The sequence below is a fragment of the Variovorax defluvii genome, from assembly GCF_039541515.1.
GTDB lineage: Bacteria > Pseudomonadota > Gammaproteobacteria > Burkholderiales > Burkholderiaceae_C > Variovorax > Variovorax defluvii.
Genome location: NZ_BAABGJ010000081.1, coordinates 222,366 through 278,297 on the forward strand (window position 1 = coordinate 222,366; position 55,932 = coordinate 278,297).

At 66.9% G+C, this 55,932-nt stretch carries 52 protein-coding genes and 2 pseudogenes (2 of these 54 running past the window's edge); 21 read left to right on the forward strand and 33 right to left on the reverse strand.

Annotated features, from left to right (window positions below):
* The 16 genes from ABEA07_RS26600 to ABEA07_RS26675 form a co-directional block, all read right to left on the reverse strand.
* A protein-coding gene (locus ABEA07_RS26600; RefSeq protein ID WP_345541682.1) for a Gfo/Idh/MocA family protein crosses the window boundary here: on the reverse strand, positions 1-581 show its 5' portion. Its footprint begins 577 nt before the window's first position; 581 of the gene's 1,158 nt are visible here — the first part of the coding sequence; its start codon is at positions 579-581; its stop codon lies off the left edge, out of view.
* Positions 582-588: 7 nt separating this feature from the next.
* Positions 589-1,551, reverse strand: coding sequence for a substrate-binding domain-containing protein (locus tag ABEA07_RS26605; protein WP_345541683.1), 963 nt, complete (start codon positions 1,549-1,551; stop codon positions 589-591).
* 142 nt (positions 1,552-1,693) lie between these two features.
* The gene (locus tag ABEA07_RS26610; protein WP_345541685.1) at positions 1,694-2,719 is read right to left on the reverse strand and encodes an ABC transporter permease; all 1,026 of its coding nucleotides are present in this window, start codon (positions 2,717-2,719) and stop codon (positions 1,694-1,696) included.
* The gene (locus ABEA07_RS26615) at positions 2,688-4,190 is read right to left on the reverse strand and encodes a sugar ABC transporter ATP-binding protein (RefSeq protein WP_345541686.1); all 1,503 of its coding nucleotides are present in this window, start codon (positions 4,188-4,190) and stop codon (positions 2,688-2,690) included. The genes ABEA07_RS26610 and ABEA07_RS26615 overlap by 32 nt, the downstream gene beginning before the upstream one ends.
* Positions 4,187-5,356 (reverse strand): ROK family protein, encoded by a 1,170-nt coding sequence (locus tag ABEA07_RS26620; RefSeq protein ID WP_345542205.1) that lies wholly within the window; start codon positions 5,354-5,356, stop codon positions 4,187-4,189. Before ABEA07_RS26620 ends, ABEA07_RS26615 begins: the two co-directional genes overlap by 4 nt.
* A gap of 213 nt (positions 5,357-5,569) precedes the next feature.
* Positions 5,570-6,079, reverse strand: a complete 510-nt coding sequence (locus tag ABEA07_RS26625; protein WP_345541687.1) for a hypothetical protein — start codon at positions 6,077-6,079, stop codon at positions 5,570-5,572.
* A 5-nt stretch (positions 6,080-6,084) separates the two neighbouring features.
* The gene (locus ABEA07_RS26630; protein WP_345541688.1) at positions 6,085-9,270 is read right to left on the reverse strand and encodes a hypothetical protein; all 3,186 of its coding nucleotides are present in this window, start codon (positions 9,268-9,270) and stop codon (positions 6,085-6,087) included.
* A 363-nt stretch (positions 9,271-9,633) separates the two neighbouring features.
* Positions 9,634-10,053, reverse strand: coding sequence for a F0F1 ATP synthase subunit epsilon (locus ABEA07_RS26635; protein ID WP_345541689.1), 420 nt, complete (start codon positions 10,051-10,053; stop codon positions 9,634-9,636).
* A 12-nt stretch (positions 10,054-10,065) separates the two neighbouring features.
* The gene (gene atpD / locus ABEA07_RS26640; protein ID WP_345542207.1) at positions 10,066-11,481 is read right to left on the reverse strand and encodes a F0F1 ATP synthase subunit beta; all 1,416 of its coding nucleotides are present in this window, start codon (positions 11,479-11,481) and stop codon (positions 10,066-10,068) included.
* Positions 11,482-11,527: 46 nt separating this feature from the next.
* Positions 11,528-12,403, reverse strand: coding sequence for a F0F1 ATP synthase subunit gamma (gene atpG / locus ABEA07_RS26645; RefSeq protein WP_345541690.1), 876 nt, complete (start codon positions 12,401-12,403; stop codon positions 11,528-11,530).
* An 18-nt stretch (positions 12,404-12,421) separates the two neighbouring features.
* The gene (gene atpA / locus ABEA07_RS26650) at positions 12,422-13,975 is read right to left on the reverse strand and encodes a F0F1 ATP synthase subunit alpha (RefSeq protein ID WP_345541692.1); all 1,554 of its coding nucleotides are present in this window, start codon (positions 13,973-13,975) and stop codon (positions 12,422-12,424) included.
* 36 nt (positions 13,976-14,011) lie between these two features.
* A complete protein-coding gene (locus ABEA07_RS26655) occupies positions 14,012-14,542 on the reverse strand; it encodes a F0F1 ATP synthase subunit delta (RefSeq protein ID WP_345541694.1) in 531 nt (176 codons plus the stop codon).
* 10 nt (positions 14,543-14,552) lie between these two features.
* Complete coding sequence (locus ABEA07_RS26660) at positions 14,553-15,023, reverse strand: F0F1 ATP synthase subunit B (protein ID WP_345541695.1); 471 nt, start codon at positions 15,021-15,023, stop codon at positions 14,553-14,555.
* An 80-nt stretch (positions 15,024-15,103) separates the two neighbouring features.
* Complete coding sequence (atpE, locus tag ABEA07_RS26665) at positions 15,104-15,367, reverse strand: F0F1 ATP synthase subunit C (protein ID WP_019657641.1); 264 nt, start codon at positions 15,365-15,367, stop codon at positions 15,104-15,106.
* A gap of 73 nt (positions 15,368-15,440) precedes the next feature.
* On the reverse strand, positions 15,441-16,301 hold the full coding sequence (gene atpB, locus ABEA07_RS26670; protein ID WP_345541696.1) for a F0F1 ATP synthase subunit A: 861 nt from the start codon (positions 16,299-16,301) through the stop codon (positions 15,441-15,443).
* 14 nt (positions 16,302-16,315) lie between these two features.
* A complete protein-coding gene (locus tag ABEA07_RS26675; RefSeq protein ID WP_345541697.1) occupies positions 16,316-16,798 on the reverse strand; it encodes an ATP synthase subunit I in 483 nt (160 codons plus the stop codon).
* Positions 16,799-17,000: 202 nt separating this feature from the next.
* Between ABEA07_RS26675 and ABEA07_RS26680 the strand changes: the two are divergent.
* The 15 genes and pseudogenes from ABEA07_RS26680 to ABEA07_RS26750 all read left to right on the forward strand — a co-directional run.
* Positions 17,001-17,894 (forward strand): annotated as a pseudogene (locus tag ABEA07_RS26680) (aminotransferase class IV); the annotation flags it as partial.
* Positions 17,895-17,996: 102 nt separating this feature from the next.
* Positions 17,997-18,209 carry a YbeD family protein gene (locus ABEA07_RS26685; protein WP_345542208.1) on the forward strand — a complete coding sequence of 71 codons (213 nt, stop codon included), beginning with the start codon at positions 17,997-17,999 and terminating at the stop codon, positions 18,207-18,209.
* Positions 18,206-18,880, forward strand: coding sequence for a lipoyl(octanoyl) transferase LipB (lipB, locus tag ABEA07_RS26690; RefSeq protein ID WP_345541699.1), 675 nt, complete (start codon positions 18,206-18,208; stop codon positions 18,878-18,880). The genes ABEA07_RS26685 and lipB overlap by 4 nt, the downstream gene beginning before the upstream one ends.
* Before the next feature lie 26 nt (positions 18,881-18,906).
* Positions 18,907-19,905: a lipoyl synthase gene (lipA, locus tag ABEA07_RS26695; protein WP_345541701.1), complete on the forward strand. Its 999-nt coding sequence runs from the start codon at positions 18,907-18,909 to the stop codon at positions 19,903-19,905.
* 332 nt (positions 19,906-20,237) lie between these two features.
* Positions 20,238-20,723: a type IV pilin protein gene (locus ABEA07_RS26700; protein ID WP_345541703.1), complete on the forward strand. Its 486-nt coding sequence runs from the start codon at positions 20,238-20,240 to the stop codon at positions 20,721-20,723.
* On the forward strand, positions 20,714-21,196 hold the full coding sequence (locus ABEA07_RS26705) for a GspH/FimT family pseudopilin (protein ID WP_345541705.1): 483 nt from the start codon (positions 20,714-20,716) through the stop codon (positions 21,194-21,196). Before ABEA07_RS26700 ends, ABEA07_RS26705 begins: the two co-directional genes overlap by 10 nt.
* A 120-nt stretch (positions 21,197-21,316) precedes the next feature.
* On the forward strand, positions 21,317-21,910 hold the full coding sequence (gene pilV, locus ABEA07_RS26710; protein WP_345541707.1) for a type IV pilus modification protein PilV: 594 nt from the start codon (positions 21,317-21,319) through the stop codon (positions 21,908-21,910).
* Complete coding sequence (locus ABEA07_RS26715) at positions 21,907-22,983, forward strand: PilW family protein (protein WP_345541709.1); 1,077 nt, start codon at positions 21,907-21,909, stop codon at positions 22,981-22,983. Before pilV ends, ABEA07_RS26715 begins: the two co-directional genes overlap by 4 nt.
* The gene (locus ABEA07_RS26720; protein ID WP_345541710.1) at positions 22,980-23,528 is read left to right on the forward strand and encodes a pilus assembly PilX family protein; all 549 of its coding nucleotides are present in this window, start codon (positions 22,980-22,982) and stop codon (positions 23,526-23,528) included. The genes ABEA07_RS26715 and ABEA07_RS26720 overlap by 4 nt, the downstream gene beginning before the upstream one ends.
* Positions 23,529-23,553: 25 nt before the next feature.
* Positions 23,554-26,874 (forward strand): pilus assembly protein, encoded by a 3,321-nt coding sequence (locus ABEA07_RS26725; protein WP_345541711.1) that lies wholly within the window; start codon positions 23,554-23,556, stop codon positions 26,872-26,874.
* Positions 26,875-27,042: 168 nt separating this feature from the next.
* On the forward strand, positions 27,043-28,566 hold the full coding sequence (locus ABEA07_RS26730) for a class I adenylate-forming enzyme family protein (protein WP_345542209.1): 1,524 nt from the start codon (positions 27,043-27,045) through the stop codon (positions 28,564-28,566).
* On the forward strand, positions 28,547-29,662 hold the full coding sequence (locus tag ABEA07_RS26735) for an SLC13 family permease (RefSeq protein WP_345541712.1): 1,116 nt from the start codon (positions 28,547-28,549) through the stop codon (positions 29,660-29,662). The genes ABEA07_RS26730 and ABEA07_RS26735 overlap by 20 nt, the downstream gene beginning before the upstream one ends.
* A gap of 90 nt (positions 29,663-29,752) precedes the next feature.
* Positions 29,753-33,088, forward strand: a complete 3,336-nt coding sequence (locus tag ABEA07_RS26740) for an ATP-binding protein (RefSeq protein ID WP_345541714.1) — start codon at positions 29,753-29,755, stop codon at positions 33,086-33,088.
* A 63-nt stretch (positions 33,089-33,151) separates the two neighbouring features.
* Entirely contained in the window at positions 33,152-33,862 is a 711-nt protein-coding gene (locus ABEA07_RS26745; protein ID WP_345541716.1) for an AraC family transcriptional regulator, read from the forward strand.
* Between the two features lie 85 nt (positions 33,863-33,947).
* On the forward strand, positions 33,948-34,796 hold the full coding sequence (locus ABEA07_RS26750; protein ID WP_345542210.1) for a DMT family transporter: 849 nt from the start codon (positions 33,948-33,950) through the stop codon (positions 34,794-34,796).
* A 25-nt stretch (positions 34,797-34,821) separates the two neighbouring features.
* Here the strand turns inward: ABEA07_RS26750 and ABEA07_RS26755 are convergent, their stop codons facing one another.
* From ABEA07_RS26755 to alr, 4 genes are all read right to left on the reverse strand, one after another.
* Entirely contained in the window at positions 34,822-34,998 is a 177-nt protein-coding gene (locus ABEA07_RS26755) for a hypothetical protein (RefSeq protein ID WP_345541718.1), read from the reverse strand.
* A gap of 176 nt (positions 34,999-35,174) precedes the next feature.
* A complete protein-coding gene (locus tag ABEA07_RS26760; protein WP_345541719.1) occupies positions 35,175-36,218 on the reverse strand; it encodes an NADP-dependent oxidoreductase in 1,044 nt (347 codons plus the stop codon).
* Positions 36,219-36,305: 87 nt separating this feature from the next.
* Positions 36,306-37,031, reverse strand: coding sequence for a hypothetical protein (locus tag ABEA07_RS26765; protein WP_345541721.1), 726 nt, complete (start codon positions 37,029-37,031; stop codon positions 36,306-36,308).
* A gap of 16 nt (positions 37,032-37,047) precedes the next feature.
* Positions 37,048-38,136 carry an alanine racemase gene (gene alr / locus ABEA07_RS26770; RefSeq protein WP_345541722.1) on the reverse strand — a complete coding sequence of 363 codons (1,089 nt, stop codon included), beginning with the start codon at positions 38,134-38,136 and terminating at the stop codon, positions 37,048-37,050.
* A 159-nt stretch (positions 38,137-38,295) separates the two neighbouring features.
* On the opposite strand from alr, the gene lplT reads away from it, so the two are divergent.
* Genes lplT through ABEA07_RS26785 form a run of 3 tightly spaced genes read left to right on the forward strand, consistent with a single transcriptional unit; the run spans position 38,296 to position 41,015 of the window.
* Complete coding sequence (lplT, locus tag ABEA07_RS26775) at positions 38,296-39,600, forward strand: lysophospholipid transporter LplT (RefSeq protein WP_345541724.1); 1,305 nt, start codon at positions 38,296-38,298, stop codon at positions 39,598-39,600.
* A 21-nt stretch (positions 39,601-39,621) separates the two neighbouring features.
* A complete protein-coding gene (locus ABEA07_RS26780) occupies positions 39,622-40,533 on the forward strand; it encodes a DMT family transporter (protein ID WP_345541725.1) in 912 nt (303 codons plus the stop codon).
* Positions 40,530-41,015 carry a glutathione peroxidase gene (locus tag ABEA07_RS26785; protein WP_345541727.1) on the forward strand — a complete coding sequence of 162 codons (486 nt, stop codon included), beginning with the start codon at positions 40,530-40,532 and terminating at the stop codon, positions 41,013-41,015. Before ABEA07_RS26780 ends, ABEA07_RS26785 begins: the two co-directional genes overlap by 4 nt.
* A 2-nt stretch (positions 41,016-41,017) precedes the next feature.
* Here the strand turns inward: ABEA07_RS26785 and ABEA07_RS26790 are convergent, their stop codons facing one another.
* On the reverse strand, positions 41,018-41,365 hold the full coding sequence (locus ABEA07_RS26790) for a peptidase associated/transthyretin-like domain-containing protein (RefSeq protein ID WP_345541729.1): 348 nt from the start codon (positions 41,363-41,365) through the stop codon (positions 41,018-41,020).
* Between the two features lie 311 nt (positions 41,366-41,676).
* Between ABEA07_RS26790 and ABEA07_RS26795 the strand changes: the two genes are divergently transcribed.
* Positions 41,677-43,128 carry an NHL repeat-containing protein gene (locus tag ABEA07_RS26795; RefSeq protein ID WP_345541730.1) on the forward strand — a complete coding sequence of 484 codons (1,452 nt, stop codon included), beginning with the start codon at positions 41,677-41,679 and terminating at the stop codon, positions 43,126-43,128.
* On the opposite strand, the gene glcF is transcribed toward ABEA07_RS26795, so the two are convergent.
* From glcF to ABEA07_RS26825, 6 genes are all read right to left on the reverse strand, one after another.
* Positions 43,112-44,350: a glycolate oxidase subunit GlcF gene (gene glcF / locus ABEA07_RS26800; protein WP_345541731.1), complete on the reverse strand. Its 1,239-nt coding sequence runs from the start codon at positions 44,348-44,350 to the stop codon at positions 43,112-43,114. The genes ABEA07_RS26795 and glcF overlap by 17 nt on opposite strands.
* A gap of 1 nt (position 44,351) precedes the next feature.
* The gene (gene glcE, locus ABEA07_RS26805; protein WP_345541733.1) at positions 44,352-45,452 is read right to left on the reverse strand and encodes a glycolate oxidase subunit GlcE; all 1,101 of its coding nucleotides are present in this window, start codon (positions 45,450-45,452) and stop codon (positions 44,352-44,354) included.
* 29 nt (positions 45,453-45,481) lie between these two features.
* Positions 45,482-46,378: an SMP-30/gluconolactonase/LRE family protein gene (locus tag ABEA07_RS26810; protein WP_345541734.1), complete on the reverse strand. Its 897-nt coding sequence runs from the start codon at positions 46,376-46,378 to the stop codon at positions 45,482-45,484.
* Positions 46,379-46,529: 151 nt separating this feature from the next.
* Positions 46,530-48,056 carry an ammonium transporter gene (locus ABEA07_RS26815; RefSeq protein ID WP_345541735.1) on the reverse strand — a complete coding sequence of 509 codons (1,527 nt, stop codon included), beginning with the start codon at positions 48,054-48,056 and terminating at the stop codon, positions 46,530-46,532.
* A 26-nt stretch (positions 48,057-48,082) separates the two neighbouring features.
* Positions 48,083-48,421 carry a P-II family nitrogen regulator gene (glnK, locus tag ABEA07_RS26820; RefSeq protein ID WP_077000246.1) on the reverse strand — a complete coding sequence of 113 codons (339 nt, stop codon included), beginning with the start codon at positions 48,419-48,421 and terminating at the stop codon, positions 48,083-48,085.
* A gap of 62 nt (positions 48,422-48,483) precedes the next feature.
* Positions 48,484-49,308, reverse strand: a complete 825-nt coding sequence (locus ABEA07_RS26825; protein WP_345541737.1) for a TorF family putative porin — start codon at positions 49,306-49,308, stop codon at positions 48,484-48,486.
* Between the two features lie 154 nt (positions 49,309-49,462).
* On the opposite strand from ABEA07_RS26825, the pseudogene ABEA07_RS26830 reads away from it, so the two are divergent.
* Together ABEA07_RS26830 and ABEA07_RS26835 are read left to right on the forward strand one after the other, a co-directional pair.
* Positions 49,463-50,143, forward strand: a pseudogene (locus ABEA07_RS26830) (magnesium chelatase domain-containing protein); the annotation flags it as partial.
* A gap of 69 nt (positions 50,144-50,212) precedes the next feature.
* Positions 50,213-50,938 carry a DUF3800 domain-containing protein gene (locus ABEA07_RS26835; protein WP_345541738.1) on the forward strand — a complete coding sequence of 242 codons (726 nt, stop codon included), beginning with the start codon at positions 50,213-50,215 and terminating at the stop codon, positions 50,936-50,938.
* 162 nt (positions 50,939-51,100) lie between these two features.
* Here the strand turns inward: ABEA07_RS26835 and ABEA07_RS26840 are convergent, their stop codons facing one another.
* The 6 genes from ABEA07_RS26840 to ABEA07_RS26865 all read right to left on the reverse strand — a co-directional run.
* Complete coding sequence (locus ABEA07_RS26840) at positions 51,101-51,376, reverse strand: hypothetical protein (RefSeq protein WP_345541739.1); 276 nt, start codon at positions 51,374-51,376, stop codon at positions 51,101-51,103.
* A 148-nt stretch (positions 51,377-51,524) separates the two neighbouring features.
* Positions 51,525-52,145, reverse strand: a complete 621-nt coding sequence (locus tag ABEA07_RS26845) for a BRO-N domain-containing protein (protein WP_345541740.1) — start codon at positions 52,143-52,145, stop codon at positions 51,525-51,527.
* Positions 52,142-52,330 (reverse strand): hypothetical protein, encoded by a 189-nt coding sequence (locus tag ABEA07_RS26850; RefSeq protein WP_345541741.1) that lies wholly within the window; start codon positions 52,328-52,330, stop codon positions 52,142-52,144. The genes ABEA07_RS26845 and ABEA07_RS26850 overlap by 4 nt, the downstream gene beginning before the upstream one ends.
* A gap of 112 nt (positions 52,331-52,442) precedes the next feature.
* Complete coding sequence (locus ABEA07_RS26855; RefSeq protein WP_345541743.1) at positions 52,443-54,785, reverse strand: hypothetical protein; 2,343 nt, start codon at positions 54,783-54,785, stop codon at positions 52,443-52,445.
* Positions 54,782-55,078, reverse strand: coding sequence for a hypothetical protein (locus ABEA07_RS26860; protein ID WP_345541744.1), 297 nt, complete (start codon positions 55,076-55,078; stop codon positions 54,782-54,784). The genes ABEA07_RS26855 and ABEA07_RS26860 overlap by 4 nt, the downstream gene beginning before the upstream one ends.
* Positions 55,079-55,752: 674 nt before the next feature.
* Positions 55,753-55,932, reverse strand: partial view of a hypothetical protein gene (locus tag ABEA07_RS26865; protein ID WP_345541746.1) — the 3' portion only. The gene runs 135 nt beyond the window's last position; the window shows 180 of its 315 coding nt (coding positions 136-315); its start codon lies off the right edge, out of view — the gene reads right to left on this strand; it ends in the stop codon at positions 55,753-55,755.

Genomic DNA, 55,932 nt, shown 5'->3' on the forward strand with positions numbered 1-55,932 from the left:
CGCGCCGGATCGCTGCGCCATTCGGCCTGCTTGTTGCCCTCGCCTTCGAGGCGGGTGGCGAGCCAGCCCTGGTTGTATTCGACGACCACCTTGCGGATCTCCCCGAGCCGGCCGCTGCGGACGATCTCGCGCGCCTCGCGCACCATGGGGTAGCCGGTGTAGTTGTAGGTGACCGCGAACACGGTGCCCTGGCGCGCGACCGCCGCCACCAGTGCCTGGGCCTGCGCAGCCGTGTGCACCAGCGGCTTGTCGCAGACCACGTGGAAGCCCGCCTCCACGAAGGCCTGTGCCACCGGGAGGTGCAGGTGGTTGGGCGTGACGATGGAGACGAAGTCGATGCGCTCCTCCGGCGGCCGCTTCAGTTCGTCGTCGAGCAGCGCGCGCCAGTCGCCATGGTTGCGGCCGTCCGCCAGCCACAGCGCGCGGCCGGACTCGCGCGCCTTCTCGGGGCTGGACGAGAGCGCCCCGGCCACCAGCTCGGCCTGCCCGTCGAGCGCGATGGCCTTGCGGTGCACGGCGCCGATGAAGGCGTCGCGCCCGCCGCCGACCATGGCGTAGCGCAGCTTTCTTGTTGCCGGCATCGCCACCTCAGAAAGGAGAATTGGGGTGGTAGAAGTCCTTGGCGTTGTCCTTGGTGATGAGCACCGAGGGAATGATGGTCGTCGCCGGCAGCTTCTCGCCCTTGAGCCGCGCCTCGGCCGTCAGCTTGATCGCGTCGTAGATGAACTTGGGCGAATAGCTCACGTCGGCCTGGATGCGCGGGTCCTTGCCGTCGAGGATGGTCTTGACCATGCCCTTGGCACCGGCGCCGCCGAAGATGACCTTGATGTCGTCGCGCTTGGCCTGCTCGATGGCCTTGAGCACGCCGAAGGCCATGTCGTCGTCGGCCGCCCAGAAGGCGTCGATCTTCTTGAAGCGGGTCAGGTAGTCCTGCGTGACCTTGAAGGCGTCGTCGCGGTTCCAGTTGGCGTACTTGGCGTCGAGCAGCTTGATGTCGGGGTAGTTCTTCAGCACGGCGTTGAAGGCGTCCATGCGCTCGTTGTCCAGCGTGGTGGCGATGCCGCGCAGCGCGACGATGTCGCCCTTGCCGTTCAGTTTCTTGGCGATGTACTCGGCCGGGATCCTGCCGAAGGCGGTGTTGTCGCCGGCCACGTAGGCGTCCTGCGCGCTGGTATCGGTCAGGCCGCGGTCGACCACGGTCACGTAGGTGCCCTTGGCCTTCACCTGCGCCACCGGCTTGGTGAGCGCGGCCGACTCGAAGGGGAAGATCACCAGGGCATTGATCTTGGTCACGGTCGAGAGATCCTGCAGCTGGTTGGCCTGCTCGGGCGCGTTGGCTGCGGTCTTGATCGTGATCTTGAGATCCTTGTGCTCCTTTTCCAGGTCCTTCTTCGCCTGGTTGGCCCAGTAGTTGATGCCGCCCATGAAGCTGTGCGTGGCGGCCGGGATCGAGACGCCGAGGTTCACTTTCTCGGCGGCCAGGGCCGGACCCGCGGCAAGCGCGGTCGCGGCCACCGCGGTGAGGGCGAGGCGTCGGGTGAAGAGGTTCATGCTTTCTGTCTCCTTCGTTGAAAAGCGAACACATGGAAAAAAGGGAGCAGGCGGCCGCCGCCGGGCCGCCCCAAGGCGAGCCGCGCCTCCCCCTTGGGGGGTGGAGTTACACGAGCGCAGCGACGGATAAGCCGGGGGGCCATTACCTTCGGCCCCGCTGGAGGAAAGCGACCACGATGATCACGAAGCCCTGTACCGCGGCGTTGAGGTACACGCTGATGATGCTCGTGAGGTTGAGGATGTTGCTGATGACCGAGAGCAGGATCGCGCCGATCACGGTGCCGGTGATGCTGCCCGCGCCGCCCTTGAGCGCCGTGCCGCCGACGATGACCGCGGCGATGGCTTCCAGCTCCCACAGCAGGCCGGTGGTGGGCGAGGCCGAGCCCAGGCGCGGCACGTACAGCAGCGTGGCGATGCCCACGCACACGCCGAGCAGCACGTAGGTGAGGATCTTCACGTTGTCCACGCCCACCGCGGCGTAGCGCGCCACCTGCTCGTTGGAGCCGATGGCCTGCACGTAGCGGCCGTAGGCGGTGCGGTTGAGGATCAGCCCGCCGATCACCGCGACGACCAGGAACACCCACACCGGCACCGGGATGCCCAGCAGGCTGGCGTAGTAGACCGGTGCGTAAAGATCGGAGAGCTCGTTGTCCAGCGTGAGCGCGCCGCCGTCGGCGAAGTAGGTGAGGTAGGCGCGGAAAATGCCCAGCGTGCCGAGCGTGACGATGAAGGGCTCGATGCGGCCCTTGGTGATGAGCAGGCCGTGCGCCAGGCCGAACACCGCGCCCAGCACGACCGCCAGCATTGCGCCGAGCACCACGGCCATGAGCGGCGAGCCCAGCGCCGGCCCCATCGCATTGATGAACATGATCACGCAGCCGGCGATGAGCGCCGCCATCGACCCCACCGACAGGTCGATGCCGCCGGAGATGATGACGAAGCACATGCCCACCGCGATGATGCCGATGAAGGCGGTGCGCGTGAGCACGTTCATCACGTTGTCGAGCGTGGCGAAGTCGCTGTTGAGCACGGTGCCGGCGATGCACAGCAGCACCAGGCCGATCACGGGGCCGAGGCCGTGCAGGCGCTCGGTCCAGCGCGGCTTCGACTCGCTGCGGTGCGTCGCGCCCGCGGCCTCAGGCGTGGCTTGTGGCGGTTCCGGTGGCATGGGAGATCAGGGTTTCTTCGGTCAGTTGGTCGGCATCGAGGGTGGCGACGATCCGGCCCGCGCGCATGACGGCGACGCGGTGGCACAGGCCGATCAGTTCCATCAGCTCGGAGGAGATCACGATCACGGCCAGCCCTTCCCGGGCCAGCCGCTGGATCAGGAAATAGATGTCGCGCTTGGCGCCGACGTCGACGCCCCGGGTGGGCTCGTCGAGCACCACCACCTTCGGCCGCGGCTGCAGCACCTTGGCGAGCGCGAGCTTTTGCTGGTTGCCACCCGACAGCGAGGAGGCGCGGGCATCGAGGTTGCCGGTGCGGATGCCGTATTCCTTCACCGCGGCGGCCAGCGCCTGGCGCTCCGCTTCGGGCCGGAGCCAGGGCGCGGCATAGCGCTCCAGCGCCATGAGCGTGAGGTTTTGCCGCAGGCCCAGGTGCACGTGCAAGCCCTTGCCCTTGCGGTCTTCGCTGAGGTAGGTGAGGCCGCGGCGCGCGGCATCTCGCGGGTTGCGCAGCGCGACCGCCTGGCCGCCGATCTCGACGCTGCCGCTGCCCGGCCGCAGGCCCAGAAGGCCCTCGAAGAGCTCGGTGCGGCCGGCGCCGACCAGTCCGGCGAAGCCGAGGATCTCGCCGGGACGCACTTCGAAGGCCGCATCCTGCGCCCAGCCGGGCACGCCGAAGCCACGCACGCGCATCGCGGATGCGCCCTGCGCCGCGACCGGATCGCGTGGCGGATAGAGATCCGCCAGCTCGCGCCCCACCATGAGGTTGGCCATCTGGTGGCGCGTGAGCTCGGCGGTGGGCGCGCGCGTGACGAAGCGGCCGTCGCGCATCACGATCACCTCGTCGGTCACGCGCTCGACCTCGTCCAGCTTGTGCGAGATGTAGACGATCGTGACGCCATCGGCGCGCAGTTGCGCGATCAGCCTGAAGAGGCGCTCGGTCTCACCCGGCGTCAGGGTGGCGGTGGGCTCGTCCATGATCAGCAGGCGCGCGTGGCGCGAGACGGCCTTGGCGATCTCGACCAGCTGCTTCTCGGCCACGATCAGGCGGCGGACCTTGGTGCGTGGGTCGACCTTCAGGCCGACCTGCGCGAGGGCGGCGGCCGCATCGCGCTCCATCGCGGCATCGTCGAGCAGGAAGCCCTTCTTCTTTTCATGGCCGAGGAAGATGTTCTGCGCGACGGTGAGGTCTTCGGCCAGATTGAATTCCTGGTGGATCAGCACGATGCCCAGCGCCTCGGCCTCGCGCGAGCTGGCGAAGACCTGCGGCTCGCCGTTGACGCGCACCACGCCGGCGGTGATGGCTTCGTAGCCGGCCAGGATTTTCATCAGGGTGGACTTGCCGGCACCGTTCTCGCCGAGCAGGCCGTAGACGCGGCCGGGCGCCAGCGCGAAGCTCACGCCGTGCAGCACCTGCACCGGGCCGAAGGCCTTCACCACCCCTTCGAACTCGACCGCGACGCCGGGCTTCATGGCGCGACACCCCGCGCCTTGAGCGTCTCGTGCATCGCCAGCACCCCTGCGCCCACCAGGCCGGCCTGCCCGCCCAGGGGCGTGTACTGGATCTCCAGGTGGCGCGTCGACAGGGCCAGCGAGCGGTGGTAGACGCTCTGCCGCAGCGCCGCCAGGAACAGCGGGCCGATGTGGGTGATGCCCCCGCCGATGAACACATGCGAGGGATTGAAGAAGTTGACGATGGAGGCCAGCATCTGGCCGATGAGTCGGCCGGCCTTCTGCACGATGGCGTTGGCCGCGGCGTCGCCGGCGCGGCTGGCCTGGCCCACGTCCACCGCATCGATGCGGCCTTGATTGAGCAAGAGCTCGGCCAGCGGCTGGCTCTCCCCCGTTTCGGCCGCCTGCACGGCCATGCGCGTGATGGCGGGGCCGGCGGCCATGGCCTCGACGCAGCCCACGTTGCCGCAGTGGCACAGCGGCCCTTCCTGGTCCACGCAGATGTGGCCCACGTCGCCCGCCGAGCCGGCCGCGCCGCGGTACACCTCGCCATGGCAGACGATGCCGCAGCCGATGCCGGTGCCGACCTTGATCACCAGGAAGTTGGAGAGCGAGCGCTTCAGGCGCCAGAGCTCGCCCAGCGCCATGAGGTTCACGTCGTTGTCGACGAAGACGGGCGCGGCATAGTCCTCGCGCAGGTAGTCGCGGATGGAGAAGCTGTCCCAGGCCGGCATGAGCGGCGGGTTGACCAGTTGCCCGATCTCGAAGTTGACCGGGCCTGGCACGCCGATGCCGATGCCGATCACCTGCCGCGGCGCGACGCCGCATCGCGCGAGCAGTTCGCGCATGAGCTGCCGCACCCGCGCCAGCACCGTGCCGGGGCCTTCGCGCACGTCGGCGGCTTCGGCATGCTGTGCCAGCACCGAGAGGTCCGGGCGGAGCACCGCCACGTCGAGGCTGGTGGCGCCGATGTCCACGCCGATCAGCACGCCCAGGCCGGCATGCAGCTGGAGGTTTTCGGCACGGCGGCCGCCGGAGGAGCGCTGCAGGCCGGCTTCGGCGAGGAGCCCCTGCTCCACCAGCCCGGCGATCAATGCATTGGCCTTGCTCTTGGAAAAGCCCAGCCGCTCGGCCATGGCATGGCGCGAGCCGCCGGCGGACCAGAAGGTGGTCTCCAGCAGCGCCATCTCGTCGGCAGTGAGACCGCTCCAGGGTGCCAAGCGCCTTGTCTCCGTTGTTCGTCTTGCGCCCGGGCATGGCTGCCGGGTCGAAGGCGAATACTAGGCGCTGGGGTTCAGCCTAACAAGATTGAACTTCGGACTGATTCGGATCGAAGTGAAGCTCCGTCGATCAAGACAAGCGGCGGACCGGACCCCCGCGCGGTAGGCGCCGGACGTGGGCTAGACCAGGCCCCCCGCGGGCCACACCAGCGGCATTGCAAGCAGGTGCGCGGGGCCGTCCACCTCCGCCGGTTCCGGGGAGAGCTGTGTTTCCCAGAGAGAGTAGATGAAGACGTAAGCGTCAATCAACGCGGCGAAGGAGGCTGCATCCAGTGAATCGACCTCGCAGTGGCGCGACAACGTGAGCAGCCGCGAGTGTCCGTCGACCTCGATGTCCCACGGGGAGGGCTGGGGGTCCGCGTCCGCCGGCGGCTCCGGCCCGTCCGGCTCATCCTCCTCCTCCTCCTCATTGCCCTGCCCGCTCGCTTGCGCTGCGGGTGCGACGTATCCGGGGCTGGACAAGACAGTCATCTGCCCTTCACCCGGGCCGGCGCGCAAGGCCAGCAGAACGTCCTCCTCGATCTGCAGCGTCCACACGCCTTGCTCGTCCTCGCGGGCCGGCGCGAGGCCGCGCGTACGGGTGAACTGGTGGATGAAGGAGGCAACGGCATTGAGAGACATGGCTGTCATGGCAATCAAGCATCGAGCCACATTTTCAGGGACGCCCGTAACTCCAGGCAGTTCTGAAAATGCTCGGCATCGGTTGGCACGGCGATGCACCTGTCGAAAGACATGTCCACCAGCTTCGTGAGACGGTGCAGCGCCTTTCGGTTCTCTCCAAATTTCATGGGCTTAAGGTCCAGGTAACGCACTGTCAACCGCAAGACGCCTGACATGAAGGCCGCGAGCTGTTCTGGATCCGCCTTGACCCAGTCAGCGTCCGACCACCTGTGAAGCAGGTCAGAGAGGAGGCGCACGAACTCGGAACCTGCACTCGTCCAGGTGCAGCATTGCTCACCCAGCCAAGCCAACTGTTCCGGCGACGGTCGCGAATAGCCGCCATACAGGCGGGCTCTCATGAGCAGGGCCAGCAACAGATTGGGCTGCCTCATGAGCGCCCCGCTGTTCACCATCATCTGAAGCTCGATGTAAAGGAGGTCCTTCTGGATCAATGTATCGACGGTCTGAGCGAGCGCTAGCAGGTCTTGGCCGACTTCCGTCAACGATGGGACATTACCCAGCTGCAGAGTTCCATGCGCGGATGGCGGCAAGGGTAACGTGATCACATGATCGTTCCTTGCCTCACGCTTCCTGGCTTTCATTGCCGTGCGGAAGTCACTCAAGAGATCTGCGAAGGAACTCTCCGTCGGGTGCCTGCTGGACTCCTCTTCCATCACCGTCATGACGTAGCCCATCGTCGCGACGGAGACCTTGGAATCAATGAGATGAGACAGGATCATCACGCAGACTCGAAGAAGCATCTTCCGATTCCAATGAAATCCAGACAACCAATCGGTGAACTTCTCCTTCCACCGTTCCTTCTCTACCTGCGTCATCTGCTCCACGCTTGTGCCGGGCAAGGGACTGAGCTTCGACCGAAAGATCGTTGCTTGGAGCCTCTTCTCATCTCGCTGTTTCGGAAAGGCACTGCAGAGCCTTCCCGCTGCCAGCATGGTGCCATCCTCGTCCAATGCGCTGATCAAGATGGAGAACTCCAGGCGTCGCCACGGATCAGCCGGCGCACCGTTCAGGGCGTCATAGATCCAGGTGGGCTCGTCCAAGGTATGGCTCGTAAATCGGACCTTCTGAGAAAGTAGATGGGTGACCTCCTTGAGGAATGGTGTATTGCGCAAGTCGAAGCGCAGCACGCAATCTGCGAGCACGCTCATCGGCAAACAGAGGCTCCACCTGGTGCCTTCTCGAGATTGGCAAAACTGGTCGACGGACGACTGCACGTCAGCCGGCGCACCGCTGAGCAGTTTTCGGATCGCCGCCGTGCCAAGCAGAAATGGATACATCTTCAAAGCCTTGCAGGCCTGACGCAATTCGTCCCACGTGCTTGGCTTTCCAGAGCCGACGCAAGCCTCCAGGATCAGCCTCAGCCCGTCTTGACGGTATGACCATTCGTTCGTCAGCAGATCGGCGAGCCCCTGCGCCGAATCGTCGAGCGGCAACGTCGGTACCAGTGGGCATATCGCCACGGCAAGGGCGAATCGGTCATGATCGGTCGGCGCGGCAAAAAGAGTCAGGTACAACTTGGCCGGCTCGAGGTGCAGCTTCGGCCCCAGAAGCGAGACCATCACGGTTTGAAGCACGTCATAGTTGGCCGCTTTCGCCATCCAGTGGACGAAGCTGCGCCAGGCCGGGTCGTCGAGCAACGCGTCGAGAATGGCTTGTTGCTCGCCTCCCGTCATCTCGACCGAAGCATCGGCGTCTTCGCCCCTCAGGATGGTCCCGAGCGCGCGTTGGATCGTGAGCCCGCGGCCGCGCAGGACGTCATCATCCGAACAAGGCTTGAGGAGGATCTCGCACTCTTGCATTGCTGCCTGATAGCCCGCGGGCCCATCCAGCAAGGTTGCGCTCGATGCCGTGTAGGGTATGCCAAAGCCGGCGCTCACGTTTTCATAGATCCTGTTCAGCGTTTGCAGCGCGGATTCGATTTCAATTTCAGGAAGCTGCTTTTGCTCTCGCGCTTGGAAAAGTGCGGCCAAGATCTCGTCGAGAATGGCCTTGAGTTTCGCCGCCTCGGTGTCGCGCCAGCGGTGCTTCTCGATGTCGGCCAGCATGGGAAGCCAGATCGCGAGCTGCGCGGCGCCGAGGAAGAAGCTTGTGTGTACGACGTACAGGAACGGCAGCAAATCTCTTGGCGGAGCGCTTTCGCTGGCTTCCGGAATCTCCGTCAAAAATTCCCAGGGTTTGGCTTTCGGCATACCCCACGCGGTCAAAAGACGTTCGCGTGCGACTTGGGCCAGCTCATCTGCAAGACGTGTCTTGAATCCATCGTCCGAGAATTCGGCAGCCAGCACACGCGCCAGATCGCGCAATCGGGACATGTCATTGCAGGGTTTGCCCGGCAGATTGAGCAGAACCCGTCGCATGGAAGCAGGTGAATCCGTTTCCATCACCCACGCAACACGCAGCGCCTCGACGGCCGTGCGCGCTTTGTCGGCGGCCTCGCGCGCCTCCTTGACACGCGTGTCTTCAGGCAATTGAGGCGCAAGAGCTTCCTTGATCCAGGATGGAAGCTCGCGGCTGGCGATCAGGTCGCGCAAGAGTGGGGCCCCCTCGGGCTGAAGCTGATTGCCAACCTGCTTCAGCATTTGGATCAGGAGGCTTCGCGGGTGGGGCCAGTGCCCAAATGCCGCAGTGCGCTGCGACAACACAAGGGGCATCAGATACTTCAGCTTGGTGCCACAGTGCACAAGCAAGTTGCAGCCTGCTCCGGGGTAACCCGCGTCGATCAACGCGGCCGTGAATTGGACGATGGACTCGGAGGGGAGCTTCTTGATCGGAGGCTTGCCGCCGAAGTGGCTATTGAGCCTGAAATTTGTGGGGCCGTTGCGATCCACGAAGCTCACGACATTGGGGAAGTTCTTGAGCACCCGCGCCGCTTCCGGTGCGATCAGGCCAAGTTGGAACAGCAGGTTGATGCTGGCTTCGGCGGCCTTCACGTATCCGATGGTGGTCTTGGCGTCAACGACATGCGGCAGAACGATGACGCAGCCATCCGACGATGTGCGGCATGTGCCCGGCCCCGTCAACGCTTCGACACAGACTGGGATCGCCGACCACAGGTCGGGGTCTGATCCTTCGATGCACTGGATCTCGACGCGTCCATCTTTGCTGACGCTGCAGGCCAGCCGGATCGATGGGGCGTCCATGACGCGCATTTGCGCGTAACGATGTGACGACGCCAGGCTGGCTGGACCACCGGGTGGCCTTGGTGGCTCGTCGTCCTTGTCTGCTGGGCGGAACTTGCTCGTCAAGAGCTGGTGAACGGACGTCCTTGGCACCGACATGATGAAGCCTGGTGGGTAGTTGTGGAGACCTTGAACGCCCATGGCGACGTTCGGACACGCGGACGAGCTGTCGCGTGTCAGCGTCTGCGCTGCCGGTGGGTAACAGCACCGTTGCTGTGAGTTCCTCGCCGTTCGGCGACGACGCCGGGCCGCCGCGTGGCCGGCGCACAATTGAAAAAGCCGCCCAAGGGCGGCTTTTCAACGGAGCGGCGGTCGGCCGCTGTCTTATTTCTTCTGGCGGTACTTGCGCAGCGCCGCAATCTGGGCTGCCATCACGGCCAGCTCGGACTGCGCCATCGCGATGTCGATGTCGCTCTTGGCCTTCTTCAGCGCTTCCTCGGCCGCAGCCTTGGACTTGTTGGCCTTTTCCTCATCGAGGTCCTTGCCGCGGATGGCGGTGTCGGACAGCACGGTGACGGCGTTGGGCTGCACTTCCAGGATGCCGCCGGCCACGAAGACGAACTCCTCGTTGCCGTCCGCCGTCTCGATGCGCACGGCGCCGGGGCGGATGCGCGTGATCAGCGGCGTGTGGCGCGGATAGATGCCGAGCTCGCCGGCTTCACCCGGCAGCGCGACGAACCTGGCCTCGCCCGAGAAGATGGACTCCTCGGCGCTGACCACGTCCACATGAATGGTGCCTGCCATGGTGATCTTTCCTTAAGCGACCTTCTTGGCCTTCTCGAAAGCCTCGTCGATCGTGCCCACCATGTAGAAGGCCTGCTCCGGCAGGTGGTCGGCTTCGCCGTTGACGATCATCTTGAAGCCGCGGATGGTTTCCGACAGCGGCACGTATTTGCCGGGCGAGCCGGTGAACACTTCGGCCACGTGGAAGGGCTGTGACAGGAAACGCTGGATCTTCCGCGCGCGGGCCACGGCCAGCTTGTCGTCGGGGGCCAGTTCGTCCATGCCCAGAATGGCGATGATGTCGCGCAGTTCCTTGTAGCGCTGCAGCGTGCCCTGCACGGCGCGGGCCACGTTGTAGTGCTCTTCGCCGACCACGTGCGGGTCGAGCTGGCGCGAGGTCGAGTCCAGCGGGTCCACGGCGGGATAGATGCCCAGCGAGGCGATGTCACGCGACAGCACCACGGTGGAATCAAGGTGGGCGAAGGTCGTGGCAGGCGAGGGGTCGGTCAAGTCATCCGCCGGCACGTACACGGCCTGGATCGAGGTGATCGAGCCGACCTTGGTGGAGGTGATGCGCTCCTGCAGGCGGCCCATTTCCTCGGCCAGCGTCGGCTGGTAGCCCACGGCGGAAGGCATGCGGCCCAGCAGCGCGGACACTTCGGTACCGGCCAGCGTGTAGCGGTAGATGTTGTCGACGAAGAAGAGGACGTCGCGGCCTTCGTCGCGGAAGGACTCGGCGATGGTCAGGCCGGTCAGCGCCACGCGCAGGCGGTTGCCCGGGGGCTCGTTCATCTGACCGTAGACCATGGCCACCTTCGACTCGCCGAGGTTCTCCAGGTTCACGACGCCGGAGTCGGCCATCTCGTGATAGAAGTCGTTGCCCTCGCGGGTGCGCTCACCCACGCCGGCGAACACCGACAGGCCCGAGTGCGCCTTGGCGATGTTGTTGATGAGTTCCATCATGTTCACGGTCTTGCCCACGCCGGCGCCACCGAACAGCCCCACCTTGCCGCCCTTGGCGAAAGGGCACACCAGGTCGATCACCTTGATGCCGGTTTCCAACAGGTCCTGCGAGGGCGAGAGCTCGTCGTACACGGGGGCCTTGCGGTGGATGGAGGCGGTGAGCGCCTGGTCCACGTCGCCGCGCTCGTCGATCGGGCGGCCCAGCACGTCCATGATGCGGCCCAGCGTGGCCTTGCCCACGGGCACCGTGATGGGGGCGCCGGTGTTGGTGACCACGATGCCGCGGCGCAGGCCGTCGGACGAGCCCAGCGCAATGGTGCGGACCACGCCGTCACCCAGTTGCTGCTGCACTTCGAGCGTCAGGCCGCCTTCTTCGTACTTCAGGGCGTCGTACACCTTGGGCATATGGTCGCGCGGGAACTCCACGTCCACCACGGCGCCGATGCACTGAACGATCTTGCCTTGAACTGCTGTTTCTTGAGCCATCATCTGCTCCGATAAAAATTGAATCTGGTTGTCGTCGATGCGGCGTTCAAACGCCGGCGGCCGCCGCGGCGCCCGACACGATCTCCGACAGTTCCTTCGTGATGCCGGCCTGGCGGGTCTTGTTGTAGACCAGCTTGAGCTCGTCGATCACGTTGCCGGCGTTGTCGGTGGCCGCCTTCATCGCGACCATGCGCGCCGACTGCTCCGAGGCCATGTTCTCCGCCACCGCCTGGTAGGCCAGCGACTCCACGTAGCGCACCAGCAGCTCGTCGATCACGCTCTGCGCGTCGGGCTCGTAGATGTAGTCCCACGAGTGCTGACCCTTTTCCATCTTCAGCGCGTCGGGCGCCAGCGGCAGCAGTTGCTCCACCACCGACTCCTGGCGCATCGTGTTGATGAACTTGGTGTAGCAGAGGTAGACCGCGCTGAGCTTGCCTTCCGCATAGGCGTCGAGCAGCACCTTGACCGGGCCGATCAGCTTGTCGAGATGCGGCGTGTCGCCCAGCTGCGTGACATGCGAGACCACGCGCGCGCCGATGCGATTGAGAAAGCCCAGCCCCTTGTTGCCGATCGCCACCGCCTCGACCTTGTTGCCGGCCTGCTGCTGCTCGCGCAGCTTGGCAGTCACGGCACGCAGCACGTTGGTGTTCATGCCGCCGCACAGGCCCTTGTCGGTGGTGACCACGATGAAGCCCACCGCCTTGGCGTCGTGGGTCTTCATGAAGGCGTGGGTGTACTCCGGGTTCGCCTGGCCGAGGTTGGCCGCGATGTTGCGGATCTTCTCGCTGTACGGCCGGGCGGCGCGCATGCGGTCCTGCGCCTTGCGCATCTTCGACGCGGCCACCATTTCCATGGCCTTGGTGATCTTCTTGGTGTTCTCCACCGATTTGATCTTGCCGCGGATTTCCTTGCCGGCTGCCATAGCGCTACTCCTTCTCGATCAGGCGAAGGACTTCTTGAAGGAAGTGATCGCGGCGGTCAGCTCGGCTTCGGAATCCTTGTCGAGCGCGCGGGCCTGTTCGATCTTGTCGAGCAGGGCGCCATGGCTGGACTTGAGGAACTGGTGCAGGCCATGCTCGAAGGGCAGCACTTGCTTGACTTCGAGGTCGTCCATGAAGCCCTTGTTCACCGCGAACAGCGAGGCTGCCATCAGCGAGATGGGCAGCGGGCTGTACTGGGCCTGCTTGAGCAACTCGGTCACGCGGGCACCGCGATCCAGCTGCTTGCGGGTGGCCTCGTCCAGGTCGGAAGCGAACTGCGCGAAGGCGGCCAGTTCACGGTACTGCGCAAGGTCGGTACGGATACCGCCGGACAGGCCCTTGATGACCTTGGTCTGCGCCGAAGAGCCCACCCGCGACACCGAGATACCGGCGTTGATGGCGGGGCGGATACCGGCGTTGAACAGGTTGGTTTCCAGGAAGATCTGGCCGTCGGTGATCGAGATCACGTTGGTCGGCACGAAGGCGGACACGTCGCCGGCCTGCGTCTCGATGATCGGCAGTGCCGTGAGCGAACCGGTCTTGCCCTTGACTTCACCCTTGGTGAAGGCTTCGACGTACTCGGCGTTCACGCGGGCGGCGCGCTCCAGCAGGCGGCTGTGCAGGTAGAACACGTCGCCGGGGTAGGCTTCGCGGCCCGGCGGGCGGCGCAGCAGCAGGGAAACCTGGCGGTAGGCGACGGCCTGCTTGGACAGGTCGTCATAGATGATCAGCGCATCCTGGCCGCGATCGCGGAAGTATTCGCCCATCGTGCAGCCCGAGTAGGCGGCGACATACTGCATCGCGGCCGATTCGGAAGCGGAAGCGGCGACGACGATGGTGTAGTCCATCGCACCCGCCTGCTCCAGCGCGCGCACCACGTTCTTGATCGACGAAGCCTTCTGGCCGATCGCGACGTAGACGCAGGTCATGTTCTGACCCTTCTGGTTGATGATCGCGTCGATGGCCACCGCGGTCTTGCCGGTCTGGCGGTCGCCGATGATCAGCTCGCGCTGGCCGCGGCCGATCGGCACCATGGAGTCGATCGACTTCAGGCCGGTCTGCATCGGCTGGTCCACCGACTTCCGGGCGATCACGCCAGGGGCGACCTTCTCGATCACGTCCGTGAGCTTGGCATTGACCGGGCCCTTGCCGTCGATGGGCTGGCCCAGGGCGTTCACCACACGGCCGATCAGCTCGGGGCCGACCGGCACTTCCAGGATGCGGCCCGTGCACTTGACGGTGTCGCCTTCGGAGATGTGCTCATACTCACCCAGAATCACGGCGCCGACCGAGTCTCGTTCCAGGTTCAGCGCGAGGCCGAACGAGGGGGCGCCGTCGGCCGTGGGCGGGAACTCGAGCATTTCGCCCTGCATCGCGTCCGACAGGCCGTGCACGCGCACGATGCCGTCGGTCACCGACACCACGGTGCCTTCGTTGCGGATGTTCGCGCTGACGCCCAGGCCCTCGATGCGGCTCTTGATCAGCTCGGAAATTTCTGCGGGATTGAGTTGCATGACTCTTTCCTTCTTTCGTTGAGGGGGCTGGCGGCCTCAGGCTGCCAGCGCAACTTTCATTTGTTCGAGGCGAGCCTTGACGGAGGTGTCGAGCACCTCGTCGCCGACCACCACGCGGATGCCGCCGATGAGCGAAGGGTCCTGTTGCACGCTCACCTGGAGCTTGCGGCCGAATCGCTTCTCGAGCGCGGCGGCCACGCCGTCGAGGGCTGCGGCGTCGATCGGAAACGCGCTGTAGACGATGGCGTCGGACGAGCCACTCTGCGCGTTCGCGAGCGCGCGGAACTGCTTGGCGATCTCGGGCAGCGCGGCAAAGCGGTTGTTGTCCAGCAGAGCCATCAGGAAGTTGCTGGCAGCTTTCGGAAGCTCCGCGCCGTAGGCGCCGGCAATCACGCCGAGCACCTGGTCCGGCGTCACCTTGGGGTTGTCGGCGAACTGCTGAAGCTCGGGGTTGGCAGCGATGGCCGCGACCTTTTCGAGCCAGGCGCTGGCGCCGGCGAGGTCCGACGACGACGCCTTGAACAGCGCCTCGGCGTAGGGGCGTGCGATGGTAGCGAGTTCAGCCATGGCGTGCGGTTCAGAGTTCGGTCTGCAGGCGGGCCAGCAGGTCGGCGTGCACGGCCGGGTTGACTTCCTTGCGCAGGATCTGCTCGGCGCCCTTGACGGCCAGCACGGCCACCTGTTCGCGCAGGGCTTCACGGGCCTTCACGGCCTGTTGCTCTGCTTCGGCGCGGGCGGCGGCGACGATCTTGTTGCCTTCTTCCGTGGCGCGGGCCTTGGCCTCTTCAACGATGGCCTGCGCACGACGTTCGGCATCGGCAAGGCGCTGCGCGGATTCGTTGCGCGCCTTGCCCAGTTCGACTTCCACACGCTTGTCCGCCTCGGACAACGCGGCCTTGGCCTTGTCGGCGGCAGCCAGGCCGTCGGCGATCTTCTGGGCACGCTCGTCCAGTGCCTTCGCGATCGGCGGCCACACGTACTTCATCGTGAACCCGACAAGAATCAGGAACACGATCATCTGGACGATCAGGGTACCGGTAATGCTCACTTTTCACCCTCTCATTGGGATTGAATCCGAAGCCGCTCCCATCTGGAAACGACAGGAATTCGACGAGAAGACTCGGCCGATTACTTCGGCAGGTTGGCGATCTGCGAGAGGAAGGGGTTGGCGGTGGCGAACCACAGCGCGATACCGGTACCGATGATGAACGCCGCGTCGATCAGACCGGCCAGCAGGAACATCTTGGTCTGGAGTTCACCCATCAGTTCGGGCTGGCGGGCGGCCGACTCGAGGTACTTGCTGCCCATGATGCCGATGCCGATACAGGCGCCGACGGCGCCGAGACCGATGATCAGGCCGGCGGCCAGAGCGACAAAGCTAATAACTTCCATGATGACTCCTAAGGACTTTGGTTGAAGAGAAAGGAAAAACGAAAACAGGGATCAGCGTGCGATCGATGCCCGATCAGTGGGCATCGTGCGCCTGGCCGACGTACACGAGCGTGAGCATCATGAACACGAAGGCTTGCAGGGTGATGATCAGGATGTGGAAGATGGCCCACGCGGTGCCGGCGATGACGTGGCCGATCGACAGCAGGATGCCGGTGGCCGAGAGCGACCAGGCGCCGCCCATCAGCGCGATCAGCAGGAAGATCAGCTCGCCGGCATACATGTTGCCGAACAGACGCATGCCATGCGAGACCGTCTTGGCGACGAATTCGATGAGCTGCATCGCGAAGTTGAAGGGATAGAGCGCCCAGTGGTTGCCGAAGGGTGCGGTGAACAGCTCGTGCACCCAGCCGCCGGCACCCTTGATCTTGATGTTGTAGTAGAGGCAGATCAGCAGCACCGAGACCGACAGCCCCATCGCCACCGACAGGTCGGCCGTGGGAACCACGCGCAGGTAGGCGTGGTGCGGGTCGCCGTGGATCAGGCCCCAGATCCAGGGCAGCAGATCGACCGGCAAGAGGTCCATCGCGTTGAGCAGGAAGATCCACACGAAGACCGTCAGCGCGAGCGGTGCGACGAACTTGCGGCTGGTCGCGTTGTGCACGATGCCCTTGGCCTGCTGGTCGACCACCTCGACCAGGATCTCCACGGCCGCCTGGAAGCGGCCAGGCACGCCGGACGTGGCCTTGCGCGCACCCAGCCAGAGCAGCCAGCAACCGAGCACGCCCAGCAGGATCGCGAAAAAGATGGAGTCGAAATTGAAGACCGAGAAATCGGCAACACCTGCCGGCTTGGAGCTTTGAAGATGGGTCAAGTGGTGAACGATGTATTCACCAGCGGTCTGACCCCCATGTTCCGCAGCATTTTCAGCAGCCATCCGTTCACTCATCTCTAAGGTTTAGGAGCCTTGGGCGCCAGCATCACTGCCACCCAGGCCGCCTTCATTGTCACTACCAGGCCCACCAGCATGGCCGGCCAGCTCAGCGCCGCTATCAGTCTCGGCGCGGCAAGAAGCATCGCCACCGACAAGACCAACTTGACCATTTCCCACAAGAAGAACCCGAACACCGCAGTGCCCGCATTCAACGAAGAAAACCTCCCGGTCAGCCCTCTCGCAAACACGGCGGCGGGAATCACCACCGCCAGCGCACCGTACCCGGCCGACCACCCCACACTTTGCTTTCCCGAAAGGCCCCAGGCGGCCAATGCCACCAGGAGCCCTCCCGCGATCTGGATCGCAATCACGCGCCACGGCGAGATCGACGGCTTCCGTTCGCGCAAGCGCTGCGCCTCTTCGGCATTCAGCGGCTTGAAGTCCACTTCCGGGTCTTGTTCGTCCTCGCGGACATCGTCACGGCGGGCCATTGTTTTCATATCGTAATGAAGCCCGGATGACGACCCAGAATTTCCACAAAGCCACTGATTATAAGTAGAAACCCAAAGCGCCCCGCCAGCTTCCAGTCAGGTTGAGGACGGCACGCGGATGGCGACGCGTCCATTGAAGCGAACCCCACACGCATCGCGGACGTCGCGAGACGCATTGGAAAGCAGGCCGACGCCCCCACCATAATCCCGCATGCACCCGATCATCGATGCCCTTCCGGGCTCCCTCTGCTACCTGGACGGCGAGTACACGCCCCTTCGCGACGCGCGCATCAGCGTGCTCGACCGCGGTTTCATCTTCGGCGACGGCGTGTACGAAGTGGTGCCGGTCTATGGCGGCGCCCCCTTCTGTTTCGAGGAACACATGGCCCGCCTCGACCGCTCGCTGGCCGAGCTGCGCGTGTCCAATCCGCTGTCGCACGTCGAATGGCTGGACATCGCCAAGCGGCTGATCGCGGCCAGTCCGGCGGCCGAGCGCGCCGGCATGCAGGGCATCTACATCCAGGTCACGCGGGGCGTCGCACCGCGCGAGCATGCGATGCCGGCGGGGCTGACGCCCACCGTGTTCATGATGCTCAACCCGCTGAAGGAGATGCCCGACGCGGTGCGTACCGATGGCGTCGCCTGCGTGAGCGCATACGACTTCCGTTGGCAGAAGGCGCACATCAAGACCACCAGCCTGGTGGGCGCCGTGCTCGCCAGGCAGATCAGCGTGGAGGCCGGCGCGGCCGAGACCATCATGTTCCGCGGCGACTGGCTCAGCGAAGCATCCTCCAGCAATGTCTGGGTGGTGAAGGATGGCGTGGTCTCCGGTCCCTTGAAGGACGAGCTCGTGCTCGCCGGTATCCGCTTCAACGTGATCGAGCGCATCTGCGCCGAGGCCGGCATCCCCTTCACGCTGCGCCGCATCGGTCGCGAGGAGGTCTTCGGCGCCGACGAGCTGTTGATTTCGTCGGCCAGCAAGGAAGTGCAGCCCGTGGTCACGCTCGACGGCCGGCCCATTGGCAGCGGCCGCGTCGGGCCGGTGTATCGGGCCATCGATGCGGGCTATCAGCGCGCCAAGGCGCGCAGCGCGCAGGAACAAGGCCTCGCCCCGGTGAGCGTCCCGGCAGCCAGGCCGATCGACGCGCCCATCGACGCGCGCAAGGACTCGCTGATCGAGTACCCCTCCCAGTTTCCGATCAAGGTGATGGGCGCGAAGGTCGACGGCTTCGTGCATGCGATCACCCAGATCGCCGAGCGCTTCGACCCGGCTTTCGATGCCACCACCGTCGAGCTGCGTCCCAGTTCGGGCGGCAAATACCTGGGCGTGACCATCACCGTGACTGCCACCAGCCGCGAGCAACTGGACGACATCTACCGCGCGCTGACCGCGCATCCGATGGTCAAGGTGGTGCTGTGACGCTCGATGTCGACTGGCTCGGCCGGGTCGACTACCTGCCCACCTTCGCCGCGATGCAGCGGCTGACGCAGGGGCGCACGCCGGAATCGCCCGACCTGCTCTGGCTGTGCGAGCATCCGCCCGTCTACACGCAGGGCCTGGCCGGCCGCGCCGGCCATGTGCTGGCCCCGGGCGCGATCCCCGTCATCCAGGCCGACCGCGGCGGCCAGGTCACCTACCACGGCCCAGGCCAGGTGGTGGCGTATCCGTTGATCGACCTCCGGCGGGCCGGCTACTACGTCAAGGAATACGTCTACCGGATCGAAGAGTCGGTGATCCGCACGCTGGCGCATTTCGGCGTCACCGGCCACCGCGTGGGGGGCGCCCCCGGCATTTATGTACGACTGGATGATCCGTTTTCCCATGCGGCGCTGACCGGCCCGACCCACCCGGCCGACCCCTTCCGGGGCCTGGGCAAGATCGCCGCGCTGGGCATCAAGATCAGCCGCCACTGCACCTACCATGGCGTGGCGCTGAACGTGGCGATGGACCTGGAGCCCTTCACACGCATCGACCCTTGCGGCTACGCTGGCCTGAAAACGGTCGATCTTTCTACAATCGGCGTCCAGACAAGCTGGGACGAGGCCGCGCAGGTATTGGCAGCCAAGCTCGCCGTCTACCTCGCACCCTGAACACCCCCCACGCCCCACCCACTGTCATGAGCACCACCGAAGTCGTCCGCGACGCCCAAGGCGCCGACACCTACAACCCGCTGGCCAAGCAGAAGGCCGCGGCCAAGCTCTCCCGGATCCCGGTCAAGGTGGTCCAGGGCGAGGTGCTCAAGAAGCCCGAGTGGATCCGCGTCAAGGCCGGCAGCCCCAGCACCCGCTTCTACGAAATCAAGCAGATCCTGCGCGAAAGCAACCTGCACACGGTCTGCGAAGAGGCCTCCTGCCCCAACATCGGCGAGTGCTTCGGCAAGGGCACGGCAACCTTCATGATCATGGGCGACAAGTGCACGCGGCGCTGCCCCTTCTGCGACGTGGGCCACGGCCGCCCGGACCCGCTGGACAAGGACGAGCCGGTCAACCTCGCGAAGACCATCGCGAAGTTGCGCCTGAAGTACGTGGTCATCACGAGCGTGGACCGCGACGACCTGCGCGACGGCGGCAGCCAGCACTTCGTGGACTGCATCCGCCATACGCGCGAACTCTCGCCGCAGACCCAGATCGAGATCCTGGTGCCCGATTTCCGCGGCCGCGACGATCGCGCACTCGAGATCCTCAAGGCCGCCCCGCCGGACGTGATGAACCACAACCTCGAGACCATTCCCCGTCTCTACAAAGAAGCACGGCCCGGCAGCGACTACCAGTTCAGCCTCAACCTGCTGAAGAAGTTCAAGGCGCTGCACCCGAATGTGCCGACCAAGAGCGGCATCATGGTCGGCCTGGGCGAGACCGATGAGGAGATCCTCCAGGTCATGCGCGACATGCGCGCGCACGACATCGACATGCTGACCATCGGCCAGTACCTCGCGCCGAGCAACAGCCACCTGCCGGTGCGCCGCTACGTGCATCCCGACACCTTCAGGATGTTCGAGGAAGAGGCCTACAAGATGGGCTTCAGCCACGCCGCGGTGGGCGCGATGGTGCGCAGCAGCTACCACGCCGACCAGCAGGCCGGGCACGTCCTGGGCGATCTCCAGGCAGGCCGCTGAGCCTATCGTCGCCGGCAGCGCGGCAGATGGAGTCTGCCGACGCAGCGCCGCTGCAAGTCCTGACACGATGCGCGGCCTCGTCCACCGCACGGGGCGCGGCTGTTCGCGCGCGAGCTCGCACGCTGGCTGAGACGCTTCGCGCAAGCAAACGAATACTTTCCATCTCGGTTGCCGACATGCGGTGTTGCAGAAGCTCGCACGCCGGCGTGAATTTGTGCCGAAAACGCCGCCCAAAACGCAGGGCAGATCGATGTGATTTTTTCCCATGTGTAACATGGGGATACGTTTGTAAAGATTCGCGAGAGCGCCGGACTCGCGAAAGGACCACAGCGATGTGCCCGTTACCCGTCTACTTCTCGAGTCCTCCCGACCACCCCCGCTGGGCTGCGCGCTGCGGCGCCGTGCGACTTCCGTCGCGCGGCTTCACCTTGATCGAACTGATGATCACGGTGGCCGTCGTCGCGATCCTGGCCGCTGTCGCCTATCCCTCGTACACCCGCTACATCGTTCGTTCCAACCGAAGCGCGGCCCAGGGCGCCATGCTCGAGCTGAGCAACCTGCAGCAGCGCCATTTGTTGGATGCACGCAGCTACGCCGCGAACCTCGCCGCCCTGAACTGGACCGTGCCGTCGACCGTGCAGTCCAACTACACCATCACCACGGCTCCCAAGACGGGAGCGGCCTTGCCAGGGTTCACGGTCACGGCCACACCCATCGGAAGCCAATTGGCAGGCGACACGGCCTGCGGGACCCTCGCCATCGACGAGGCGGGCGTGAAGAGCGCGTCCGGCACCAGCGGAGTCGCAGGATGCTGGTAGCCCCCCGCCCCCCCCGGCGCCGCATGCGCGGCTTCACCCTGATCGAGCTCGTCACGGTGGTCACCGTCATGGTTCTGCTCGCGACCCTCGCGGCGCCGTCGTTCCGCACCTTCGTCGCGAATCAGCGCATCCGCAATGTCTCCTTCGACCTGATGGCCGCCCTCACGCTGGCGCGCAGCGAGGCCGTGACACGCAGCCGCAGCGTCGATCTGAAGAAGGCCGGCACTTCGTGGAACGGCGGGTGGACCGTGGAGGAAGGTGCCCGCATCTTCCACAGCCAGGAAGGCTTCAAGGGCCTCTCCATCAGCGACTCGAGCGGCCTGGGCGTCATCACCTACGGCAAGGACGGCCGCACCCTGACCACCGGCACCAAGTTCACCATTGCGCCCGCCTCCACGACGCCGGGTGTCAGCGCGCGCTGCATCTCCATCGGCCTGAGCGGCCTGCCGAGCAGCAGCATGGGAGCCTGCTGAATGACGTGCTCCACCAGGCTCCCCCACTTCGCGCGGTCCGCCAATCCCCTCACCGGGGGCAACACCGGTGGCCCCGCAAAGCCGGCTCCACGGTGTTCCCCGACCTGTACGCATCGCATCGTGCGCCGCGGCGGCGCCCCCACCCGTGGTGCGCTCGGCATCGCGCTGATCGAGGTCCTGGTCACGATCGTGATCCTGCTGTTCGGCCTGCTCGGCCTGGCCGGCGTGAGCAGCCGCGCCAACCTGGCGGAGATGGAGGCCTACCAGCGCATCAAGGCCCTGCAGCTGGTCCAGGACATGGCCGATCGCCTGAACGCGAACCGCAAGGTCGCGAACTGCTATTCCAACGGCAGCACCGGCGTGACATTGAGCGCGAGCACCACCACCCTGCCCGCCTGCACCACCGGCAGCCTGCAGGAGCAGACGCAGGCCGCGGCCGACCTCGCCGCCTGGAAGGACCTGATCAGCGGCCAGGCCGAGACGCAGTCGGGCACCAAGCTCGGCGCGATGATCGGCGCCGTCGGCTGCGTGACCCTCGACGACGCCGTCGACAAGGTCTACCTGGTCGCCGTGTCGTGGCAAGGCCTGCACAAGACGGTGGCGCCCAAGCTCGCCGACGGCAGCACCGCGTTTTCCTGCGGGAGCGGCGCCTACGGCGACGAAACGCTGCACCGCGTGGTCAGCACCAAGGTCCGGATCGGGTCGCTGTCATGACCATGAGCACGCGCACGCACTCCCGCCCACGGCATCGCAACCGCGGCTTCACGCTGGTGGAGCTGATGGTGGCCATCGTGCTCAGCCTGTTTCTGATGATCGGCCTGATCAGCCTGCTGGTCTCGACCGTGAACTCGCGCTCCGAACTCGACAAGACCGGGCGCCAGATCGAGAACGGCCGCTACGCGCTCCAGTTGCTGGCCGAAGACATCCAGATGGCCGGCTTCGTCGGTGCGTCGTCGAGCACCGCCTTCTCCGCGGTGGCACCCGTGCCCTGCCCCGCGAACGTCGCCGCGCTCGGCTACCACGCGATGACGGCTCCGGGCACGTCGACCGTTCCCTTGCCGGTCTACGGGCTGAGCAGTACGCCGGCGTGCATCACCAACGTCATGACGGGCACCGCCATGCTGGTCGTCACGCGCGTCAGCACCAACGCCGTGAACCTGGCCTCGGCCGCCGCGTCCGAGGCCTACCTGCAGGTCTCCACCTGCGCCACCGACACGCTGCCCTTCGCGGTCGCGAGCGGCGGGGCGAGCTCGAGCTACCCGCTGATGCAGAAGAACTGCCTGTCGAGCAACCCCGCGCCGCTGCGCAAGGTCGTGCAGCGCGTGTACTTCGTGAGCACCTGCAACGACTGCGGCAACGACGACATCCCCACGCTGAAGATGGCCGAGTACATCGGCGGCGGGATCAAGATCACGCCCCTGGTCGAAGGCATCGAGAACCTGCAGATCGACTACGGCATCGACATCGACGGCAACGGCTCCCCGGACTGCTACACGAGCAACCCGGACAGCCCGCCGGCCGCGCAGATCGCCCCCGCCGTGTGCCCGCAGACGACGCCGCCCTACGACTGGACGGTCGCCTTGACCAACTGGGCCAACGTGATGGCCGTGCGCCTGCACGTGCTGGCCCGCAACACCGCCGGCAGCGGCGGCTGGACCGACGCCCGCACCTACGCCATGGGCCTGGCCACGCCGACGGCCGGCCCCTTCAACGACAACATCAAGCGGCACGTCTACAGCACGGTTGCGCGCCTCTACAACAGCGCCGGCCAGAGGGAAACACCATGAAGTGCGTCCAGCGCATCGGGCGCGGCGCGACGCCGCGCAGGCAGGCGGGCGCCACCTTGCTGGTCGCGATGATCTTCCTGGCGCTGATCACGCTGATCGTGACCTCGTCCATCAAGGCAGTCAACGTCAACACCAAGCTGGTCGGCAACATGCAGACGCAGAAGGAGGCCGACGCCGCGGCGCTGCAGGCGATCGAGAAGACGATCAGCAGCGACTTCACCGCGCTGCCCACGCCGGCCACCTTGACGATCGACAACGGGCAAGCCGTCGCGGCCTACACGGTCAGCGTGCCGGCACCGGTGTGCACCGGCATCAAGGCCATCAAGCTGAGCGAGCTGGATGCCGCCAACGCCGACGACCAGCCCTGCTACGCCAGCGGTGCCGCGCAGAACACCGGCATCGTCGGCTCGGGCGCGAGCGGCAACTCGCTGTGCTCCAACTCGAACTGGGAAGTCAACGCGACCGCCACCCCGCCCGCCAGCGAGCCGGCCCCCACCGTGCATCAGGGCATTGCCGTGCGCGTGGCCGTCGGCGCCGCGTGCTGATCCATCCAAAGCAGGAACAAGCGCCATGTGCCCCCTTCATCTTTTCCGACTGGGCGCCGCGGCCGTTCTGGCGCTGGCCGGCGCCACCGCGCAGGCCGAGGACATCGACATCTACCAGGGCACCACCACCGGCGGCGCCCCGAACATGCTGATCGTCCTGGACAACGCGGCGGCGGCCAGCGCGAGTTCGAGCTTCACCTGCTCGACCATGACGGTCAACGATCCCGCCAAGAACCTGGGCTTCGAGCAATGCGGCCTGCACCAGGCGGTGTCGGCCATCGGAACCAACGCGGCCCTCAACGGCAACATCAACCTGGGCCTGATGTACTTCCCGGGGGGCCCCACCGACGGGGGTACCTTCGTCCTTCCACAAGCATCGCCGGCGCCGGGTTCGCTGCTGCTCATGGACGGCACCGCCAACGACAACAGCAAGGGCGTGGGGAAGATGCTGCGCCGCATCGAGGCGCTCAGTCTGAGCAGCGACAAGGGCAACAACAACCAGATCGCGCAGGCGATGCAGGAAGCCTGGGCCTTCTATCACGGCAAGACCGGCCTGTCGGGCACCCGCTACCCGGGACTGACGAACCAGCAGGCCTGCGGCAGGAACTTCGTCCTCTACATCACGCTCGCGACCAACAACCAGAAGCCGCAGGACGGCGGCAACCTGGGCGCCAACGCGCTGGCGGCCGCCCAAGGCCAGAGCGCGCCGCCGGCGCAATTGAGCTTGCCGAAGTGGAAGTCGCCCATCGCGCCCAACGCCACGGCCTCGGCCAAGTACCGCAGCGACTACTCCGACGAGTGGGCGAACTTCATGTACACCGGCAGTTCGCCGAATCTGTCGATCACCTACCCCGGCATCACCACGTACACCATCATCCTGAGCGACGGCAGCAACCCGGACTACGAACAGCTCATGGTCAGCATGGCCAACCAGGGCGGCGGGCAATACTTCGTGGTCCGCCTCGGCGACGTCCAGGGCCTGGTGGACGCCATCGGCAAGGTCTTCTCCGACGTGCAGGCGGTCAACAGCGTGTTCGCCGCCCCGGTACTGCCGGTGAGCGCCAACACGCAAGGCACCTACCTGAACCAGATCTACATGGGCATGTTCCGGCCCGACCCCGACGTCAACCCGCGCTGGATGGGCAACCTCAAGCAGTACCAGTTCGGCGTCGACATCACCGACCCGTCGGCGCCGCAGCTCTTCCTGGCCGATGCCTCCTGGGGCAACTACTCGGCCGGCACCAATGCCAACCGCGCGCTGAGCGCCGCGGGCACCGGCTTCATCTCACCCTCGGCGGTGAGCTTCTGGACCTCCAAGTCGGCCGGCACGCTGCCCGATTCCCAGGGCGGCTTCTGGCTCAATGCGTTCAAGGCCCAGGGCGCCAGCGACGGCTACGACTGGGCGGACGGCCAGGTGGTCGAGAAGGGCGGCGTCGCGCAGCAGATCCGCCTCAGGCACCTCACCAACAGCTACCCGGCCAGCGCGACGACCACCGCCACGGCCACCGCCACCACTGCGCGCAACGTGTTCACCTGCCTCGGCACGAGTTGCAGCACTGGCGCCGCGCTGAGCGGCATGCCCTTCAAGGTCGGCAACGCGGACCTCACGTCCACGGCCCTGGGCATCAGTTCCGGCACCATCACTGCCCCCAACCTGATCAACTGGGTGCGCGGGCAGGACACGTACGCGGCCGGCGACGCGGCGGCGGGCCGGGAAGGAAGCACGCCGCCCGACGCGAGCATCACGATCCGCGGCTCCGTCCACGGCGACGTGCTGCATTCGCGGCCCGCGGTGATCAACTACGGCGGCACCACCGGCGTGGTGGTGTTCTACGGCGCCAACGACGGAATGTTCCGTGCCGTCAACGGCAACCAGCCGAACAATCCCACCGACAGCACCAAGCCCATGGGCCACTGCACGGTGTCGTCGACTTGCGCCATCGCGATGAAAGACGCCACCGGCGCCAACATCAATGTGCCGCCCGGCGGCGAGCTGTGGAGCTTCGTGCCGCAGGAGTTCTACCCGGGCCTGCAGCGGCTCTACCAGAACAGCCCCAGCCTGAAGCTGGGCAGCCTCGCCACCGGCAGCGCGAAGACCTACTTCTTCGACGGCGCGCCCAGCGTCTACCAGAACAGCGCCACGGGCAAGGCGTACATCTTCCTGTCCGCGCGCCGCGGCGGACGCCTGCTCTACGCGATCGACGTGAGCGACCCGACGAACCCCAAGTTCATGTGGAAGCGCAGCAACACCCACAGCGGCTTCTCGGAGCTCGGCCAGACCTGGTCGCAACCCAAGGTGGCGATGATCAAGGGCCACACCAATCCCGTGCTGATCTTCGGTGCCGGCTACGACACCAACGAAGACCTCGAGCCACCCAGCCCCGACACCATGGGCCGGGGCATCTTCGTCGTCGACGCGGTGACGGGGGACGTCGTCTGGCAGGCGGGCCCGGGCGGCAGCGGCAGCGGCTGCACCGGCAACCCGTGCCGGCTCGCCGACATGACCTATTCGATCCCCGCCGACATCACCCTGGTGGACCGCGACTTCGACGGCCTCATCGACCGGCTCTATGCCGCCGACACCGGCGGCAACCTCTGGCGCGTGGACCTGCAGCCCACCGGCAGCGGCGACGTGAGCACCTGGCAGGCCACCCACCTGGCCGCCCTGGGCGGCAGCGGCGGCACGCGGCGCAAGTTCTTCTTCCCACCGGACGTGGTGCTGACCAAGACCTACGACGTGGTGCTCGACATCACGGGCGACCGGGAGCATCCGCTCATCACCCACCAGTCCCGCAACGTCGTGAACCGCTTCTACATGATCAAGGACACCAAGGTCGGCATGAGCGCGAGCGGTTGGGCACCGGTGCGCGACGACAGCAGCAGCACGGCCGACGTCGCGCCGACGTCGCTGTTCAACGCCAGCAACACCGCTGCGTACGACGGCTCGCTGGGCGGCTTCTACGTCACCCTGGCCGGCGCCGGAGAAAAGGGCGTGAACGCGCCGACCACCGTCGGCGGACAGGTCTACTTCGGCACCCATCAGCCGATCGTTCCCAGCACCACCTCCTGCCAGGCGAACCTCGGCGCCGCGCGCAGCTATTCGGTCAACTTCCTCACCGGCGCCTCGCGCTTCACACTTCTGGATGGCGGCGGGCTGGTCCCGTCCCCCGTGTTCGGCATCGTCACGGTCAAGGTCGGTGGCGTGGATCGCCAACTGCCTTTCCTGATCGGCGGCGGCGGCGGCTCCGGCGCGGACGGCCGCTCCGGCCTCGGCGCGCAGAAGCCGGTCATCCCCACCAAGAACATCCGCAAGAGAACCTACTGGTACCGGGAAACCGACCGCTGACGCAGCGCCACCCAGCGAGGAGCAGGACGCGCTTTCAGCCACTGCCGGGGCCTGCCGCTCATCAATAATGAGCGCTGGCCGCGGTGCTGCGGCCGCCTCCGGAGACTTAGCGATGACAGACCCCGTATCGGGAAGGCGCCGCCCATGGTGAGCCCGACCGAAGCAGCGATGGCCCGCGAGTTCGGCGTCATCGCCGACCTGATCAGGCTGCATGCCCAGGAAGCGCCGGCGCGGCCCGCGCTGGCCGACCCCGACCTTCGACTCGACTACGGCGCGCTCGACGCACTGATGGACCGCGTCGCCGCGGCGCTGCAACGCGACGGCCTGCGCGCGGGCGACGCGATCGCGGTCTGCGCCACCTCCGGTACGCGCTACGCGGCGCTGTTCCTGGGCGCGCTGCGTGCCGGCATCGCGGTCGCCCCGCTGGCACCCAGCGCCACGCCGGCCAGCCTGGCCCGCATGACCGAGGACGCCCAGGCCCGCCTGCTCTTCCTCGATGCCACGACCGCCCAGTTGTTCGGTCCCCCCGCCGAAGGCACGATCCCGCGCGTAGCCCTCGACGGCAGCGCAGCCGGATCGGGCTTCGAGGCCTGGCTCACACCGGCTGGCACGCGCCCCCAAGCGGTCGAGCCGCAGGCGTCCTGGCCCTTCAACATCATCTATTCCTCCGGCACCACCGGCGAGCCCAAGGGCATCGTGCAGGGCCACGGCATGCGCTGGGCGCACGTGCGCCGGGGCGCGACGTATGCATACGGCCCGGAGACGGTCACGCTGCTGTCGACGCCGCTGTACTCCAACACCACGCTGGTGGTGTTCTTCCCCACCCTGGCCTACGGTGGCTGCGTGCTGCTGATGCCGAAGTTCGACGCGGCCGCCTACCTCGCGCTGGCCGAGCGCCACCGCGTGACGCACACGATGCTGGTGCCGGTGCAATACCAGCGCCTGATGGCGCACCCGGACTTCGACCGCCACGACCTCTCGAGCTTCCGCTTCAAGTTCAGCACCAGTGCGCCTTTCGGGGCCGCGCTCAAGGCCGACGTGCTGAAGCGCTGGCCCGGCGGCCTGGTCGAGTTCTACGGCATGACCGAGGGCGGCGGCACCTGCATCCTGGATGCCCACCTGCACCCGGACAAGCTGCACACCGTGGGCCGGCCGGCCGAGGGCAGCGACATCCGGCTGATCGACGAAGCCGGCCGCGAACTGCCGCGCGGCGAGGCCGGCGAGGTGGTGGGCCATTCGGCCGGAATGATGGTCGGCTACCACGGCCAGCCGGAGAAGACGCGCGAGGCCGAGTGGTTCGACGCCACCGGCAAGCGCTTCATCCGCACCGGCGACGTCGGCCGCTTCGACGAGGACGGCTTCCTCATCCTGTTCGATCGCAAGAAGGACATGATCATCAGCGGCGGCTTCAACATCTACCCGAGCGACCTCGAAGCCGTGCTGCGCGGCCATGCCGCGGTGGCCGAGGCCGCGGTGGTGGGCGTGCCCTCCGAACAATGGGGCGAAACCCCGGTGGCCTTCGTCGTGCGGCGCGCCGGCGACGACACGCCGGCCGAGGCGCTGCTCCAGTGGGCCAATGCGCAGGTCGGCAAGACCCAGCGGCTGGCGCGCCTGCACCTGATCGAGGAGTTGCCCCGCAGCGCCATCGGCAAGGTCCTCAAGCGCGAGCTGCGTGAACGCGACGCCGCCTGACGCCGGCGCGGAACACGGCGGCGGCAACGGCCTGCTGTGGGTGCTCCTGGCCGTGGCCATCGCCTTCGCCGGGCTGCGCCCGCGCGCGCCGCTGGACTACCTGGCGCTGGTCGACTGGCAGACCATCGGCGCGCTGGCCGGCCTGCTGGCCATCACGCAGGGGGTGGAGAAGAGTGGCGTGTTGCAATCCGTGGCCGCGCGGCTGCTGGCGCGGACCACCGAGCTGCGCCACCTGGTGCTCTTGCTGGTCGCCGCCGCGGCCGGCCTCTCTGCGCTGGTCACCAACGACGTGAGCCTGTTCCTGCTGGTGCCGCTCACGCGGGTGCTGGCCGCCCAGGCCCACCTGCCGCTGGCGCGGCTGGTGGTGCTGGAGGCGCTGGCCGTCAACGCGGGCTCGGCCCTCACGCCGATCGGCAACCCGCAGAACCTCTACCTATGGCACCGCTCGGGCGAGAGCTTCCTCGGCTTCATGGGCATGATGGCGCCCACCGTGGCGGTGATGCTGTTCTGGCTCTTCGCCGCGGTGCGCTTCCTGGTGCCGCGCGTGGAGATCCAGCTCAAGCCGGCGGGCGAGGCCGCACCCGCGCAGCCGCGCTTGCTGGCGCTGTCGGCCGTGCTTTTCGTGGGCTTCGTGATCGCGCTCGACCAGCGCTGGCTGCCGGCCGGCCTCGCCCTGGTGTTCGGCGGCTTCCTGCTGCTGCGCCCGCGCGTGCTGCTGGGGATCGACTGGACGCTGCTGCTGATCATCGCCCTGATGTTCATCGACCTGCGGCAGCTGGCCGAGTTGCCGGCCGTGGCCGCGCTGCTGCGGCAGTGGCCGATCGGCGAGGGCTGGCGCGCCTACCTTGCCGCCATCGCCGCCTCGCAGCTCATCAGCAACGTGCCGGCCACCATCCTGCTGGACCGCTACGTCCACGACCTGCCGGCACTGGCCGCCGGCGTGAGCGTGGGCGGCTTCGGCTGCGTGCTGGGCTCGCTGGCCAACCTGATCGCACTGCGTTTGGCGAAGGTGCCGCACGGCCTGCGCGAATTCCACCGCATCGCGATTCCGTTCCTCCTGGTGTGCGGGGTGTCGGCGATGGCGCTGCGGCTCTGACGGACAAGAGCGACACCGGCGTTTCCAAGGGCGCGGGCCAGGGACAAGGCCCCCATAATTCCGCGTCATCACGATCTGCGGCCGCCCTCCATGTCCTTCGCTTCCACGGAATTCCTGAAAGGCGGAGGAGAGATGGGCGCACGCATGCGCGCCTTCGACTGGCGGCGCACCTCGCTGGGCGATCCGGCCGGTTGGCCACAAAGCCTGAAGACCACCGTCCGGACCATGCTGGACTCTCGCTTCGCGATGTGGATGGCCTGGGGCCCGGAAGGCATCTTCTTCTGCAACGATGCCTACCTGCCCACGGTGGGCATCAAGCGCGACTGGGTGCTCGGCGCGCGGGCCGACCGGGTCTGGGAAGAAGCCTGGGATGCGGCCGGCCCCCGCATCGCGCACGTGCTCGCCACCGGCGAGGCCACCTGGGACGAGGGACTGCGCCTGTTCCTGCGCCGAAGCGGCTACGAGGAAGAGACCTTCCACACCTTCTCCTACAGCCCGGTCTACGAGGAGTCGGGCCGCGTGGCCGGCATGCTGTGCGTGGTGGCGGAAGAGACCGAGCGCATGCTCAGCGCACGCCGGCTGGCCCAGTTGCAGGACCTGGCCGGCGTCTCCGTCGTCGAGGCCCGCAGTCTCGACGACGCCGGTCGCCTGATGCTGGCCGCACTCGGCACCCGCCGGCACGACGTGTCCTTCGCCACGCTGTACCTCGCCGGCGAAGGGGCGAACGAGCTGCGCCGCGTCGAGGCCGTCCCACACCCCGGCAGCGGCCTCGGGCAGGGCGCCGACGCGCAGGCCCGCGCCTTCGCGCTGCGCGTGCAGCACACCGGCCGCGAGGCGCTCACGCACGAGGTGAAGTCGCTGTGGGGCGAGCTGCACGGCGCCTGGCCGGAGCCGGTCGAGGAGGCGCTGGTGCTGCCCCTCGCGGGCCGCGGCGGCGAAGCGCCGATCGGCGCCCTCGCGCTGGGCATCAGCACCCGGCGGCGACTCGACGACGCCTACCGCAACTTCCTGCGCCTGGTGGCCAGCCAGTTCTCCGTGCAACTCAACGACGCGCGCACGCGGCTGGAGGCGCAGCAGCGCGCCGAGGCGCTGGCCGAGCTGGACCGGGCCAAGAACCTGTTCTTCAGCAACGTCAGCCACGAGCTGCGCACGCCCCTGACCCTGATGCTCGGCCCGGTCGACGACCTGCTGGCCCGCGCCGCACTGCCCGCCGAGGCGCGCGAGCCGCTGGAGCGCGTGCAACGCAACGGGCTGCGGCTGCGCAAGCTGGTCAACACCCTGCTCGACTTCTCCCGCATCGAAGGCGGCCAGGTGCAGGGCCGCTATGCCGCCACCGACCTGGCGCGCTACACCGCGGAGCTGGCCTCGGTGTTCCGTTCCACGGTCGAGCAGGCCGGCCTGCGGCTGGTCGTGCGCGGCAGTGACAGGCCACTGCCGGCCTACGTCGACCGCGAGATGTGGGAGAAGGTGGTTTTCAACCTGCTGTCCAACGCCTTCAAGTTCACCTTCGAAGGCGAGATCGAGGTCCGCGTGGCCGAGGTGGGCCAGCGCGCCCGGCTTACGGTGCGTGACACGGGCGTGGGCATCGAGCCCTCCGCCATCGCGCACATCTTCGACCGTTTCCACCGCGTGCACGGCGCACGCTCGCGCACCCACGAGGGCACCGGCATCGGGCTGGCGCTGGTCAAGGAACTGGTGCGCTTGCACGGCGGCAGCATCGACGTGGAGAGCACGTCCGGACAAGGCACCTGCTTCACGGTGGAGATCCCGCTGGGCACCGATCACCTGCCCGCGTCGAGCATCGTGGCCACCGAGGCCGAGGCGAACATCGCGGGCCCTGCCGCGCAGCGATCGAACTACCTCGAGGAGGCGCTGGCCGCCGAGACCACCTGGCTCGCGCGTCGCTCCGCACACGAGTCACCGGCCTCGCCGGTGCACCGCAAGCCCGAACGCGTGCTCGTGGTCGACGACAACCCCGACATGCGCGACTACGTCCGCCAGCTGCTGGACCCGCACTGGCACGTCGAGACCGCCGCCGACGGCCAGGAGGCGCTCGCCACCATCGCGCAGCGGCTGCCGGACCTGGTGGTGACCGACATGATGATGCCCGGCATCGATGGCCGCGCCCTTCTTCGGCGGCTGCGCGACGACCCGCGCACGCGGTCGCTGCCGGTGCTGGTGCTGTCCGCCCAGGCCGGCGAAGAGGCGCGGGTGGCGGGCCTGCAGCAGGGCGCCGACGACTACCTGATCAAGCCCTTCTCGGCCACCGAGCTGCTCGCCCGGGTCGAGGTCCAGGTCATGCGCGCGCGCGTACACCGGCAGGCCACCCTCGCGCGCGAGGCGGCCGAAGCCGCGAACCGCGCCAAGGACGAGTTCATCGCCATGCTCGGCCACGAGCTGCGCAACCCGCTCGCGCCGATCCTCACCGCCGTGCAGGTCATGAAGCTGAAGGACGGCGATTCGCCCAACCGCGCCATCATCGAGCGGCAGGCCCGGCACATGGCGCGCCTGGTCGACGACCTGCTCGACATCTCGCGCATCGCCCGTGGCAGCCTCGAACTGCGCCGCACCACGCTGGAGCTGCGCGCGGTGGTCGAAGGCGCGATCGAGACGGCCAGCCCCATCCTGGAGAACAAACGGCACCGGCTGGAGCTGGACGTGCCGGCGCAGGGCCTGCCGGTCTTCGCCGACGAGGCACGGCTGCGCCAGGTGATCGCCAACCTGCTGGTCAACGCGGGGCGCTACACCGACACCGGCGGCCGCGTCGAGATCCACGCCCGGCGCAGCGGCGACGAAGCGGTGCTCGTCGTCCGCGACAACGGCGCGGGCATGGCGCAGCAGGAACTGGAGGTCGTCTTCGACCTGTTCGTGCAGGGCGCGCAGGGCATCCACCGTCCCCAGGGTGGCCTCGGGCTCGGCCTGGCCATCGCGCGCAACCTGACGCGCTTGCACGGCGGCACCCTCGAGGCTGCCAGCCCGGGCCTGGGCCTGGGCAGCGAGTTCACCCTGCGACTGCCGCTCGCGGCCTCGGCGCAGGAGCATGGGGCGGCCCTGCCGAAGGCCATCGACGGGGGCCACAAGCGCGTGCTGGTGGTCGAGGACAACGTCGATGGCGCCCAGGCCCTGGGCGAACTGCTCGCGCTCTCCGGCCTCACGCCCTTCATCGCCCACGACGGGCCGAGCGCGCTGGCGCTGCTGCAGCGGCAGCCGGTGGACGTCGCATTGCTGGACATCGGCCTGCCCGTGATGGACGGCTTCGAGCTGGCCACGCAGATCCGCCGGCTGGACCCGACCCGGAACATCCGCCTGATCGCGATGACCGGCTACGGCCAGCGCAGCGACATGGCGCGCAGCCAGGCGCACGGCTTTGCCTCGCATTTGGTGAAGCCGGTGGACCCGGAGGCCCTGCTCCAGGCCATCGGCTGACCGGCACGGCTGCATCGCCCGGCGTGACACGGGCAGAGCCCGCGGGGGACAATATCCGCCGCCATGCCTGACCACGCCTCCCCGGCCTCGCCGCCACCGCTATCGCTGCGGCACTACGGCGCCTCGCGCGGCAGCCATGCGCATGGACACTTCCAGGTGCTGGTCGGCCTGGAGGGCGTGCTCGAGTTGGAGGTGGAAGGCCGTGGCCTGCGCCTGGGCACCGGTGAGGGCCACGTCGTTGCGCCGGGCGACCGGCACGACTTCGAATCGCGGGGCGGGAGCCGCTGCCTGGTACTCGACACGCCCCTGGCGCTCTGGACTCCCTTCGCCGGCCAGGGGCCGCATGCGCCGCGCCTGCTGCCGCTGGCGCGCTACCTCGCCGAATGCCTGGCATCGCCCGCGCCCTCGCCGCTGGCGCTGCACCATGCCCCGGCGCTGCTGCTGGAAGCCTGGGGACCGGCCCGGCCGAGGCCGCGCGGACGCGCCATCGCCTGGGCCGCGCTGGCCGCTTGGGCGCAGGCGCGCTGGCACCAGCCCCTGGGCATCGCCGATCTCGCCGCCTTCGCCTGCCTCAGTCCCAGCCAGTTCGCGCAGCGCTGCCGCGAGGAGCAGGGCATGAGCCCCATGCACTGGCTGCGCGCGCAGCGCCTTCTGCAGGCACGGCAACTGCGCAGCAGCGGCCTGAGCGTGGCCGAGGTCGCCCGCCGCACCGGCTACCGCTCGCCCTCCGCGCTCACGGCCGCGCTGCGCCGGGACGGCGCCGCAAGCGACTGAGCCTGCCGCGCGGACCGTCAGCGCGCGACGACGCACCGTCATCGCGCGACGGCCGCGCCGCTCGATGCCCCTTAAGCTCGTGGCCATGCCGTCCATCCTCTACGCCCTCGCCGCCATCGCGCTGTGGGCCACGCTGGCCTCGCTGGGCACCGCGCTCTCCCACCTGCCACCCTTCCTGCTCACCGGACTCGCGCTGATCATCGGCAGCGTCATGAGCTGGCCCCGCGTGCTGCGCAACCGCCAGGCCTGGGCCGTGCCCCCGCGCACGCTGGCACTGGGCATCTACGGCCTCTTCGGCTTCCACTTCCTGCTGTTCACCGCCCTGCGGCATGCGCCCCCGGTGGAGGTCAACCTGGTCAACTACCTGTGGCCGCTGCTGATCGTGGTGCTGGCGCCGCTGCTCCTGCCGGGCCTGTCGCTGCGCCCCGCACACCTGGTGGCGGCCCTGCTGGGCTTCGCGGGGGCGGCCATCGCGATCCTGGGCGCGCGCGGCGCATCGGCCGACGCGGTCGAACCCGGCTTCTGGGGCTTCGTTCCGGCCCTGGGCTCGGCCTTCATCTGGGCCAGCTACTCGCTGTGGACGAAACGCGTGGCGACCTTTCCGACGAGTGCGATCGGCCTGTTCGGCCTGGTCTCCGGCGCGCTGGCCCTCGCTTGCCACGTGCTGCTGGAGCCGCAGGCGACGCTGTCGGCACGCGACTGGCTGCTGGTCGCCCTGTGCGGGCTGGGGCCGCTCGGCGCGGCCTTCTTCCTCTGGGACCTGGCCCTCAAGCGCGGGGATGCACGGCAGATCGGCATCCTGAGCTACATCACGCCGCTGGCGTCGACGGCGCTGCTGATGCTGGTCACGCAGCGGCCGCTGAGCTGGACCATCGTGGTGGCGGCTGTCCTCATCATCACGGCAGCCCTGATGGGCACGCGCGTCAGGGCCTGAACGCTGCGCGAAACCGGCGGCCGGCTCAGCCGACGTCCCGCACCGACTTCCAGTCGTCCCAGACCGCGGGGTTCGTATCGGCCTCGCGGTGCTTGTCGTTCGCGGCGGCGCGGGAGGGATCCGGTTCGGTGTTCGAGGGCGAGGCTTCACCGCCTGCAGGCGACAAGGCCAGGCGTTCGGCGCGTGGGTGTTCGTATTTCATGCGCCGATCGTACGGACGGCTGCTGCGCGGACCAAGACAGCGGACGGCAACTCGGTATTGACGGTATCGAAACAATGCCAGGGTGTGACGATCGCAGCCGGCAAGCGGACGGCGAGGCTGTCGCCCCATCTCGATGTCTTCATGCATGCCTCCCTGGATAGCCGATTCGGGCAAGCCTATTCGTCCGCCACCTTGAGCACCAGCTTGCCGAAGTTCTGGCCGCTGAAGAGCCTGTTCAACGCTTCGGGAAAGGTGTCGAGGCCCTCGACCACGTCCTCGCGGCTCTTCATGCGGCCGTCCTTCAGGTAGCCCGCCATCTCGGCCACGGCCAGGTGGTAGCGGTCGGCGTAGTCGAACACCACCATGCCCTGCATGCGAGCCCGGTTCACCAGCAGGCTCAGGTAGTTCTTCGGGCCTTGGGCCGGCGCACTGTTGGGGTTGTTGTACTGGCTGATGGCACCGCAGATGACGATGCGCGCGCCGCGCGCGAGGCGGGCCAGGGCGGCGTCGAGAATCTCGCCGCCGACGTTGTCGAAGTAGATGTCGATGCCCTTGGGGCAATGGGCCTTCAGGCCCTCGCGCACGGCGGAGGGGCCGGCCTTGTAGTCGATGCAGGCGTCGAAGCCCAGCTCATTGACGACCCAGTCGCACTTGGCCTGGCCGCCTGCGATGCCGATCGCGCGACAACCCTTGATCTTCGCGAGCTGGCCCACGGTCTGCCCGACCGCGCCGGCGGCGCCCGAGACCACGACCGTCTCGCCGGGCTTCGGCTCGCCGATGTCCATCAGGCCGAAGTAGGCCGTCATGCCGGGCATGCCCAGCACGTTGAGCCATTGCGTGATGGTGCCGGCGCGCAGGTCCACCTTGGCGAGGCCGTTGCGCTTGATGTCTTCCTGCGGAATCAGGATGTATTCCTGCACGCCCAGCGTGCCGTACACGGTGTCGCCGACCGCGAAGGCCGGATTGCGCGAGGCCACCACGCGGCCGATGCCGCCGGCGCGCATCACGGCACCGATCTCCACCGGCGGGATGTAGCTCTTGCCCTCGTTCATCCAGCCGCGCATGGCGGGGTCGAGCGAGAGCGACAAGGTCTTGACCAGCACGCCTCCCTCGGCCGGCTCGCCCACCGGCTCGGTGGTGAATTGCCAGTTGTCACGGGTGGCGGCGCCCTCGGGGCGCTTGGCGAGGCGGACCTGGCGGTTGCTCTGGGTGCTGCTCATGGGCTGTCTCCTGAGGGGGTCGAGGGGCTGGCATCGTAGCGCCGGCCTGCACGCGCCGGGGTAGCGCAGGCGACAGCGTGCAGCAGGTCAGTGCCACCCCAGCAGCACGCGCACCGCCTCGGGCAGCGAATTCACCTGCGGCATGAACAGGTCCATTGCCACCCCCAGCAGCACCGCGCACAGAAGCGCACCAAGCAGCGGCTTCCAGGTCAGCCGCGCCGCAGCCGTCAGCCAGCCCTCGCGCGCCACGCGCATCGCCGCCGTGGCGGTGACATAACCGAAGGCCAATTCGATCGCCACGGCGAGCAGGACCTCCGAGCCGAAGTAGAGCAGGACCAGTGCGCCGGCGCCGAAGATGATGGCCGTGCCAACCACGAACATGGCGAGCACCGGCACCACCACGATGGCACCCTCGTCAGCCCCCGCCGCGGCGTCCAGCGCACCGCCGGCCAGGTCTGCGATGCCGTGTCCTTCGACGGCCGTGTCACTGCCGCCGCGGAACGAGGGCCAGTCGGCGATCTGCGGATCCGGCAAGTCGGGATTGAACTGCGTGTTCCTGCGGATCAGCATCGCGGCCCACCACCGCAGGATCCACAGGTACCCCAGATAACCCACGCCCAGCGTCAGCAGGTAGCGCAGGGCCAGCGAACCGACGCCGGCCTTCATCTGCAACCAGGACGCCAGCCACATGAGCAACAGCGTGGAGGTCCCGATCAGCACGCCGTGCAATCGCAGGTCATGGCGGCGGTGCAGGTCGCGTTCGACCTGCGTTTCCCAGAGGCGCACGGAACGCCAGTTCGACAGGGTCTTCAACAGCGCCAGCGTTGGGTCAGTCCACCGTCACCGGCACGCGGGGCGCCACTGCGCACATGAGCTCGTAGCCGACAGTGCCGGCGGCCTTCGCCACCTCGTCGATGGGCAGCACGGTGCCAGTGGAGGCCCGCCCCCACACCGTGACCTCGCTGCCGAAGCACGCCTGCGGCACCGGCGTCAGATCGACGGTGATCATGTCCATGCTGACCCGTCCCACCATGCGGGTGCGCACGCCGTCGACCAGCACCGGCGTGCCGGTGTCGCAATGGCGCGGGTAACCGTCCGCGTAACCCACCGCAGCCACACCGATGGTCATGGGCCCTTCGGCGGTGAAGCGGGAGCCGTAACCGACGGTGTCGCCAGCCTGCAGCGTCTGCACCGAGATCAGCCGGGTGGACAGCGTCATGGTCGGCTGCAGTTGCCAGTGCGCCGCATCGTGCTCGGGGAAGTCCGGCGCGCTTCCGTAGAGCAGGATGCCGGGACGCACCCAGTCGCAGCGCGTGGCGGCGGCATGGCGCAGGGTGGCGGCGCTGTTGGCGATCGAGCGCTCGCCCGGCAGGTCGCGCGTGACGCGCTCGAAAGCCTCCAGCTGGTGGGCCACGCCGCGCGCGCCATCGGCGTCGCTGAAATGGGTCATGAGCGAGATCTCGTCCACCTGGGGCAGCGCATCGAGACGGGTCCAGGCGGCGCGGAAGCGCTCGGGCGCGAAGCCCAGGCGGTTCATCCCGGAGTTCATCTTGAGGAAGACGCGCTGCGGCACCTGCGTCTTGTGGGCCGCCAGCATGTCGATCTGCTCGTCGCAATGCACGGTGTGCCAGAGGTCCAGCCGCGAGCACAGCTCCAGGTCGCGCGGCTCGAAGACGCCCTCCAGCAGCAGCACCGGACCGCGCCACCCCAGTGCGCGCACGCGCTCGGCTTCGGCCAGATCGAGCAGCGCAAAGCCGTCGGCCGCCCGGAAGGACTCGAACACGCGCTCGATGCCGTGGCCATAGGCATTGGCCTTGACGACGGCCCAGACCCGCGAATCGACCGCCGCGCGGCGGGCACGATCGAGGTTGCGGGCCAAGGCGTCGGTGTGGATGGTGGCGAGGATGGGACGAGGCACGGTGAAACCGGTTCAGTACATGAGGAAAAACACCGGTACGGTGTGGGCTTGTAGCCTCATTTTGACATTGCACCCCCATGCTATAACCGCGCATTCCGCCAGTACCGCGGCCTCAAATCCACTATTGCCAGCAGTCCCCCCTGGCCAGCCTGCCCCTCGATGAAGCGCGGTTTCTACACGATCATGTCGGCCCAGTTCTTTTCGTCGCTGGCCGACAACGCGCTTTTCGTTGCGGCGGTGGAACTGATGCGAACCAGCGGTGCGCCCGAGTGGCAGCGTGCCGCGCTGGTGCCGATCTTCACCATCTTCTACGTGGCGCTGGCGCCGCTGGTGGGCGCCTTCGCCGACTCCATGCCCAAGGGCCGGGTCATGTTCATCAGCAACGCGATCAAGGTGATCGGCTGCGTGATCATGCTGTTCGGCACCCATCCGCTGCTGGCCTACGCCGTGGTGGGCCTGGGCGCAGCGGCGTATTCGCCGGCCAAGTACGGCATCCTCACCGAGCTGCTGCCGGCCTCGCAGCTGGTCAAGGCCAACGGGTGGATCGAGGGCCTCACCATCGCCTCCATCATCCTGGGCATCGTGCTGGGCGGCCAACTGGTGGGCCAGGCGCTATCGAGCCGCATGCTCGCGCTGGACTTCCCGGTCATCGACACCGGCATCAGCACGCCGCCGGAGGCGGCGATCGCAGCGCTGATCTTCGTCTACGCGATCGCGGCCTGGTTCAACACGCGCATCCCCGACACCGGCGTCGAGATGCGGCCGCTGCGCGCCAACCCGCAGCAGGGCATCCTGCGCAACCTGCTGGCGCTGCTGCCGGACTTCTGGCACTGCAACTCGCGCCTGTGGCGCGACAAGCTGGGCCAGATCTCGCTGGCCACCACCACGCTGTTCTGGGGCGCCGGCGGCAACCTCAAGTACATCGTGCTGGCCTGGGCCTCGCTGGCGCTGGGCTACAACACGGCGCAGGCCTCCTCGCTGACCGGCGTGGTCGCGATCGGCACGGCCGTGGGCGCGGTGGTCGCTTCGATGCGCATGCGGCTGGACACGGCGACGCGCGTCATTCCGCTGGGCATCGGCATGGGCATCGTGGTCATTGGGATGAACTTCATCGGCAACATCTGGATCGCGGTGCCCTTCCTGATCATGCTGGGGGGCCTGGGTGGCTTCCTGGTGGTGCCGATGAACGCGCTGCTGCAGCACCGGGGCCACAACCTGATGGGTGCAGGGCGCTCGATCGCGGTGCAGAACTTCAACGAGCAGGCGTGCATCCTGGTGCTGGGCGCGTTCTACAGCGCCTGCACGGGGCTCGGTCTGTCGGCCTACGCGGCCATCACCGCCTTCGGCGTGGTGGTGGCGGGCTTCATGTGGCTCATCAAGCGCTGGCATGAAAGCAACCTGCGGCGCTATCCGGAGGAGGTGGAACACCTCCTTGCCATCGCGCGCAGCGACAAGCACCACTGAGGCCGGGTCGCCGCCACCGCCTTGCCTGCCCTCGCGCTTGTCTTCAACGCCTTTGTCTGGGGCGTGTCCTGGATTCCCTTTCGCCACATGGAAGGCCATGGCCTGCATCCGGTCTGGGCCACCGCATTGATCTACGCGGTGATCGTGCTGGCGATGGGCTGGATGCGCCGCCATGCCTGGCGCGCCTTCGCGCAATGGCCGGGGCTGGTCCTGCTGGCGCTGGCGGCCGGCTTCACGAACCTCGGCTTCAACTGGGCGGTGACGCAGGGCGACGTAGTGCGCGTGGTGCTGTTGTTCTACCTGATGCCGCTGTGGAGCGCGCTGCTGGCCTGGCTGCTTCTTGGCGAGCGCCCCACGCCCACGGCCCTGGCGCGCATGGCGCTGGCCCTGGCGGGCGTGGCGGTGGTGCTCAAGACCCCCGAGACCGACTGGCCGGTACCGGCCAGCCTGCCCGACTGGCTGGGCGTGGCCGCAGGCTTCAGCTTCGCGCTCACCAACATCCTGCTGCGACGGCTGCGCGGCGCGCCCGGTGAATCGCGCGCGCTCGCCATGTTCTGCGGCTGCGCGGGGGTGGCAGGCCTGGCCGCCGCGGCGGGCACGGCCTTCGGCGCGATCACGCCGCTGCCAGCGGCAGGGGCCGCCGGGGCCTGGCTGCCCTGGGCCGCGCTGCTGGGCACCGGCTTCGTGTTCGCCAACATCTGCCTGCAGTACGGCGCCGCCCGCATGGCGGCCAACGTCACCGCGGTGATCATGCTCTCGGAAGTGCTGTTCGCCAGCGCCTCCTCGGTCGCGCTGGGGGCGGCCGCGCTCGACGCGCGCGTCTGGGCCGGCGGCACGCTGATCGTGCTGGCGGCGCTGTGGTCCTCGTTTGCACGAACGAACGGCGGCGACGATGATCGGCATTCCCGCATCCTGGAGGACAAGCCATCATGACGAGCGTCTACGACTTCGAGGCCCGGCAGATCGACGGCCAGCAGGTGCCGCTCGCGAAGTTCAAGGGCCGGGTGCTCCTGATCGTCAACACGGCCAGCAAATGCGGCTTCACGCCGCAGTTCGAGGGACTGGAGACGCTCTACAAGAAGTACGCCGACAGGGGGCTGACGGTCCTCGGCTTCCCGTCCAACCAGTTCGGCAACCAGGACCCGGGCAGCAACGAGGAGATCGGCGCCTTCTGCGTGCAGAACTATGGCGTGAGCTTCCCGATGATGGAAAAGATCGAGGTCAACGGCCCCGGCGCCACGCCGCTCTACAAGTGGCTCACCAAGGAAGCCCCCGGCCTGCTGGGCAGCACGGCCATCAAATGGAACTTCACCAAGTTCCTGGTCGGCAAGGACGGACAGGTGATCCGGCGATACGCGCCGGTGGACACGCCGGCCTCGATGACGCGCGACATCGAGACCGCGCTGGCCGCCTGAGTTCAGAAACGGAAGTCGGCCGTCTGCGATCCACGGCCGACGGTCACCGTGTGGCTCTTGGTCATGCCCTCGGTGCTGGCCTCGACGGTGTAGCGGCCGGCCGGCAGGTCGACCAGGCACACGGGCCCGGAGGCGCGCATGGCGAGCGCGGTGTCGCCGCCGGCCGCCTTGATGGTCACGTCGACATTGGCCAGGTATTCGCCGGTGGCACGCGCGAACAGCAGGCTCAGTGGATGGTCCTTCATCGCGGCCCGCATGGCGCCGGATTCGTCCGAGCCGATGCCACCGCAGGCGAAGCGCGCATTGCCCTGGACCTTCATGGCGGGAAGCGCGCCGGCTCCGGGGTTCACGGTCTGCGCCTGCGAGGTCAGCGGGGCAGCGATCGAAGCGCAGGCGAGCGCCGCGCACAAGCCTGGTCGGCCAAAGAAGAGGTTGCGCATCTTCTTGCTCCCAAAGTGAAAGAAAGGCGCATCTTCGCTGCGCCCGCGTCATTTCAGGGTCGGAACAACGCTTCCTTGCTTGTGCGACGGAGCCGTCATCCCAACGCGCGAGCCACTTTGCGGAAGTTGACACAAATCTGACGAAAGGTCGCGAAGCGCAAGGAGGGCTGCAAGCCTTCGCCACACTCGGGTCCCGATCTTGGCCTTCACGTGGCATTCCCATGACTGAATTTCTCGCTGGATCTCTTCGCCGCTTCACCGCAGCCGTACTCTGCGTGCTTCTCGCGGCGTGCGGCGGCGGCGGCGATCGCGGCTGCACGACTTGCAGCATGCTGGCCGCGGCAGCAAGCGCCCCTGTAGCGGCGGCCACGCCACCCGATGCGACGGCGACGGCATCCGACACGACGGGGACGCCGCCTTCGAGCGCCGACCCGGTGGAGAGCGCACCCCCGACCCATACGATCGGCGGCACCCTCGCGGGGCTGGCCACCCACACCAAACTGGTTCTGCTGGACAACGGCGGCGATGCGCTGACCCTGACAGCCAACGGCCCGTTCAGCTTCGCCACGCCACTGGCTTTCAACACGGACTATGCAGTCACCGTCGGCACGCAGCCTTCATGGCAGAACTGCAGCGTCGCCCAGGGCAACGGCACGGCCACCGCGAATGTGACCAGCGTGTCGGTGAGTTGCGCCGAAGCACAGGCGCGCGTGTCGACCTTCGCAGGCACGGGAACGGCCGGCTCGAATGATGGCAGCGGTACCGCGGCATCGTTCAACGACCTGCTTGCTGTCACGGTCGACGCCGGTGGCAACCTCTACCTCGCGGATGGCGGGAACAACATGATCCGAAAAATCTCGCCGGCCGGCGTCGTCGGCACCGTGGCTGGCTCGCCGACCGCCGGTTATGCCGATGCCACCGGCGCTGCCGCACGGTTCAGCGGGCCCGCTGGCGTGGCGGTGGATGCCGGCGGCAATATCTATGTGGCGGACTACGGCAACAACATGATCCGCAAGATCTCGCCCGCCGGCGAGGTCAGCACGTGGGCGGGCTCGACAAGCCCGGGCCTCGTCGATGGCATCGGTACCAATGCGCGTTTCAACCGACCTTGGAGCCTGGACATCGATGCCGGCGGGAACCTGTACGTACTCGATGGCGGCAACAACGTGATTCGCAAGATCACACCCGCCGGCATGGTCACCACCCTGGCGGGCTCTGGAACCCAAGGCTCGACCGACGGCCAAGGCACGGCCGCGTCGTTCGGGCCGCCAAGCAGCCTGAGAGTGGGCCCCGACGGCAATATCTATGTGGCGGATGGCAATCACTTGATCCGCAAAATCACACCCGATGGGATCGTCACCACCCTCGCCGGCTCAACCACACCTGGCTTTGTCGATGGGACTCTCGCCGCCGCCAGATTCAAGGAGCCGTGGGGGCTCGCAGTGGACACGAGTGGAAATGTCTACGTCGCGGATGCGGGCAACAACGCGATACGCAAGATCACGCCGGACGGTGTAGTCACGACGATCGCCGGCTCTTCGACACCCGGCTCGGCCGACGGCATCGGGGCTGCCGCGCAGTTCAGCGATCTTGTCGACGTGACGGCCGACCGCGACGGCGATCTCTATGTCGTTTCCTCGTATCTCGTGCGCAAGATCACGCCCGTGCGCTGAGGCCCAGGGCCTCGTCCAGCACTTCCACCCAATGCCGCACCGGTAGCGCACTGCCGCTTTGCAGGTGTGTGATGCAGCCGATGTTGGCCGAGATGATGGCCTTCGGCCTCATCGCATCCAGGTGGCCGAGCTTGCGGTCGCGCAGCGCAAAGGCCAGTTCGGGCTGCAGCACGGAATAGGTGCCGGCCGAGCCGCAGCACAGGTGCGATTCGTATTGCGCGACCTGGATGTCGAAGCCCAGCGCGCGCAGGCCCTCCTCGACGCCGCCGCGCAGCTTCTGGCCGTGCTGCAGCGTGCAGGGCGGGTGGTAGGCAACGACGCCCGGTGGCGCCTTCACCCGATCCTTCAGCAAGGGAACCAGGTCGGGCAGCAATTCGCTCAGATCGCGCGTGAGCGCGCTGATGCGCGCGGCCTTCTGCGCATAGGCGGGCTCGTCGCGCAGCAGATGGCCGTATTCGCGCACGGTCACGCCGCAGCCCGAAGCGTTCATGACGATCGCCTCCACCGCGCCGCTTTCCACCTGCGGCCACCAGGCATCGATGTTGGCGCGCATCTGCACCTTGCCGCCCTTCTGGTCGTTCAGGTGGAACTTCACCGCGCCACAGCAACCCGCAGCCGGCGCGACCACCGCCTCGATGCCCGCGGCATCGAGCACGCGTGCGGTCGCGCTGTTGATGTTGGGCGCCATCGAGGGCTGCACGCAGCCGGCCAGCATCAACATCTTGCGCGCGTGGCTGCGCGCGGGCCATTCGCCGGCAGGCTGCGGCGCAGGCACCTTGGCCTTGAGCTTCTTCGGCAGCAGGCCGCGCACCGACTGGCCCAGCTTCATCGCGGGGCCGAAGAGCGGTGAAGGCAGCGCCTCCTTCAGCGTCCAGCGCAGGGCACCTTCGAGCGCGGGGCGCGAGACCTTCTCGTCGACGATCTTCCGGCCGATGTCGACGAGGTGGCCGTACTGCACGCCGGAGGGACAGGTGCTCTCGCAGTTGCGGCAGGTAAGGCAGCGATCCAGGTGAAGCTGCGTGCTGCGCGTCGGCGCCTTGCCTTCGAGCACCTGCTTGATCAGGTAGATGCGCCCGCGCGGCCCGTCGAGTTCGTCGCCCAGCAGCTGGTAGGTGGGGCAGGTCGCGGTGCAAAAGCCGCAGTGCACGCACTTGCGCAGGATGGCCTCGGCCTCCTGGCCCTCGGGCGTGCCCTGAAATTCGGGAGCGAGTTCGGTTTGCATCTCAAGCAGGGGGGAGGAGCCGCGCGCGGTCGAACACGGCGTGGGGATCGAACTCCCGCATCAGTGCCTCGTGAATGCGCCGCAAGGGCGCGCTCAGAGCATCGAAGCGGGGCATCTCGGTGCTGGCGCGATACGCGGGCATGAACAGTGTGGCATGGCCCCCTGCAGCGCGCGCCGCCTCCCTGACTTGCTCGCCCTCGCCGGGTGCCGCGAGGTACCAGCGCTGCGCACCATGCCATTCGATCAGAGGCGGCTCTCTCAGCGTCAGCTCCAGCACCGGCGCAGTTTGCGGCACCGACAGGCGCCACAGTTCGCGTGCCTCCGGCGCATCGAACCAGGACAGGCGCAGGTTCCGCGTGGCCGTCCAGTCGGCGCGGGCGTCTTCGTTGGCCTGCCGTTCGCCCCCAAGGCGCTTGCAGGCGGCGGCCACTGCGGCGGCGGCACCGCGCAAGCGCAGCCAGAGACGGCCCTGGTCCCGATCGAGGGTCCAGCGGCTCGCGTTGAGCGGCAGCGGCTGGCCGCCCCAGCCGCTGAGCAGGCGCAGCGCGTCGGCCTGGTCGCAGTCGAAAACCAGCGTGGCCTCGGCCGGCGCGACGGGCAGCACCTTGAGGCTGACCTCGGTGATCACGCCCAGCGTGCCCAGCGAGCCGGCCAGTACGCGCGAGACGTCGTAGCCGGCGACGTTCTTCATGACCTGGCCGCCGAAGTTCAGCAGTTCGCCGCGGCCGTTGAGCATCTGTGCGCCGAGCACATAGTCGCGCACCGCACCCACACTGGCGCGCGCCGGGCCGCTCAGGCCGGCCGCCACCATGCCACCGACAGTGCCGCCGTCGCCGAAGCGCGGCGGCTCGAAGGGCAGGCACTGGCCCTTCTCGGCCAGCACGGCCTCGAGTTCCGCCAGCGGCGTGCCGGCGCGGACCGTCACGACGAGTTCGCTAGGTTCGTAGCTGGTGATCCCGGTGAGCGGCGTGGTGGCGAGCGCTTCACCCTGCGTCGGCTCGCCATAGAAGTACTTGCTGTCGGTGCCGCGGATGCAAAGCACGGTGCGGTCGGCGGCGGCGGCGCGGATGCGGTCGCTGATCTGGCGAATGGCTGGATCCATGTGCCCGATCGTAACGCCGTGTTGCAGGCCTATTCCCGGAAGAAGCGCACGGGCAGTCCTGACACTTCGGTCCGCATCGCGAGGACCTGTCCCGACGCTGGCAGGCGCGCGAGCTCGTCCGCGGGCCGCCCACGCCGCGCGCTGGTGACGAACAGAGTGCGCAGGTCCTCGCCGCCGAAGCAGGGCATGGTGGGACACTGCACCGGCACGGGCAGCGCCGCGACCTGTTCGCCCGCGGGCGACAGGCGGAGCAACTGGCCACCCTCGAACATCGCCGCCCAGTAGTGACCCTGCGCGTCCACGGTCGCCCCGTCGGGCCGGCCCTGATAAGGAGAGTTCGACTTCGGCTCGAACTGGCGGAACACGCGTTCATGCGAAAGCCGGTTGGCCTCGGCATCCCAGTCCCACGCACTCACGCGGTGGGCGGGCGTGTCGGCCCAGTAGAGCGTGCGGGCATCGGGCGCGAAAGCCAGGCCGTTGGCGGTGGTGACGCCCTGCGCCATGCGCTCGAGCCGCGGTGTGCCGCCGCGTGCATCGAGGCAGTAGAGCGCGGCGCTGGCCCGGTCCTTGGCTTCGTTGATCGTGCCGGCCCAGAAGCGGCCTTGCGGATCGCACTTGCCGTCGTTGAAGCGCATGGTGCGCACGTCATGGTCCACGCGGGCCAGCAGCGTGAGCGGGCCGCCCCAGGCCGGTGCGCGATAGATGCCATCGCGCAACGCGATCACCAGGCCCCCGCTCGCGGCAGGCGCCATGCAGCCGGGTTCGGTCGGCAATGGCCAGCGCTCCACCGTGGCATTGCCGATCTCTCCCCGCGTGCGCAACACGGTGCGGCCCGGGATGTCCAGCCAGTAGAGCGATCGCTCCTGCGGGTGCCAGAAAGGCGATTCGCCGAGCTCGCAGAGGCTGTCGTTCAAGGAGGTCCACATGCCCTTAGCTTAGGCGAAAAAAAAGCCCGCTCGCGCGATGCGCTTGCGGGCCGAACATCCAAAGGAGACTTGCCTTGATGAAACTGAAATCGGTTCGTTGATTCGTCGTGCCGTGCTTGATGCGGGCCGCGCTCGGCGGCCCGCGCCGTGCTCAGCGGTTGTAGGCGGTTTCGCCGTGGGCCGAGATGTCCAGGCCCTCGCGCTCTTCCTCTTCGCTGACCCGCAGGCCGATCGTGAGGTCCACGATCTTGTAGGCGATGAAGGAAACCACGCCGGACCAGACGATGGTCAGCAGCACGCCCTTGAGCTGGATCCACACCTGCGCGCCGATCCCGTTGGAGGTGACGCTGGCCGTGACCCAGTCACCCACCAGGCCGGGGCCGCCCAGCGCCTGCGTGTTGAACACGCCGGTGAGCAAGGCGCCGACGATGCCGCCCACGCCATGCACGCCGAACACGTCCAGCGAGTCGTCCGCGCCCAGCATCTTCTTGAGGCCGTTGACGCCCCACAGGCAGGCGAAGCCGGCGACGAAGCCGATCACGATCGCGCCCATCAGGCCCACGTTGCCGGCGGCCGGGGTGATCGCGACCAGGCCGGCAACCGCACCCGAGGCGGCACCCAGCATGGAGGCCTTGCCGCGCATCAGCGCTTCGCCGATGGACCAGGCCAGCACCGCCGCGGCCGTGGCCGAGAAGGTGTTCATGAAGGCCAGTACTGCGCTGGTGCCTGCTTCGAGCGCGGAGCCCGCGTTGAAGCCGAACCAGCCCACCCACAGCAGCGAGGCGCCGACCATCGTGAGCGTCAGCGAGTGCGGCGTGAAGGCTTCCTTGCCGTAGCCGATGCGCTTGCCGACCAGGAAGGCGCCGACCAGGCCCGCGACCGCGGCGTTGATGTGCACCACGGTGCCGCCGGCGAAGTCGAGCGCGCCCCATTGCCAGATCAGGCCGGCCTTGGCATTCATCGCATCGACCACGTCCTTGCTGGCGTAGGCGTCCGGGCCCATCCAGAACCAGACCATGTGGGCCAGCGGTGCGTAGCTGAAGGTGAACCAGATCACCATGAACAGCAGCACGGCCGAGAACTTGATGCGCTCGGCGAAGGCGCCCACGATCAGGCAGCAGGTGATGCCGGCGAAGGTGGCCTGGAAGGCGGCGAACAGCAGTTCGGGAATGTAGACGCCCTTGCTGAAGGTCGCGCCCGGCGCGAAGGTGCCGGTCGCCGGGTCGAAGATGCCCTTCATGAACAGGCGATCGAAGCCGCCGATGAAGGCGTTGCCTTCGGTGAAGGCCAGGCTGTAGCCGTAGACCAGCCACAGCACCACGATCATCGAGAAGGTGACCATGACCTGCATCAGCACCGACAGCATGTTCTTGCTGCGCACCAGGCCGCCGTAGAACAGGGCCAGGCCAGGGATCGTCATCATGATGACCAGCAGCGTCGACAGCAGCATCCAGCCGGTGTCGCCCTTGTTGAACGAGGGCGCGGGCGCCGCGGCGGCGGCAGCGGCCGTGGCGGGAGCGGGCGCCGCCGCCGCGTCGGCCGGCGCGGTGGGCGATGCCGCGGCAGGGGCGGTGGCCGCCGGTGCTTCGGCCGACGCGGGCGGAGTCTGGGCGAAGCCGGCCGTGCCGGCTGCCATCAGGCTCAGGCCGAGGGCCAGGGAGGCGAGGAATTTTTTCATTTGCGTGTTTTCTTTCGTACCTCGGATCAAAGCGCCTCGCGGCCCGTCTCGCCGGTGCGGATGCGCACGACCTGCTCCAGGTCGTAGACGAAGATCTTGCCGTCGCCGATCTTGCCGGTGCGCGCGGCGGCCTCGACCGCCTCGATCACGCGCTCGACCAGGTCGTCGGCCACGGCGGCCTCGATCTTGACCTTGGGCAGGAAGTCGACCACGTACTCCGCGCCGCGGTACAGCTCGGTGTGGCCCTTCTGGCGGCCGAAGCCCTTGACCTCGGTCACGGTGATGCCCTGCACGCCGATGGCGGACAGCGCCTCGCGCACCTCGTCGAGCTTGAAAGGTTTGATGATGGCTGTGACCAGCTTCATGATGGTTCCCCCGTCGATCTCATGTGTTGCTCCTCAGGATGGATGATGGACCGCGCGCTTCTTCAGAGCGTCTTGGTCAGCGTGACGATGAAGCGCGCCTTGTTGGGCGACCAGGTGCGCTGGCCGATCGGTCCGAAGCCCAGGTCGATGCCCGGGTCGGCCACCAGCAGGTACGAGCTCTTCTTGTTGGCGCCCTGCACCGAGCCGGCCAGCGACAGGCCGTTGCCGAAGTCGTAGGAGGCGCCCACGTTGTAGTCCACGTAGCTCCTGTAGCCCAGGCTGCGGATGTCGCTGCTCATGCGCGTGTAGCCCAGCGCCGCCTTCAGCGTCACCTTGGGCACGATCTCCTTGGTGTAGCTCAGGTTCAGGTAGCCGGTGTTCCGCCCTTTCAGGCCCGAGCCGTCCTTGTGGCCGGCGTAGTTGAAGTAGTCCTTGGAGACGGTGTGAGAGTACTTCAGGGTGAAGGCGCCCACCGCCTCGTCGGCCCAGGTGGCCGCGCCGTACAGCTCGGTGGTGTTGCCGCGGGAGTTGCCCGGGTAGATGTAGGTCAGGGCGCCCACGTCCATGTCGAAGGGGCCGGCCTTGAACTTGTAGCCGCCGTAGATGTCGCTTTCGATGGAGTTTCCATTGAGCCAGTTGACGCTGGAGTTCCAGTTGCCGATGTAGAAGCCCGTTTCTCCGAAGGCATAGTCGAAGCCGCCCTGGATGGCCGGCTTGAAGCTCTTGGTCTTGGCGAAGTCGTTGGAGCCGAGCACGTCCTGGTCCTGGCCGCGGAACTTGTAGTTGGAGGTCAGCGCCACGTTGCCCGTCAGTTGGGCGCTTGCCAGCATGGGCAGGGCGCCCAAGGCAGCAACGGCCAGGGCAGAGGCGATTCGGCGGTGCATCATCGAGAGACTCCTCGGTCGGTTTTGAAATGGTTGGATACCGTTGCAAAGCAGGGAGCGTGCCAAATGGTTAAATCCGCGGCAGCGGCGCCTGAGAAGGTGCATGACCGCGTCATGAACAAAGGATGGGCGCACCATCCTGGTGAAAGGGAGTGAAATGAGTCTGTCTTTGGTGCAAAGCCGCGCCTTGATCGGCCTGGAGGCCGCCAATGTCACGGTTGAGGTGCATCTGGCCAACGGTCTGCCCAGCTTCACGCTGGTCGGATTGGCGGATGTGGAGGTCAAGGAGGCACGGGAGCGGGTGCGTTCGGCCATCCAGAATGCCGGCCTGGAATTCCCCAGCAACAAGCGGATCACGGTCAACCTGGCCCCGGCCGACCTGCCCAAGGACTCGGGGCGCTTCGATCTGCCCATCGCGCTGGGCATCCTGGCGGCCAGCGGGCAGATCGAGGCGCCGCGGCTGGCGGGGCACGAGTTCGCCGGGGAACTCTCGCTTTCAGGGCATTTGCGGCCTGTGCGTGGTGCGCTGGCGATGGCGCTGGCCCTGCGCGGGAAGCCGTCCGCGGTCCGGCTGGTGCTTCCGGCCGAGAGCGCGCAGGAGGCGGCGCTGGTGCCGGACACGGAAATCTACGGTGCGCAGCACCTGCTCGATGTGGTGCGCCGCTTTCTCCCTTTGCCGGACGCGCCCGCGCCGGAGAACGACGGGTGGGCGCGCGTCCGCCCCGCGCCGGCGGCGCCGGCCCTGGCGCAGCCGGATCTGGCCGAGATCAAGGGCCACGCCGCCGCCAAGCGCGCCCTGGAGATCGCCGCGGCGGGCGGCCACAGTCTGCTCATAATATGAACCAAAGACCCATTGAGAAGGTGTTGTTTATTGCCAACGTCCGGCACTCATCGACAATTCAAGGCCATGAGTACCTTTCACGTCTATGCAGACGAGAGTTGCGCGAACGATCACCGATACATGGCCCTTGGCGGCGTCACGTTGAATAGCGCACTGGTGCCGGACGTGCTGCGACGAATCAAGGCGGTTAGGGACCGGCATCAGACCTTCGGGGAGGTCAAGTGGACGAAGGTGAGCAAGAGCAAGTTGGACTTCTACCGTGAATACGTAGACGTGTTCTTTGATGCGAGCGCAGCCGACGAGATGCACTTCTGCGCTCTATACGTGGACACGTTCACCTTCAACCATCACAAGTACAACGGTGGACAACGGGACCTCGGCTTCAACAAGCTCATCTATCAGTTGATGCTTCACAAATTCGGCCGCCGCTATGGTCGTAGTCACGACCTTCACGTGTACTTGGACGACAGGACCACGAAGCACAACCCCGAGCAAATGCGGCCCATGCTCAACAGTGACTTGGCGAAGTGGGGCATCAATGGGCAACCCTTCAAGCGGCTCCACTTTCGTGATTCAAAAGGATGCGACCTGATTCAACTGAACGATCTGTTGGTGGGCACAGTGGGGTTCAAACGGAACCTGCATGACAAGGTTCCGGGCTGCGCACCACATAAGATCGCCTTGGGGGAACACATTGTGAGGCGGGCACTTCAGAACGAAGCTCCGCACCGGCTGAACTCGGCGGCAGCACGGCGTTTTGCGGTTTGGCCGTTTCGCTTCGGAAAAGGGTGAGTTCTAGGGGCCTAGGCTCGCGCCACGACGCTTGTCGCGCCCTCAACCTTGGGTAGAGGTTTCGGCCACTAGAAGTCGAGGCGAGCTTAACATCTTGCAGCCTTACGGTTCGCTGGAAAACCCTGACGGGCTTGTTGCTCCTGGCCGACCGGGGCAAGGAGGCTACTCGGGCAACTGATCGAGTTCGTCAAGCGTCGCCCTCAGGTTTCCTAGCGCCGTCACTGCCGCTTTGAAGTCAGCCAGTGAGACGCCATGCTGCTCCGCGCAGTTCACCACGAACTCCTCAAAGGCGTCCCCGATGGGACCATCGAGGGAGTCATGTCCTTCAAGCGCCACGTTGCCCACGAGGAGCAATTCAGCAAGTGCCCGAGCGGGACGCGAGTGAGCTTTCTCGAAAGCGGCCGTAAGCGCTGCGAACTCGTGAGGCGTAGCGGGCATGGAGGGGCTCCTGAGGGCGGCCGGGAGGGGATCATAGGGGCTCGCGCAAGAGGGGGCCGGCGGCTGCGCGGTACTCGACAGATACTCTCACGGGCATCTCACAATGTGAAACGAATATGAGGCCGCCGCCACAGCGACCCCGCTCCAGTTAGCGCCCGATCTTCATTAGGATCGCCATCCCCGCATCAACGCCGTTCGACGTTGCCACCACAATCGCTTCGACAGAAAGGCCCATCTCCCGGGCGATCTTCTCAGCGGACAGGCGGGACAACTCCCGCTGCCGTGTGAAGGATCGGTAATGGTCGTGCTCGGTCTCCTTGTCGTGCCGCCGAATGGCTTCCCCAAGGAGGCCCCTTATGCCCTTGTAGAGGGCTTCCTGGGCGGCGGGGCTGAGCTTGTCGGCGCCTTGGATGTAGGCACCCTGCTTGCGGATGGTGGGTAGGACATCTCGCATGACCCACCGCTTGAAGGCCTTTGCCTCCGGCTTTTTGCTGCCGCTGATGAGCGAGTACAGGCCGGGTTCGCTGATGATGTTCACGGAGCCAAGACCACGTTGACCTAACGAAACGTTAGACCAATCCTCGGGCTCCACGTGGTCCGCCAGCGCCTTCGAGGCGTTGACGTACCCGAGCGCATCGCAAACGTCCTTGGCGATGAACCACGGCTCGCCGTCGCGCATGATCGACCGCAGCGAAATAATGATGGTATCGGTCACGGCGAACGTAAACGTGTCCATCGCGGGCGCAAGGCGGGGCAAGGCGATGCTCATGCTGCGCCCTCCTTGTTGTCGATGGTGTGCAGCGCAAGGGCACCCGAGGGCCTCGCCAGGGTCATCATCTCGTGGGCCGCTCGGCGATTAACGGCATAGACCAGATGCGCCCTCAAGATGCGATCCACGGCGGCTGCATTGGTGAGGCGCTGGCCCGTCGGGGTCGGTGGGATGTGTTCTTTCATTTGGAGTGAGAAGGTTGGACAAAAGAAAAGCCCCGCAGGACGCCATAGAGACGCCGAGCGGGGCTCGTGTGGGTTGCGATTGGTTGCGCCGAACCGGGGCGCCAGGAGGCCGCTAAGGGCTTCGCTGAGGCTGTCCGGGGCGAGCGTTGCGGTTAGGGTTGGTGATGCCGATCATGTCGATCTGTGGCAGGCGCTCAGACTTACGCGGCGTGAACATGTTGCTGATCGCATCGGCGCGGTCGGCGGCCATCTGCATGTCGCCCTTGCGCGTGGCGCGGCGGGCATCGTCGGCGGTCCTCTCTTTGGCAGCCACTGCGGGGGCGCTGCGGGTCGCTGCGGCCTCCATGATGTCGGCCTGTTCCTTCGCGGCGTACCACTTCTGGATGTTCTCCTTCGAGTAGACCGCGAGCGAGTTGTCAGCGTTCGTCATGGGCATGACGCCCACATATGCCTGATAGGCACGCGAGGCAGGGTTCCACTCAAGGCGCACCTCGTGGGGCTTCCCATAGAGTTCCTTGGCGCGGGCCTTGGGGACCTCGTTGATGAACCGCTCGAACCATTCATCCTGCGTCTTGGACGGGGGGCCATTGGGCATCTCCGTGCGGAGGTACACAGTGCCGTTGACCTTCGCGGTCACCTCTGGACGGGCCATGTACTTGAAGGCTGCCTCGATGGCGCTCGGCGCATCCGGGTACTGCCCGCTATGCACGAGGAGTTCGGAGTAGCGGCGGAGCGTGCCGGTCATCTGCGCGGTGTTGACCACCGTGTTGTCGCCCCACATGCGCTGCGCCCAGTCGAACTTGTAGAACGGGTCCGTCTGGAGCTTGCCGACTTGCGAGCGCACGCCCTTCACCAGCTTGTCCACGTCCGAGTTCTCCACGATGGGCATGTCCACGGCGGTGGCGACCCCTGCGGCATCATCCACGCTGCGGCCCATCTTCGTCAGGAACGCGATGTTGTCGAAGCGCTGATACTGCTTCTCGGGCATGAGGCTCTTGGCGTAGTCCCCGTAGAGGTTCAATTGCTTGAACAGTTCGAGGGCTTGCTTGCCGGACTCGTTCAGGGTCCCCCTCGGTTTCCCGTTGGAGTCCACCCCGATGGTGTTGAGGTTGTAGAAGCCGGCCTGGATCGTCGCTTCCCAATTCGGGTTCTTCAGCCCGTTCTGCGCGAAGAAGCCCACCTGTTGCTCGAATGGCATCCCTGCGGTGCGCCTCACGGCGATCTTCTCGGCCATCTCCTGCACGTCCTTGTCGGACAGGTCCTTGGGCTCGCCGTGCTTGTCGAGTACCTGCGGCTTGTTGGTGCCCATCACGGTGGGCAATTGCCCATTCATGAGGGCCGCCTCCACGCGCCTCTCAGCGTCCGCTTGGGACGCCGCGATGGTGCCCGCGATCTGCGACTTGAACAGTTCGTTCTGCTGCCGGGCGAGGGCCGCCATGTTGGCCCGCTCGATGGAGTGGATCGTGGCGGCGGAGATGTAGTCCTTGTTGCCCGGGGCGGAGTGCCACGCGGCGAACTTCTCGGCGTTCAGGGTGCCGTTGTCGGCGTCCCGGTAGAACGGCAGGACCTCATCATCCATGCGCTTGCGCTGATTCCCGTCGAACACCGTCTTCGCGTGGTTCGCGTAGGTCTGAGCCTTCGTCTCGCCGAGGAAGTTGCGGACCTTGCCGATGCCCTCCATGTCGGTTTCGAGGAAGGCGTCCAGGATGTCCTTGCGACCACTCGCGGCCATGCGAACGATCATGTCCCCCATGGCACCCTTCGCGGCGGCATCGGGCAGGGTCATCGTGTGGCGCATCAGTTGGTACTGCTGCATGAGGGCCGTGGCGGCTTCCTGCGGGGTCCCCTTGAAGGAGGGGTCAGCGACCGTGTTGAGGGTGTTCGCGAGGAAGTCCGTTGCTTGGCCCTTCGCGTTCTCCACCCACACGCCATCGTTGATCTTGGACACCTGATCCATCACGCGGTCGCGGGTCTGCGCATACGCCTTGTCGAAGCCTGCACGGGCGTAGGTGCTCTGCCCGGCGAGCGTGGAGTTGCGCCACTCCGTGAGGTACTGGTCAGCCTCCTCGGGGGAGTTGAACTTCAGTTCCCCCTTCGTGAGCTTCGTGGTGAGGTCCCGCATGCCGGCCTCATGGGAGTTGACCCCCCATATGTGCTGCACGGTGCCCACAAACACGGGGCTCTGAGAGGGCATCATCTTGCCCTCCTTGATGGCCTTGCCGAGTTCGCCTACGGTCATGGACTGCGCCCACTGCTTGGCGGCGGCTTTCTCGTCCACCTCGGCTTGCTCTCGGATCGTCTCAGCGAGGCCCGCGCCCTGCGCGAAGACATTGGCGAGGCCCTTCCATCGGGTCTCTTGCTCGGGCGCCGCAGCTTGCTCCGTCGCGGCCACCGGACGGGCGAACGTCTGGAGTTGCTGGCCCCCGAACTGGTCGCTAACCTGGACGCGGCTCATCGATGCACCTCATCGGCTTTGACTGCCTTGAGGTCGCCTTGGTAGAGCGCCACGGCAAAGTCAGCAGGTTGCATGCCGGACTGCCCCGCTGCGACGGAGAAGAGGAAGTGCTGATGCACGAGGTGCGCGAGGGCGCGGCTGTTGTCGATCCAATGTGGGTCGCCTTCACGTGCCGGCTTACCGGCTTCGATATCGGCGGCATGCCGGAGGCTGCGTTGAAGGGCCTTGAGGTGGTCGAACAGGGGGACAGGAAGGGAGTAGGCGCGGATTACACGCGGGGGATGTTGTGCCATGTACAAGCTCATGTGAAGTGGGGAAAAGAATGAGCCCCGACACCGGCAAAGGCATAGGGGCTCATGGGACAAGGACGCGAGGGCGACCTATCGGCAACAACTTGGAGTCACGGGGAGATGGCCGGAACGCGCATCAAGTTGCTCGCGATAGAACACCGGAGGGGCATCGGTGATTGGGTGAGACCATGGATGAAACCCATAGTTAGGGGCACCATGAAGGCGGCCTGTTGGAGACCCGTAGAGATGGGCCTCAAAGGGCATCAACAGAGACGTCTTCATGAGCATCTCTGAGGTGCATCAGGATGAGGATGATCTTCCTTGGTCTTCTCATGCCGAAGGCATCTCAGAGATGCAACCTGTGGAACCCTTTAGGGAGGCTGCGCCTCTGCACCCCCTTCCCCCTCAAAATTCCTTCCAAAGCCGCGAGGGGCTGAGGTCTTATCCCTCGGGGCGAACGCATGTCCGGGGAAGTTGGATGAGGTGCCCACGCAGCGGATGTGCGGGGCGGGTTAGGTGGTGGGTGGGGCCGGAAGCGCTGAAGTGCGGAACACATCGGCGGGCGGCTCCACTGGATTACCAAGTATGGGGGTTAAAGGGCGTCGGGCCACCTGAACGCCTTGGTGTCCGGCTTGCGGGACCTCAGAATCAAGGAAGCGCCCGCGCAATGTTGTCGCTCAGAGGCATCTCGTGGCGGTGCCATTCTTAACGGCCTCGTTAAGTGCGCGGTCGTATGCCTCATCGAAGCTCCATTCCGGGTCCCCGTCCGTGGCGAACCGAAGAGATGCGTAGGCGCCGAGCAACGCTTCGAGGGCTTGGCCGGTCGAGAGGTGAATGCCAAGGGCATCTTCGGTCTC

What these genes read in the sequence shown, in the direction of transcription:
- ABEA07_RS26605 (WP_345541683.1), bottom strand. Translation starts at nt 1,551, where the DNA reads ATGAACCTCTTCACCCGACGCCTCGCCCTCACCGCGGTGGCCGCGACC.
- ABEA07_RS26610 (WP_345541685.1), bottom strand. Translation starts at nt 2,719, where the DNA reads ATGCCACCGGAACCGCCACAAGCCACGCCTGAGGCCGCGGGCGCGACG.
- ABEA07_RS26615 (WP_345541686.1), bottom strand. Translation starts at nt 4,190, where the DNA reads ATGAAGCCCGGCGTCGCGGTCGAGTTCGAAGGGGTGGTGAAGGCCTTC.
- ABEA07_RS26620 (WP_345542205.1), bottom strand. Translation starts at nt 5,356, where the DNA reads ATGGCGCTGCTGGAGACCACCTTCTGGTCCGCCGGCGGCTCGCGCCAT.
- ABEA07_RS26625 (WP_345541687.1), bottom strand. Translation starts at nt 6,079, where the DNA reads ATGACAGCCATGTCTCTCAATGCCGTTGCCTCCTTCATCCACCAGTTC.
- ABEA07_RS26630 (WP_345541688.1), bottom strand. Translation starts at nt 9,270, where the DNA reads ATGGACGCCCCATCGATCCGGCTGGCCTGCAGCGTCAGCAAAGATGGA.
- ABEA07_RS26635 (WP_345541689.1), bottom strand. Translation starts at nt 10,053, where the DNA reads ATGGCAGGCACCATTCATGTGGACGTGGTCAGCGCCGAGGAGTCCATC.
- atpD (WP_345542207.1), bottom strand. Translation starts at nt 11,481, where the DNA reads ATGGCTCAAGAAACAGCAGTTCAAGGCAAGATCGTTCAGTGCATCGGC.
- atpG (WP_345541690.1), bottom strand. Translation starts at nt 12,403, where the DNA reads ATGGCAGCCGGCAAGGAAATCCGCGGCAAGATCAAATCGGTGGAGAAC.
- atpA (WP_345541692.1), bottom strand. Translation starts at nt 13,975, where the DNA reads ATGCAACTCAATCCCGCAGAAATTTCCGAGCTGATCAAGAGCCGCATC.
- ABEA07_RS26655 (WP_345541694.1), bottom strand. Translation starts at nt 14,542, where the DNA reads ATGGCTGAACTCGCTACCATCGCACGCCCCTACGCCGAGGCGCTGTTC.
- atpE (WP_019657641.1), bottom strand. Translation starts at nt 15,367, where the DNA reads ATGGAAGTTATTAGCTTTGTCGCTCTGGCCGCCGGCCTGATCATCGGT.
- atpB (WP_345541696.1), bottom strand. Translation starts at nt 16,301, where the DNA reads ATGGCTGCTGAAAATGCTGCGGAACATGGGGGTCAGACCGCTGGTGAA.
- ABEA07_RS26675 (WP_345541697.1), bottom strand. Translation starts at nt 16,798, where the DNA reads ATGAAAACAATGGCCCGCCGTGACGATGTCCGCGAGGACGAACAAGAC.
- ABEA07_RS26685 (WP_345542208.1), top strand. Translation starts at nt 17,997, where the DNA reads ATGGGCGCGAAGGTCGACGGCTTCGTGCATGCGATCACCCAGATCGCC.
- lipA (WP_345541701.1), top strand. Translation starts at nt 18,907, where the DNA reads ATGAGCACCACCGAAGTCGTCCGCGACGCCCAAGGCGCCGACACCTAC.
- ABEA07_RS26700 (WP_345541703.1), top strand. Translation starts at nt 20,238, where the DNA reads ATGTGCCCGTTACCCGTCTACTTCTCGAGTCCTCCCGACCACCCCCGC.
- ABEA07_RS26705 (WP_345541705.1), top strand. Translation starts at nt 20,714, where the DNA reads ATGCTGGTAGCCCCCCGCCCCCCCCGGCGCCGCATGCGCGGCTTCACC.
- ABEA07_RS26715 (WP_345541709.1), top strand. Translation starts at nt 21,907, where the DNA reads ATGACCATGAGCACGCGCACGCACTCCCGCCCACGGCATCGCAACCGC.
- ABEA07_RS26720 (WP_345541710.1), top strand. Translation starts at nt 22,980, where the DNA reads ATGAAGTGCGTCCAGCGCATCGGGCGCGGCGCGACGCCGCGCAGGCAG.
- ABEA07_RS26725 (WP_345541711.1), top strand. Translation starts at nt 23,554, where the DNA reads ATGTGCCCCCTTCATCTTTTCCGACTGGGCGCCGCGGCCGTTCTGGCG.
- ABEA07_RS26730 (WP_345542209.1), top strand. Translation starts at nt 27,043, where the DNA reads ATGGCCCGCGAGTTCGGCGTCATCGCCGACCTGATCAGGCTGCATGCC.
- ABEA07_RS26740 (WP_345541714.1), top strand. Translation starts at nt 29,753, where the DNA reads ATGTCCTTCGCTTCCACGGAATTCCTGAAAGGCGGAGGAGAGATGGGC.
- ABEA07_RS26745 (WP_345541716.1), top strand. Translation starts at nt 33,152, where the DNA reads ATGCCTGACCACGCCTCCCCGGCCTCGCCGCCACCGCTATCGCTGCGG.
- ABEA07_RS26750 (WP_345542210.1), top strand. Translation starts at nt 33,948, where the DNA reads ATGCCGTCCATCCTCTACGCCCTCGCCGCCATCGCGCTGTGGGCCACG.
- ABEA07_RS26755 (WP_345541718.1), bottom strand. Translation starts at nt 34,998, where the DNA reads ATGAAATACGAACACCCACGCGCCGAACGCCTGGCCTTGTCGCCTGCA.
- ABEA07_RS26760 (WP_345541719.1), bottom strand. Translation starts at nt 36,218, where the DNA reads ATGAGCAGCACCCAGAGCAACCGCCAGGTCCGCCTCGCCAAGCGCCCC.
- lplT (WP_345541724.1), top strand. Translation starts at nt 38,296, where the DNA reads ATGAAGCGCGGTTTCTACACGATCATGTCGGCCCAGTTCTTTTCGTCG.
- ABEA07_RS26785 (WP_345541727.1), top strand. Translation starts at nt 40,530, where the DNA reads ATGACGAGCGTCTACGACTTCGAGGCCCGGCAGATCGACGGCCAGCAG.
- ABEA07_RS26795 (WP_345541730.1), top strand. Translation starts at nt 41,677, where the DNA reads ATGACTGAATTTCTCGCTGGATCTCTTCGCCGCTTCACCGCAGCCGTA.
- glcF (WP_345541731.1), bottom strand. Translation starts at nt 44,350, where the DNA reads ATGCAAACCGAACTCGCTCCCGAATTTCAGGGCACGCCCGAGGGCCAG.
- glcE (WP_345541733.1), bottom strand. Translation starts at nt 45,452, where the DNA reads ATGGATCCAGCCATTCGCCAGATCAGCGACCGCATCCGCGCCGCCGCC.
- ABEA07_RS26810 (WP_345541734.1), bottom strand. Translation starts at nt 46,378, where the DNA reads ATGTGGACCTCCTTGAACGACAGCCTCTGCGAGCTCGGCGAATCGCCT.
- ABEA07_RS26815 (WP_345541735.1), bottom strand. Translation starts at nt 48,056, where the DNA reads ATGAAAAAATTCCTCGCCTCCCTGGCCCTCGGCCTGAGCCTGATGGCA.
- glnK (WP_077000246.1), bottom strand. Translation starts at nt 48,421, where the DNA reads ATGAAGCTGGTCACAGCCATCATCAAACCTTTCAAGCTCGACGAGGTG.
- ABEA07_RS26825 (WP_345541737.1), bottom strand. Translation starts at nt 49,308, where the DNA reads ATGATGCACCGCCGAATCGCCTCTGCCCTGGCCGTTGCTGCCTTGGGC.
- ABEA07_RS26835 (WP_345541738.1), top strand. Translation starts at nt 50,213, where the DNA reads ATGAGTACCTTTCACGTCTATGCAGACGAGAGTTGCGCGAACGATCAC.
- ABEA07_RS26840 (WP_345541739.1), bottom strand. Translation starts at nt 51,376, where the DNA reads ATGCCCGCTACGCCTCACGAGTTCGCAGCGCTTACGGCCGCTTTCGAG.
- ABEA07_RS26845 (WP_345541740.1), bottom strand. Translation starts at nt 52,145, where the DNA reads ATGAGCATCGCCTTGCCCCGCCTTGCGCCCGCGATGGACACGTTTACG.
- ABEA07_RS26850 (WP_345541741.1), bottom strand. Translation starts at nt 52,330, where the DNA reads ATGAAAGAACACATCCCACCGACCCCGACGGGCCAGCGCCTCACCAAT.
- ABEA07_RS26855 (WP_345541743.1), bottom strand. Translation starts at nt 54,785, where the DNA reads ATGAGCCGCGTCCAGGTTAGCGACCAGTTCGGGGGCCAGCAACTCCAG.
- ABEA07_RS26860 (WP_345541744.1), bottom strand. Translation starts at nt 55,078, where the DNA reads ATGGCACAACATCCCCCGCGTGTAATCCGCGCCTACTCCCTTCCTGTC.